The organism is Micromonospora rifamycinica (genome assembly GCF_900090265.1).
Lineage (GTDB): Bacteria > Actinomycetota > Actinomycetes > Mycobacteriales > Micromonosporaceae > Micromonospora > Micromonospora rifamycinica.
Genome location: NZ_LT607752.1, coordinates 6,953,309 through 7,010,979 on the forward strand (window position 1 = coordinate 6,953,309; position 57,671 = coordinate 7,010,979).

Below are 57,671 nucleotides of genomic sequence, written 5' to 3' on the forward strand. Positions count from 1 at the left end.
TGGACCGCAGGCCTCGCCGCCGTCCGCGCCTACCGCCACCGCGAAGGCCACCTCGACGTCCCCCGCTACCACCGCGAAGGCAAGATCGACATCGGTACTTTCATCCACAACTGCCGAGGCCGCTACCGCCGCGGCGAACTCACCCCCCACCAGATCCTCGCCCTCGAAGAATGCGGCATCACCTGGCGCGTCTTCGACGCCCGCTGGCAACGACACCTCACCGCATTCACCACCTACCGCCACCGCGAAGGACACCTACGCATACCCCGACACCACCGCGAAGGCGACATCAACCTCGGCAGCATCGCCCACAACCTGCGTAACCAACGCCAACGCAACCTCGTCCCACCCGACCGCATCGACGCCCTCGACGCCCTCGGCTTCCCCTGGGCACGCACGAAGAACCAACAACCACACCCGTGACCACACCAGCCACCGCCCGAAACACCCGGAGCAGCCGATGACCGTGGACCTGAACCTGTCCCTGTTCAACTACGAAGCCGGCGGACTCCAACCCGACGGCACCTACACCTTCACCCCCCTCGCCCACGCCTTCCTCGACGGACCCCACCCCGACCTCCTCATGCTCTGCGAAGCGAAACTCTGGAACACCCGCGGCAAACGACCACTACACACCGCCATGACACACCTCGCCGACATCACCGGCCGCCCCTACGTCGGCGAACTCCACACCGGAGCACTCCCCACCGCCGTCATCTACGACCCCCGCGTCCTGCGCCTCGACGCCGCCGAAGAACCCGAATTCCCCGACAAACGCAACCTCACCCGCTTCAGCCTCCGCGCCGACCCCACCTACCGCCTCCACGTCTACACCGAACACTGGCCATACGCTGATCCGGAACAACGCCTCGCCCGCGCCCGGCTCCTCGCCACCACCGGCACCAGCCCCACCCCCACCCTCATCGCCGGAGACCTCAACTCCACCAGCTCCGGCCCCCACCTCCCCACACCCGACTGGACCCACATCCCCACCAGCACCCGCGACCACAAAGCCCACCACCACAACGGGCAGTGGCACGCCGACACCCGCGCCATCGACCGACTCATCGGCACCTGGAACACCCCCACCAACCAACGCACCAACAGCGCCGGATACCACCACCTCGCCGAACTCGACCCCCACACACCCACCCCACTACCACCCACCACCAACGGCCCCCACGGCCTCCACATCGACTACATCCTCGCCAACGATGCCCTCCTCGACACCGCCACCGTCGTACCCGGCACCTACACAGTCCACATCCCAGCCGACGACCCCACCACCTGGCCATCCGACCACCGCCGCATCAGCTGCACCCTCCGCATCCACCCCACCCACACCACCAGAGAACAGTGACGACGGCACACCACGACGAACGCCTGCCCACTTCGTAGCCTGCCGACCCACCCGGGGTGGCGGCCGGAAGGAGGCCCCACCGGGTGGGCGCACCGCCGCTCGGCCTGGCGACACACCGATTGACCTGGACGGCTACCTCTGGGGCCATGCTGGCCGCACGATGGGTGGGGTGACGATGAACCTGTTCACCGGCAGCGCCCAACCCAGCCTCTTCGGCGACGACGACCCCTCGGCCGACGTCCGAGAGCCGGTGCTGATGTCGCTCAACCCGATCTACTTCGACCTGCTCTGGACCGGCGAGAAGCGCCACGAGTTCCGACGCCGCTTCGTGACCGGCCAGTCGGTGCGCTGGTACGTCTACCTCACCGCCCCGATGGCCCACGTTGGCGCGGTGATCGACCTGGGGCCCGCCGTGGTGGGCACACCCAGCGAATCGCCGACATCGCCGAGTAGGCCCGCGCGAGCAACGGCGCCTCGGTGTTCGAGTACATGCAGGGAGCTGTTCGCGGAGCGTCGCGGCACTCGATGATCCCGGTGCGGGCGGGAAGTGTTCACCGGGTTGACCTTACTGTCGATCTTAGTGGCGTTTTGGTAGCCGGATGTGGTCGAACGAGTGGTGGAAGGTCACGGTCGCGGCCGCCGTCGCGGGCAGCCAGGTGTCAGCGGCGGAGATGCCGAGCCGGTTGAACAGGAGCAGAAGGTGGTGGGTCAATACCTCACGTAGGCTGCGGGTCAGCGCGCCATGCCGGTCGAGCAATCCAAGATCCTCGCCCGCCTGATCGTGGTTTTTCGGCCATTGCGGGGTGACGGCCAGTGGACTTGCGGTCGTGCCGTCGGCTGCGGTGATCAGGCGCTGCATCGCCGCGATGAGCCTGGGGCTTGGCGCGGGGGCGTTCGGCTGGTGCCGGCGCCAGGCAAGAAGCCGCCAGACATCGCCCTGCTGTCCGACGCCTCAGGTTCATCAACTCCACTCGCGGCGTCAGCACTGACATACTGAAGGTGAACCAGTAAATGATCTAGGAACCCTCGGTGGTCACGGAAAGGCTGGAGGTTCCGAACCGCGAAATGGCAATGATTGGGATATACCGGTTCCACATCGCTTGCGCGGCTCTCTGACGAGAGTCGATTTCTGCTGTTGGGGAGCCGCTGCGCCCGGTCTGCGGACCGGGCGAGGATCGCAACCGCGATCGTTCGCCAGGTCGACGGGTATACGTAGAGCGCTGCGCCCGGTCTGCGGACCGGGCGAGGATCGCAACCGCATTGAGGCACAGTGCGATGTGCGGGTAGTTGCCGGGCTGCGCCCGGTCTGCGGACCGGGCGAGGATCGCAACCACCTGACCCTGCTGCACTCGGACGGGCCGGTCGTGGAGCTGCGCCCGGTCTGCGGACCGGGCGAGGATCGCAACGCGGGGTGTATCTCGGCCGCCAGCCCCCGCCGACCAGGCTGCGCCCGGTCTGCGGACCGGGCGAGGATCGCAACGACGGTGGACAGCACGCCGTCGGCCGTCACTGCCGGGGCTGCGCCCGGTCTGCGGACCGGGCGAGGATCGCAACACCCGGCCGGCGTCGGGGTGGGTGCAGGTCCGCACGCTGCGCCCGGTCTGCGGACCGGGCGAGGATCGCAACACCCAGCTCGCCGACGACCTGTACGGCGAGGGCCGGGCTGCGCCCGGTCTGCGGACCGGGCGAGGATCGCAACACGTTGCGCCGGACGTAGGCGTCGTGCAGGCACAGCGCTGCGCCCGGTCTGCGGACCGGGCGAGGATCGCAACCTCGGGTGGTGGTTACTGGTTGTCGGGGGCGGGTGGGGCTGCGCCCGGTCTGCGGACCGGGCGAGGATCGCAACCGGTCCGTAGATGTTCCCGTCGGCGTCGGGTACCAGGCTGCGCCCGGTCTGCGGACCGGGCGAGGATCGCAACGCCTTGATCAGCCCCCACACGACGGTGCTCCGGCTGGTGCTGCGCCCGGTCTGCGGACCGGGCGAGGATCGCAACCGCGCTGGAAATGCACGGACAGGGGGCCGACCGAGCAGGCTGCGCCCGGTCTGCGGACCGGGCGAGGATCGCAACCGCCGGCGGCGTGGTCCCGCACTCCCGTGGGGTGCAGGCTGCGCCCGGTCTGCGGACCGGGCGAGGATCGCAACTTGCCGTGCTCATGGTCGGCACCCTCTGGCGTCTCGGCTGCGCCCGGTCTGCGGACCGGGCGAGGATCGCAACGATTTACCGGAACGCTTTCGACCGGCACAGAAAATGGCTGCGCCCGGTCTGCGGACCGGGCGAGGATCGCAACCGCCCGGTGTCCGGCAGTGCGGCGAGGAGCGATGGGCTGCGCCCGGTCTGCGGACCGGGCGAGGATCGCAACCCCGGCCTCGTCCGCCTCCCGGATGGCCTGGTGAAGTGCTGCGCCCGGTCTGCGGACCGGGCGAGGATCGCAACGCCATCGCCCAGGGCATCGACGACGGAATCTTCGGGCTGCGCCCGGTCTGCGGACCGGGCGAGGATCGCAACCGGGTGTCTCGGTGGAGCTGACCGCCCGCGTGGTGGGCTGCGCCCGGTCTGCGGACCGGGCGAGGATCGCAACAGGTACGCCCGGATCACCGTGGTCCGGTCGATGTCCAGGCTGCGCCCGGTCTGCGGACCGGGCGAGGATCGCAACGGGTCGGTGCGGATCTCCTCGGCCGTGTCCTCCCTGGCTGCGCCCGGTCTGCGGACCGGGCGAGGATCGCAACTCCATGGGGTGCCTCCAGGTACGACGGAGCCCCGACGGCTGCGCCCGGTCTGCGGACCGGGCGAGGATCGCAACGCGGCGGTCTTCTCGCCGATGCCGGGCACCCCGGGCAGGCTGCGCCCGGTCTGCGGACCGGGCGAGGATCGCAACCAGCGCAGCAAGGTCGCTCTGCCCCCGCTCGGCGTGAAGCTGCGCCCGGTCTGCGGACCGGGCGAGGATCGCAACGACGGCTCGGACATGACCCACGAGTGGCGGATCATCGCTGCGCCCGGTCTGCGGACCGGGCGAGGATCGCAACATCGAGTCGCCGAACGCGTTCATTCCCGGCGAGGGGTGCTGCGCCCGGTCTGCGGACCGGGCGAGGATCGCAACCGGCAACGCTTCGGCGAGGAACGCCCGGAAGTCGGCGCTGCGCCCGGTCTGCGGACCGGGCGAGGATCGCAACGGCGCGGCGGCTCTTGGTGGTGTACTCCGCGATGAGGCTGCGCCCGGTCTGCGGACCGGGCGAGGATCGCAACCGGTCCGGACTGCGGTGACTGTCCCGAAGGCGCGGAGGGCTGCGCCCGGTCTGCGGACCGGGCGAGGATCGCAACCGCATGCAGCCAGCCCAGAAACTGGGTCCACTCGGCGCTGCGCCCGGTCTGCGGACCGGGCGAGGATCGCAACCAGATCCTGGCCGGCTTCGGCACGGATGGTGACGCGCTGCGCCCGGTCTGCAGACCGGGCGAGGATCGCAACGAGTAAATATCGTCCCGGATCAATCCGGTCCCTGCGGCTGCGCCCGGTCTGCGGACCGGGCGAGGATCGCAACACGATCCGCCCGGCCGGCACGCCGGACCGCTAATGCTGGCTGCGCCCGGTCTGCGGACCGGGCGAGGATCGCAACTTCGCCGCGTTGAACGCCGACGCCGCGAGGCTGGCAGGCTGCGCCCGGTCTGCGGACCGGGCGAGGATCGCAACTGGGATCAGGAGACGGGCGGCACCCGCTACGTGGATCTGGCTGCGCCCGGTCTGCGGACCGGGCGAGGATCGCAACACGTCCGTCGGGGTGGTCGGCGCGATTAGCCTGATCGGCTGCGCCCGGTCTGCGGACCGGGCGAGGATCGCAACCATGACCAGCGCGACCGCCCGGGTATCCGGGTGCAGGCTGCGCCCGGTCTGCGGACCGGGCGAGGATCGCAACTCCGGGTACCGAACCCCCGAGTCGATGTCGGCCAGCTCGCTGCGCCCGGTCTGCGGACCGGGCGAGGATCGCAACACCGGGACTGCGTTCCGGCTGGCGTCGTCGACCGGGGCTGCGCCCGGTCTGCGGACCGGGCGAGGATCGCAACCCGGCCCCGGCGACGGCGACCAGGACCAGGGACTTCGCTGCGCCCGGTCTGCGGACCGGGCGAGGATCGCAACGTTCGGCTGATCACCCCGACCCCCCGGCCGCGCACGAAGCTGCGCCCGGTCTGCGGACCGGGCGAGGATCGCAACTCTCCCCGAAGGGGTGTGAGCTGCGGAAATGGTCAAGGGCTGCGCCCGGTTTGCGGACCGGGCAAGGATCGCAACTCGGCGGTGGTTGACATGGCACCCTCCACGGTTGCCGGGCTGCGCCCGGTCTGCGGACCGGCGAGGATCGCAACACCCGACAGGTCACCGTGCCGCAGGTCCGGGGCATGCTGCGCCCGGTCTGCGGACCGGGCGAGGATCGCAACACCGCCACCGGCGGCTACCGTTACAACGAGCTGTCGCTGCGCCCGGTCTGCGGACCAGGCGAGGATCGCAACGCGGACAACGTCCGGGCGGTGGCCCTGGCCATCAAGCTGCGCCTAGTCGACGGACTGGGCGAGGTTCGCGGCCTTCCGTACCTACCAGTGCTGCTGGGTACGAGCTGCTCTACGGGCTCAGGAAGGTTCTCGATATCGAGGGCCAGGTCGACACACTTTTGCTGTGGTGACCGTCTGGGCGCGAAAGGAGTCGGTGGTGGCCGCCGACAGGGTTGATGCTCTGTGGTCGGTAGCCACATGGCTCAGGGGATCTGTGACGGTGATTCTTGGGGGTTGTGTATGTCTGGTGTGAGTTCCCTGCGGGCGCATAGTCCTGCTACCGGTTCTGGTCGGTGGCACTCGCTTGCAGATCATCTTCGTGGCACTGCGGTGTTGGCGCGACGGTTCGCTGCACCGTTTGGTGGGGGTGAGGTGGCGTACTGGCTGGGTGCGCTGCATGACGTGGGGAAGGCGTCCTGTGCGTGGCAGGACAAGCTCGCTGTGGTCGGGTCCACTGGGGAAGCGGTGGGTATTGATCACAAGTCGTTGGGGACCAGGGTTGCGCAGGAGCGTGGTCTTGGGCCGTTTGCTGGGGCGATTTTCGGCCATCATGGTGGGCTTGTCGATACTCCGGGGCTTCCTCAGGCGTTGCGGAAGAGGCTGGCTGACGGGTCCGGGGACGTGGCGTCCGCTGAGCGCGAGTTGCCCGTGTTGCTACCCGATCTGCCGCAGGAGCTGGGTTCTCTGGTGCCGGCGGACTGGCGTGGTGATCTACTGGTGGGGGAGATGGCGCTACGCCTGTGTTACAGCGCGTTGGTGGATGCAGACAGTTTGGACACTTCCGCCCATTTTCAGGGGTTGGCCGGTCCTCGGGTGTCTGCGGATGCCGACTTCAGTCATCTTTACCAGAGATTCGAGGGTCGACGTCGGGCGGAGATCGCCGGACGTGGTGGCTCGCCGATCGCGGCCTTGCGGGAGCAGATCTACGCGGATTGTCTGGCGGCGGCTGAGCGCGAGCCGGGGGTGTTCCGCCTTGGTGCGCCGACCGGTGCCGGTAAGACGCTGGCGAGTGGGGCGTTCGCACTGCGGCATGCGGAGAAGCACGGGCTGCGCCGGGTGATTGTGGCGGTCCCGTTCCTCACCATCACCGAGCAGAACGCCGCCGTGTACCGCCGGCTGTTGGACGAAGAGGGTGGTGAGCCGGTTGTTCTGGAACACCACAGCCAGGCCGACTTCGATGATCCGGACGCTGGCCGGTGGGCACGGCTGGCGGCGGAGAACTGGGATGCGCCGTTCGTGGTCACGACCTTCGTCCGGCTTTTCGAGTCGCTGTACGCGCGTAAGCCGTCGGCGATGCGTCGGGTGCATCGCCTGGCCAACTCGGTGATCGTGTTGGACGAGGTGCAGGCGCTACCGCATGCCATGCTCGTGCCGATCCTCGATGGTCTTCGCCTGCTCGTGCGGCACTTCGGGGCGACCGTGCTGCTGTCCTCGGCGACGCAGCCGAGCTTCTGGGCGTTGGAGGAGTTCAAGGACGTCCCGTGCACCGATCTGATCCACGACACCCCGAGACTGGTCAGTGAGCTGCGCAGGGTGCGATACGAGTGGCAGCTCGACCCGCAGCCGACGCTGGCGGATATCGCCGACCAGGCGGCGGCAGAACGGTCGGCGTTGGTGGTGGTGAACACAACGGCGGACGCGAAGGCGGTGTTCGAGCGGTGGAACGACGCTGCTCAGGAAGGAACGGTCTGGCACCTGTCGACCCGGATGTGCCCGGATCATCGACGGCGGGTGCTGAATGAGGTGCGCGCGCGACTCGACGAGCACGAGCGGGTCCTGTTGGTAGCCACGCAACTCATCGAGGCTGGGGTGGACGTCAGTTTCCCGGTGGTGTTCCGGGCGATGGCACCGGCTGACTCCCTGTTGCAGGCGGCCGGGCGAGCCAACCGTGAGGGCCGGATGGCCGGCGGCGGTCGGGTGGTCGTCTTCGCACCGCAGGACGGCGGCCAACCACCCTCGTACAAGACGTTGGTCGGCTGTACCGGCCGTCAGTTCGGACCGGACAAGGCAGACCCGGACGACGTGGCGGCGCTGGGACGCTACTACCGCAACGTGTACGACATGCTCAACCTCGCCGACGGCCAGCACGTCGGGAAACGCATCCAGTGCGCCCGGCAACGATGGGAGTTCGAGACCGTGGCGGACGGGCCGATGGACGCGAGCACCGGGCGGCGGGATCGGAAGCTGGCGTTCAGGATGATCGACGACGACGCCATCAACGTGGTGACCCCACAGGGCGCAGAAACCCCCGAGCTGCGCCTTGAACTGGAGGAGGCCATCGTCGATCTACGTCACGCACCGGTTCCAGATCTGGCGAAGCTACGTCGTTTACAGGCCTACACGACGAACCTCCACCCCAGCGCTCTACGCCAACCCGGCGTCATGGCGCTACTGCGACCGATTCTCGGCACCGAGGTACGGCGAGGCGCGCTGGTCGAGTGGATCGGCGAGTACGACCCCGCCACGGGGATCAACCTCGACCCGAACATGGAGCAGTTCGTCTTCTGACGGTGGCTAGGTCACCAGGTGAGCGCGCCACGCGCTCACCTGGTGACCCAATCAATCCATGATCTTGTGCAGCCCTCCAACTGTGATCAAGCTGGCGACCATGCCGGCGGGCAGGCTCTCGGTGGTGCCGACCATGATGCCGATTGCCGCGCTCAGCGCCATGATGACCACCCAGCGCAGAGGGAGCGGGGAGGGAGTCCTGTGCTCCTGGCCCTCGTCGGGTGGCCTGTGGGCGCGGCGTTGCCTTACTGTCATCTTGTTCCCTTTGGCCTTCCTGATGGCGGGGAGCTGGGCGGTCCGCTGTTCGCGCAGCGGACCGTCGTGTTTGGACAGACGGTGCCCGCCCAGCCGAGACATTCATACCGCAGAGCAGAGCTGCGGTCTACACCCAAGGAAGTTTGGTAGCCTCTCCTGGTCGCCAGCGAAGCGGGTGACCTGCAGCGCTTAGGTGCTGAGAATCGCAACCTTGGGTGGGGTCTCAGAGGGCTTGGCTTCGTCTGACTTGGGCTTTCCGGTCCTTGTCGGACGAAGTCCCGCTCCTCCGGAGTCGATCGAGTCAGATTCTTGTCAGTCCTTCGTGGAGCGAATCGGCGTGGTGCAGTCGTTTCTGTCGTACTGGTCGGGGATCGTCGCACGTGGTGTGCGAGGAGGCCTCCCGTTTTGTGGTGTGGTCTTTCTTCGTTCGTGTGTTCGATGGGGGCTGTCGTGGGAGGGATTGTGTGGTGACGACGGAAGTGGTCAATGGGGTGACTCTGCGGCGTAGTCCGGAGGGTGATCTTCCGGTGGTGGTGCAGGTCAGTGGTGAGGCGGCGTTGTTTTCGCGGCCGGAGTTGAAGGTGGAGCGGGTCAGTTATCCGGTGATGACACCGTCTGCTGCGGTGGGGGTGCTCGAATCGATCTTCTGGAAGCCGGAGATGCGGTACCGGGTGGTGGCTATCGAGGTGCTCAAGCCGGTGCGGCAGTTCTCGATCCGGCGGAACGAGACCTCGGATGTCGCACCGTTGGCAGAGGCGCTCAAGGGCACCCGGCGGGTCGACACCGCGGCGCATCGGGATCAACGCAATGCGGTGTGTCTGCGGGATGTGGCGTACCGCATCCATGCTCACGTCGAGGTGGCGGCGCACGCGGACAAGCCGGTCGCGGCGTACCGGGATCAGCTGCGTCGGCGGGTCCGGAAAGGGGCCTGCTTCCAGCAGCCCTACCTGGGCACGCGCGAGTTCAGCGCGGAGTTCGGCTGGCCTGATGACACGCCGAGGGCGGATGTGAACGAGGAGATCGGCATCATGCTGCACTCCATCCACCGCGACGGGCAGTCTGCTCAGCCGCGGATGGAGTGGTTCGCCGCTCGGGTGGTGGCCGGGGTGTTGGCCGTGCCGGAGCGGGGGATCGAGTTGACGCTTCCGGTGGAAGGTCCGGTGGGCTAGTGCTGTTGCAGCGGTTGGTGGAGTTCGCCGACACCAGCATGGACGTCATCCCGCCGTTCTACTCCCGCAAGCCGGTGCGCTGGAGCCTGGACATCGACGCCAACGGCGTACCCCAGGGTGGTCTGGTCGATACGGCGAACACGGACGACCCGAATGCCCGATTCGGCAAGTCCCGGCTGGTGCCGGCGGTGACCCGGACCGTCGGGATCTCGCCCGCGCTCGCGGTCGACACGGGGGAGTACGTCTTCGGTTGGCTGTCGGAAGGAGCCAAGCCGGAACGGGTGGCCAAGCAGTACGCCGCGTTCCGCGCCCTGATCGCCGAGTGGGCGGTAGCCGAATCAGACGGGCCTGCTCCGGCCATTGCCGCCTTCTACCGCGACGGGCACGCCGACAAGGTTCTACCGCCGGCTGACTGGAGCAGGGGAGACCTGGTCGGCTTCTGGGTTGACGGGGTCTACGCGGCGAAGGCTGTCGGAGCGCTGCGTTTCTGGGCCGGGGTGGCCGGTGACCGGAAGGGCTCCGGACGCACCGGGTTGTGTCTGGTCTGCGGGCGGGTGCAGCCGCTGCTCCACACGATGCCGCAGCAGATTCCTCGGCGGTGGGTGCCCGGGGCCACCCAGAGCGCGTCGCTGGTCAGCATGAACGAGGCCACCCACGGCTACGAGTTGCAGAAGTTCCTGACCCATACCCCGATCTGCGCCGACTGCGGCCTGAAGATCATGACCGCGCTGACAGCGCTGCTGTCCGACCCGCGGCACAGCACCAGCCTGTCCGGGCAGAACGCCCGGCTCGCCTGGTGGGTGCTGGGCGGGTCGACCTTCGACCCGTGGGCGGCCGTCGAGCAGTTGGACCCCAGCCACATCCAGAAACTGGTCGCCGGACCGGCGGGCGGCGCGGAAGCCTCTCTGGACGAGGTGTCCCGGTACTGCTCGGTGACGGTGGGTGGCAACGTCGCCCGTGTCGTCGTGCGGGACTGGGTCGAGCAGCCGATCTCCCGGGTCAAGGATGACATCCGGGCCTGGTTCGACGACCACCGGATCGTGGACGCCTGGACCGGTGAGGTGGCCGCCATCAGGGTCTCCCAACTGGCCCGGGTGGCGGGTCGGTTCGAGGCCGGACGCAACGGCGGACCCGGGACGTGGACGAAGTTCGGTGCGTCCGGGGAACACCGGCCGCCTGACCTGTTCCACCGGCTGCTCAGCGCTGCGCTACTCAGGCGACCGCTACCGCCGAAGCTGCTCAACCACGTCATCAATCGCATCCGGATCGACGGCCGGCTCGACCCCGCCCGTGCGGCGTTGATCCGGCTCGCCCTGCGCCGTTACCCGACCCTGCCCGAGCATGAACGAGAGAGGCTGACGCCGACCTTGAACGTCGCCCACAAGCAGCCGGCCTACGTGGCCGGCCGCATCTTCGCGGTCATGGACGACCTGCAACGCACCGTGTTCCGGGTCGCCGACCAACAGCTGAACACCACCTTCGCCGAACGCTACTTCGGCCGCGCCATCGACAACCCGCAGGTCGTCATCGTCTCCGGCCGCCGCAACGTACAGGCGTGGCTCAAACGCCTCCGCGGCCCGCTGCGCCGGCCCGGCTGGTCGGACGCCTACGAACGACGGCTCGACGACCTGTTCGTCCAGCTCGACGTGATCCCCGGCGCCGCCGTGCTGACGGACAAGGCCCAGTTCATCCTCGGCTACCACCAGCAGCGGGCCGAGATGCGGACCGAACGACTCGCCGCAGCCGCGAACAAGAAGAAGACCGACCTTCCCCCGGAGCCCGACGACGTGGCACCGACCGCCGACGACGAAGGAGACGACGCATGAGCGCCGCGCACCTCGACCCGACCCGCCGCCACGACGCCGTCCTGCTGTTCGACGTCAGCGACGGCAACCCCAATGGCGACCCGGACGCCGGCAACCAGCCCCGCACCGACGACGAGAGCGGACAGGGCCTGGTCACCGACGTGGCGATCAAACGCAAGATCCGCGACACCGTGTCGCTGCTGCGCGGTGACGACCCGCGCTACGGCATCTTCGTCGAAGCCGGCCACGCCCTGAACACCCGGATCGAGGGCGCCTTCGCCGCCCACCCGCCCAAGATCAGCAACAAGCCTACCCCGGCGGAGAGCGCGGCAGCCCAGCAGTGGCTCTGCCAGCACTACTTCGACATCCGCATGTTCGGCGCGGTGCTCAGCACCGGCAAGAGCGGCGGCGCCGGGCAGGTCCGCGGCCCGCTCCAGCTCACCTTCGCTCGCAGCATCGATGCGATCGTGCCCACCGACCACACCATCACCCGGGTCACCCAGACCCGCCAGGACGACATCGACAAAGGTGAGCGCACCGAGATCGGGTCCAAGTGGACCGTCCCCTACGGCCTCTACCGCGCGCACCTGTTCTACTCCGCACCCCGCGCCGCAAAGACCGGTGTCACCAGCGACGACCTCGCCGCCCTGTGGCAGGCCGTCACCGTCATGTTCGACCACGACCGGGCCGCCAGCCGCGGCGAGATGAAACTCTGCGGGCTCTACGTCTTCAGCCACCCCGACGCCTTCGGAGCCGCCCCCTCAGCCGCTCTCACCCAGCGGATCACCGTCACGCGGACCAACGACGACAAGGCACCGCGCGCCCACACCGACTACACCCGCAGCATCGACGAGGCCGGACTCCCCGGCGGCATCGAGCTGACCAAACTGGTCGACCTCTGGCCGTGACCCACGAGCACCCCACGGACAGCGGCACCGACCTGCGGGAGGTGCCGCTGTCCGCGCTGGAGCACTACGCCTACTGCCACCGGCAGACCGCCCTGATCCACGTCGAAGGCGTCTGGACGGAAAACGTCGAGACGGTACGCGGCGACCTCAGCCACACCACCGTCGACCTACCCGGCATCCACCGACGCCGGGGCCTCACCACCATCAGGTCACTGCCGGTATGGAGCCACACCCACGGCCTACGCGGCATCTGCGACGTCGTCGAGTTCGAGAAAAACACCGCCACACCCGTGGAGTACAAGGTCGGACGCTACAAACCCGGCGGCCCCGCCGAACTACAACTCGGCGGGCAGGCCCTCTGCCTCATCGAAGCCGGCTTCGACGTACCCACCGGATACATCTACTCCGTCGCCGAACGCCGCCGACACCCCTTACCCATCGACCACGACCTGCTCGACCGCGTCATCACCGCCACCACCGCCATCCGCCGACTGCTGCACACCCCAACGCTGCCGACAGCCCGCAACGACGCCCGCTGCCGACGATGCTCCCTACGCGAGGACTGCCTCCCCGAACTAACCGACGGCCAGCGGCAGACCCCACCCGACCTATTGACCCCACGACCATTGGGACAGTGGCGTGACTGAACTCCTCAACACCCTCTACGTCCAAACCCCCGGCACCAGCCTGCGCCTCGACGGCGACACCGTCCGCATCTACCACCCCGAACAACCCGGACGTCACCTGCTACCCCTCGTCCGACTCGACCACCTGGTCCTGTTCAGCGGAGTCACCCCCACCGACGACCTGCTCCTGCGCTGCGCCGACGACGGCCGCTCCGTCAGCTGGCTCACCGGCAGCGGACGATTCCGCGCCGGCCTGATCGGCCCCACCCACGGCAACCCACTGCTACGCCAAGCCCAACACCGCGCCGCCGACTCACCAGAACGCCAACTCCCCATCGCCGTCGCCATCGTCGCCGGCAAAATCCACAACGCGCGCCAAGTCCTGCTCCGCACCGCCCGCGACACCAGCGGCCCCCGACAAACCGCACTACGCGCCACCGCCGAACTCCTCGCCCAACGACTCGAACTCCTCACCACAACGGCCAGCACCAACGAAATCCTCGGCGTCGAAGGCATCGCCGCACGCGACTACTTCGCCGCCATGCCCCACCTCCTCGGCGACCACACAGACTGGAAGGCATCCGGCCGCAACAAACGACCACCCACCGACCCCCTGAACTGCCTGCTCTCCTTCCTGTACGGCATGCTGCGCGTCGCCGTTCACGGCGCACTCGAACAAGTCGGACTCGACCCCTACATCGGCTTCCTCCACGCTGTCCGACCCGGCAAACCCGCCCTCGCCCTCGACCTGATGGAAGAATTCCGCCCCCTCCTGGCCGACCGCCTCGCCCTCACCATGCTCAACAGACGTGAACTGACCCCTACCGACTTCGAAGAACTACCAAACAAGGCATACCGACTCACCGACAGCGGACGAAAGACCGTACTGGCCGCCTGGCAACAGAGCCGACAACGCGACTGGCCCCACGCCCAACTCGGCCGCCAGGTGCCTGCCGCACTGCTCCCTCTCGTACAAGCCCGACTACTCGCCCGCCACCTCCGCGGAGATACAGTCGCCTACCAGCCGTGGACGGTGAATTGAACGTGGACCTCCTCGTCACCTACGACGTCGAGACGGTCACCCCACAAGGACAACGCCGCCTCCGCAAAGTCGCCAAGATCTGCGAGGCATACGGACACCGCGTACAGAAATCGGTCTTCGAAGTGGTCTGCCGCGACACCGACAAGGTCCGCTTCGTCGCCGCCCTCCAAGACGCCATCGACCCCACCCAGGACAGCATCCGCATCTACCACCTACCAGCCCACGCCCTCGACGACGTCGAACACCTCGGCAAACCACGACCCATCGACCCACGCGGAGCACTAGTGATCTAGGAACCCCCAGTGGACACGAAAAACCCGGAGGGTTCCGAGGTCAAATACCCGGATCAGAGGAATAAAATGGACAGCGAGCAAGTCGATGAGGGATCGTCTGATCGCTATATTTGCTGCTCGTGAACCGCTGCGCCCGGCCACCGCGCCGGGCGAGGATCGCAACGAGTAAATATCGTCCCGGATCAATCCGGTCCCTGCGTAGCTGCGCCCGGCCACCGCGCCGGGCGAGGATCGCAACCCGGTCCGGCCCCGTCCGGGCGAGTTGACCGGCCGGATGCTGCGCCCGGCCACCGCGCCGGGCGAGGATCGCAACGGCGACACCCGAACGGCCGATCTTGTCGGCGTGTTGCGGCTGCGCCCGGCCACCGCGCCGGGCGAGGATCGCAACCAGGCTGATGGTGTAGGTGCCGGCGGGGCCGAAGGTGCTGCGCCCGGCCACCGCGCCGGGCGAGGATCGCAACCGCGCGATGCAGTCGGGCCGGGCGTATGCCGCAGAGCGCGCTGCGCCCGGCCACCGCGCCGGGCGAGGATCGCAACGGCCCGGGGTGCACGCGCGCCCCGGGCCACCCGACCGCTGCGCCCGGCCACCGCGCCGGGCGAGGATCGCAACTGCGCGGTGACGAGGACGCGTGGATGCGGCTGCACTCGCTGCGCCCGGCCACCGCGCCGGGCGAGGATCGCAACTTGCGGCGTTCGGCGGTCTGGGCTCTCTGGGCGTTGCTGCGCCCGGCCACCGCGCCGGGCGAGGATCGCAACACTCCATCGGCCGCCACGACCACCAGCGGCTACTCCGCTGCGCCCGGCCACCGCGCCGGGCGAGGATCGCAACTGGCGAGACGGAGAGCGCGATGGCGGCAGAGCGGACGGCTGCGCCCGGCCACCGCGCCGGGCGAGGATCGCAACCTCGGCCAGTACCGGGCGCTCGCCGTAGAGGACGGCGCTGCGCCCGGCCACCGCGCCGGGCGAGGATCGCAACTGCCCGGTCGACACCGGGCACCTCAAGGGCAGCATGCTGCGCCCGGCCACCGCGCCGGGCGAGGATCGCAACGACGACCGGGCCGCGTTGGACCGGGCAATCCGCGACGCTGCGCCCGGCCACCGCGCCGGGCGAGGATCGCAACGGCCAGCAGGGCTGGCGCTACGGCGGTAACGACACCGCTGCGCCCGGCCACCGCGCCGGGCGAGGATCGCAACCGCGGGCTGGTCGCGGGGCCGCGGTCGGCGCGGCTGGGGCTGCGCCCGGCCACCGCGCCGGGCGAGGATCGCAACCGCCAGGAAGGCCGCCGCGTACTGCTCCCGCTTGCCCAGGCTGCGCCCGGCCACCGCGCCGGGCGAGGATCGCAACCAGTACCGGTCGCAGGCCGTCGACGTCGCCGGCCACGCTGCGCCCGGCCACCGCGCCGGGCGAGGATCGCAACGGTGTGTACGCCGATGCGGTGGCCCGGTGGGAAGCCGGCTGCGCCCGGCCACCGCGCCGGGCGAGGATCGCAACCCGATCCGCTGTGTGTGTGCCGGGGGTGAGGGGGAGCGGCTGCGCCCGGCCACCGCGCCGGGCGAGGATCGCAACTCGATGTGGGGGGTTTCCCCGATGGTGGGTACCCGGCTGCGCCCGGCCACCGCGCCGGGCGAGGATCGCAACACCGTCTCCGGTGGCCGGTGGTCGATCGCGGCGCGGAAGGGCTGCGCCCGGCCACCGCGCCGGGCGAGGATCGCAACGACTCGATCGAGCTGGGAATCGGCAGCGTGTCGGCGGGCTGCGCCCGGCCACCGCGCCGGGCGAGGATCGCAACGCCCCCAGCTGGAGCTGGAACGCGACCGGGTTGAGGCTGCGCCCGGCCACCGCGCCGGGCGAGGATCGCAACCGACGATGGCCCGGCGGGACACGAGCACGGTGCTCAGGCTGCGCCCGGCCACCGCGCCGGGCGAGGATCGCAACAGCTACGAGGGCATCACGGTCACCCGGTACGGCACGGGCTGCGCCCGGCCACCGCGCCGGGCGAGGATCGCAACTCCCCGTTCGGCTCCGGTGACGACTCGGCGGACAGCGGCTGCGCCCGGCCACCGCGCCGGGCGAGGATCGCAACCAGGTGATGTCCCAGTCGTAGGCGTCGATCGTCTCGGTGCTGCGCCCGGCCACCGCGCCGGGCGAGGATCGCAACGCGGTGATCGACTTCGCCCGGGATGTGCTGGGGGCGCGCTGCGCCCGGCCACCGCGCCGGGCGAGGATCGCAACCGGGCAACGTGCGACGGGTCGACGTGGCCACCCCGTCGCTGCGCCCGGCCACCGCGCCGGGCGAGGATCGCAACACCGTGCTGCCCTCCGCCGGGTGAGCCGGTGCCACCAGCGGCTGCGCCCGGCCACCGCGCCGGGCGAGGATCGCAACACCGTGGCGGCGATCGAGGCGAGGACGTGGTGGATGCGGCTGCGCCCGGCCACCGCGCCGGGCGAGGATCGCAACATCCGCGCGATGGCGGCCTTCGCGGACGTCTTGTTGGGGCTGCGCCCGGCCACCGCGCCGGGCGAGGATCGCAACTACGGCGCCGCATACCGAGAGCACGCCAAGGACCTCGCTGCGCCCGGCCACCGCGCCGGGCGAGGATCGCAACTCGACCAGATGCCAGCCATGTCGATCCCGGACGGCGCTGCGCCCGGCCACCGCGCCGGGCGAGGATCGCAACAGCGCGACCGTCGGCCGTACTACAGCGCGACGGCCGAGCTGCGCCCGGCCACCGCGCCGGGCGAGGATCGCAACCGCCACACCCGGTGGTCTGCCACCTCGACGGAGGAAGCTGCGCCCGGCCACCGCGCCGGGCGAGGATCGCAACGCGTAGGACTCACAGCAATTGCCATATGTCCCGTCCGCGCTGCGCCCGGCCACCGCGCCGGGCGAGGATCGCAACTACGCCGGGAAGGCCACCATCTCGTGGCCGGCCCTGGCGCTGCGCCCGGCCACCGCGCCGGGCGAGGATCGCAACTTCGCCCTAGCGATCACGAACGTGTAGAAGGCTTCGTGATGCTGCGCCCGGCCACCGCGCCGGGCGAGGATCGCAACACCTTCACGGCGCACATCCCGCCGCCGATGCTGCGGGCTGCGCCCGGCCACCGCGCCGGGCGAGGATCGCAACCTGGACGCCGGCGACGACCAGGCCGGCGGTCCCCCAGGCGCTGCGCCCGGCCACCGCGCCGGGCGAGGATCGCAACATGCCCGGACGCATCTGGCGAGTCCTCGCCTACACCGCTGCGCCCGGCCACCGCGCCGGGCGAGGATCGCAACTCGGCGGCGATGCGGCGCGCGACGGCTCCCGACAGGCTGCGCCCGGCCACCGCGCCGGGCGAGGATCGCAACCCCACTCCCGCCGCAGTGGACCGTGACCGCCGCTAGGCCCGCTGCGCCCGGCCACCGCGCCGGGCGAGGATCGCAACGGGCGCAGGTAGTCGCGCTCGGCCTCGGGTAGCGGGGCTGCGCCCGGCCACCGCGCCGGGCGAGGATCGCAACGGCTATGGGCGTCGGCGCGAAGGAGGCCAACCGGCTGGCGCTGCGCCCGGCCACCGCGCCGGGCGAGGATCGCAACCCGGTCGTGCTGGGCGTCGGCAAGCCGGTCGAGGGTGGCTGCGCCCGGCCACCGCGCCGGGCGAGGATCGCAACGGCTTCGGCTGGGCCTACACCTTGCGCGATGTGCAGGGCTGCGCCCGGCCACCGCGCCGGGCGAGGATCGCAACACCACGGCCCAGCGGCGTGACCACCGGTACGTGATCGCTGCGCCCGGCCACCGCGCCGGGCGAGGATCGCAACGCATGTCGGCCCGCGCCTCCCGCCCGTCCAGGCCCCGGCGCTGCGCCCGGCCACCGCGCCGGGCGAGGATCGCAACGAGGTCGGCTTCGACGTCGTCCCACCGGTGTCGGAGGAGCTGCGCCCGGCCACCGCGCCGGGCGAGGATCGCAACACCAGCCGGTCCGCGGTCAGCGCCATCTCGGCGATCAGGTGCTGCGCCCGGCCACCGCGCCGGGCGAGGATCGCAACTCGACGGCCCGGCAGGCCTGCCGGTAGGACCAGGAGGGCTGCGCCCGGCCACCGCGCCGGGCGAGGATCGCAACGAGATCTCCAGCCGCGCCTCGATCGAGGGCAGCTACTGCTGCGCCCGGCCACCGCGCCGGGCGAGAATCGCAACGAGAAGGTGTGGCGGGTCCAGGTCCCCGCCGAGCCGGCTGCGCCCGGCCACCGCGCCGGGCGTGGATCGCAACCACAGCACCGACCCTGCCTGCCGGTACGGCTGCTGATGCTGGGGCCAACCACCGCGTCAGGCGAGTGCCCCGCCGACATGAACCCCTGCCGGCGGCGGGTGGGTCGCGCGATGGGCCGGCGCTCGTCGTGCTCGTGCTGATGGTGCCGACCCCTGAGCGGGGTCGCTGGACCCTGGCAACGTGCTGTCACACCCCTCCTTTACCCCGAAAACCCGTGTCGGCGCGTGACAGTAGGCGACAAGTAGCGATCATTGCGCGGGTATGTCTGTGCAGTTCAGTGCCAATTGGCAGCAGATAGCGACAAGGTTCGGATCGTTACTTTCGGTAACCGCGGGTTCGAGGTTCGAGTCCGTGGCCGCACCAGCGAGCGGAGCCATGCTCGTAAGGCCACCTCTTGGGTTGGCGGGGCGGTGAGTCGGAAGGCCGTGGCACCTGTTGTCAGCATAGCTACGGACGACAGTCGATCATCACGTCATCGTCTGCGCCAGGCGATGAGTTGCGGTATCGATCACCCCACCGACACGAATCCCCACGCTTCGGCCAAGTGTGCCGCGATGGATAGGGGCGCAACGTTCCTTGTGACGGGTGTTCAGCTGATGGGGAGCGGGACGCGGCTGACCTGGCGACGTCCTGTCGGCCCCCCGTTTACCCCTCGAAAACCCCCGCTAGCGGTTGACAATCAGTGACAAGCGGCGATCATTGCCTGCTTATGTCTGAGCAGCTCAACGCCTATTTTTGACAGCCAAAGACAAGGCCGGGATGGCTACGTTCCGTAACAAGGGGTCGTCGGTTCGAATCCGGCCGTCCCGACGCAGCTCAGAGGGCATATCCGATAGATGGATATGCCCTTTTCTAGTAGCTGAGCGACTACGCCTCAGCGTCGAAGATTCGGTCCGTGGCGACGGCGCCGCCGAGGAGCACCGGCCGTAGTTGGTGCCGGTAGACACTCTCGGTGGCGGTAGTGCCGGAGTGCCCACAGAGGTCTGCGATCTGTTCGATGATCACGCCGCTGTCGGAGAGCAGCGAGACGAAGCTGTCCGGCAGCTCGCGGGGTGTCCAGTCGCCCGGGTCGAGGCCCGCTACAGATCTTGAATGGTCAGGTTCGTCCGATGTGGCCTGTGTGGCGACGTTGGGTTGGGGTAGTTCGATGGGATGAGGTATCCCGATGGAGGTGGGTTGTCTGCGCGGGGGCGGGCGAAGCGTGAGGCGGTACGGCGGCAGGCTGCCGGGTGGTTCGCCGAGGATGTGTCGGTGCCGGAGATCGCGCGGAGGCTGCGGGTGTCGCGGACCGCGGTGTACGGGTGGCGTAAGCGGTGGCGGGCCGGTGGTGAACAGGCTCTGGCGTCGAAAGGGCCTGGCGGGTCGCGGTGTCGGCTGGACGAGGGGCGGCTGCGGCGGCTGGCTGACGCCCTGGACGAGGGGCCGGCGGCGCACGGGTTCGGCGTCGATCAGCGGTGGACCCTGGCCCGGGTGTCGGACCTGATCGCCCGGAAGTTCCACACCCGGTACACGTTGCGCGGGACGGCGAACATCATGTACCGGCTGGGCTGGTCGGTGCAGGTCCCCGCGCATCGTGCGGTCGAGCGTGACGAGGCCGCGATCATCACGTGGCGGCGGGAGACGTGGCCGGCGGGAAAACGGTAGCGGCGCAGCGGCAGGCGTGGCTGGTCTTCGAGGACGAGGCCGGTCAGACGTTGCGCCCACCGAAGGCCCGCACCTGGGGACCACGCGGGCACACACCCGTGGTCCCGGTGTCGGGCAAGGGCTCCGGCCGGGTCTCGATCGCCGGCCTGACCTGCTACCGGCCCGGCCAGCGGTCGCGGTTCATCTACCGCACGATCGTGCACCGCCGCCGCAAGAACGAGCGGCGCAGCTTCAGCGAACGCGACTACATCGCCCTCCTCGACGCCGCCCACCAACAACTCGACGGCCCGATCGTGCTGATCTGGGACAACCTCAACACCCACGTCAGCGCCGCCATGCGGCAGATGATCGACGCCCGGGACTGGCTGACCGTCATCCGACTACCCGCTTACGCCCCGGACCTGAATCCCACCGAGGCCGTGTGGTCCCACCTCAAACGCAGCATCGGCAACCTCGCCGTCACTGGCGTCGATCACCTCCAGGCGATCATCAAGAACCGTCTCAAGAGCATCCAGTACCGCACCGACCTACTCGACGGCTTCCTTGCTCACACCGGCCTGAGAGAGCGTTTCGCATGTCTGTCAGTCGGGTGTGTTGAGGGTGCGGCGTTGTTGGCGGGTGGCGGGTCCGCCTCGGGTGAGACGGCCGAGCATGCCGGCAATCGCGGCCCAGCGGATCATGGCCTCGGAGGTCGCGGGGCGGGTCTCGTAGTCGCGGGCCAGCCGGCGGTGGGCGGTCAGCCAGGCCAGGGTCCTCTCCACCACCCAGCGGCGGCGATGCACGACGAACCATTGCTGGTCGGCGGGTTTCCGGACGATCTCCAGGGTGGTGCGCAGCATGTCGCGGGCCCAGTCGACCAGACGCCCCGCGAACCCGGAGTCGGCGAACACATGCCGGATCGGCGTCGCCACGTAGGTGGCGAGTAGGGCGCCCTTGGCGCCGTCGCGGTCCTGCCACGAGGCGGCCAGGACCCAGACGGTGACCAGTAGGCCCAGGCTGTCGGTGACGATGAACCGCTTGCGGCCGTTGACCTTCTTCCCGCTGTCGTAGCCACGGGTGTCACGGTGCACAGTGTCCGCGGCCCTGACCGACTGGGAGTCGATGATCCCGGCGGTGGGCTGCGGCTGCCGGTCGTGGGCCAGGCGGACCTGCTCCCGCAGTTCGGTGAGGATCCGATCGGTCACACCCCGCCGGTTCCACCGTTGGAAGTGGGAGTACACCGTCTGCCAAGGCGGGAAGTCCACCGGCAGATAGCGCCACGCGCACCCGGTACGCACCACGTACAAGATGCCGTCGACGACCGCCCGACGCGGATGCTTCTCCGGCCTACCCATCCACTGCGGCGACGGCAGCATCGGCTCGACGAGCGTCCACTCGGCATCGGTCAGGTCAGACGGGTACCGCCGCACTCGATCCATACCCGTCTACCGACCGAACCCGGCCCATCGATCGCACCCACTGTGCGACACACCCAACCAGCACACATCCCAAACGCTCTCTGACACTCGAACCCGACACAACCTGACCATTCAAGATCTGTATGGCGACGACGGCACCTTCATGCGTGTAGGCAGAAGGGATGCGGCCCCAGCCTGGCCACATCCGTGCATGCGGGCGGAGGAGTTGATGGGGTAGGGCTGGTGTCTGCAGGGCACAATGGGCGCGGGCGCGTGGGGTCTGAACAGTATGTGGCCGGTACTCATCCCTCGATGCTGGCCATGCTGCGCATCGTCGACGGTGTCGTGCTGCAGCACCGCCTCCAGCCCGTAGGGTACCGGTCCGACGAGGTAGACAGCGGCGGGTGGATCGCCTCTCCACGCCGGGCGGCGGCACCTTATCTACATCCGGCCCAAGATTGCAAACAACTTCGCAGGTCCGATTTTTGACAACTCATCGACCTATAGCCGTTGAGCCAGCTTCTACCTGCACAAATGCGGGTGCTTACGGTTGTTGATAATCAACTAACCAAAAAAGATCATTCTCGCCTGATGTACGGTGAAGTGAATCGCCTATTTGTCGGCCATCGGGAGAATCCTGTGATCAGTTCTGCCAAAAGTCGATCAATGATTGTCACCGCAGCGGCGGGTGTGTTCTTGATGGTAGCTAGCCTGCTGGCATCTCCAGCGCGCGCCGATTCAGTAGACGATCGCGGCGTTGCTGTAGCGGAGTCGATGACGACGTCCGCCGACATCGCCACTAAGGCCTCGACGTTGGGATCTCCGCGCGTGAATTCGGTGGTGCCATTCATCTCGTACTGCGCTACGGGCCGTGTGCAAGTCGCTGCGACCTCGGTTAATATTCGTGCCGCAGCGCGAACTGATGCGCCGATCTTAACTGTGGGAAACAACGGGAGTCAGTATAACTGCATCGGTTATGTGCTGGGAGATCGCTATTCGGCGTGCGGAGTCAGCAACGGAAATGGATGGCTCATGATCCCATTTGGGAGCCCGGTCCAATACTATGGCTTCGCGGTGCAAGCCTGCTTTAAGGATGTCTGATGGGGCTCGTGCCGCAGCTTTAGGCTTGAGAACGCTGGTCGGTCCGAAGTCCGGGCAGGGTGGCCCGCCGCCTGAGTCTTTCAACTCTTGGGAAGTGTGATCATCGGGAGGGCGCCCGTGGTCCGCATTGAGTACAAGACCGGCCGCGGCCGGTCGGACTTCTTCGCGACACGGTAGTTCGCGATTTCCGGTTTCATGGCGTCGGCGGGCTCTCTTTGGGGACCAGAACGGCTTCCTGAAGTTCTGGTCGCATCATGCCGAACCATGTGTAGTCGTGGCTGCATTCAGCTGAAATGATCACCTCTTTCTCGGGCAGTTAATGGAGATTGAGCGATGCAAGGAGGAGCGGGAATGCGCAAACGGAAAATTCGTGTTCGGATAGTATGCCTAATGGGGATTTTGTTGTCGGCGTTGTTCGTTAGCCCGGCCACCTTGGCATCGGCGATCAGCGTCGCGGCGGTTGAACAGACGGCATCGCCAGGTGATGCGCCGCTACCGGAGTACCCCGGCCTGCCGCATCGTGCGACCGTGCGACCTGCTGCCGTTGTTACCACGCCCACGCCCTGCGCAGACAACGGATCTGACATGATCGTGACCCGAAGCCAGATACTTGCCAGAGCCTACAGCTGGCTTGACGTCGGCGGCGTCCCTTACAGCCAGGATAGATGCTATAGCAACTCTCACGGCGATTACCGCACAGACTGCTCCGGGTTCGTCTCTATGGCATGGGGGCTCGGTGGGCCTGGAAGCTCCTTTTGGACCGGCAATCTGGATAATAGATCGTTTCAGATACCACGCAACTCTCTGATGCCGGGGGATGCACTCCTGCGGCACACCGGCAATCCGGACGAAAATCATGTTGCATTGTTCGTTCGATGGGCGAATTCCGACTCGACCCAGCCCGTTGTCATCCAGCAGACCGGCAGTTCGGGAACGATCGAAAGTACATGGTCTGCAAGCTATGCAGGCCTCTACACGCCAATGCGCTACAACAACGTACGGGATGACCGCAGTAGCCCCATCCTTGCTCGGGACCTCGGTTCGTCAACCATCGTCCTCTACCGCTGGAACTCCACCGGTTCGTCGTTCAGTGGCTTGTCCACCGCCACGTACTACTCTTTCGACCTGGGCAAGGTCGGCGAGCGGGTCGCCTCCGGAGACGTCAACGGCGACGGCAAGGACGACACTGTCATGGCCTACGCGAACAGTGACGGCACCTTCACGTTCAAGGTTTTCCTGAACGGAACCGTCACACCAGCTAACTGGTATACCTCCGGCCCGTTCAGCCTTGAGGCGACCGTCGGCAACCGCCTCATCGTCGGGGACTTCAACGGCGACGGCAAGGACGAGCCTATCCTTGCTCGGGACTTTGGTTCGTCAACCATCGTCCTCTACCGCTGGTACTCCACGGGTTCGTCGTTCAGCGGCTTGTCCACCGCCACGTACTACTCTTTCGACCTGGGCAAGGTCGGCGAGCGGGTCGCCTCCGGAGACGTCAATAGCGACGGCAAGGACGACACTGTCATGGCCTACGCGAACAGTGACGGCACCTTCACGTTCAAGGTTTTCCTGAACGGAACCGTCACACCAGCTAACTGGTATACCTCCGGCCCGTTCAGCCTTGAGGCGACCGTCGGCAACCGCCTCATCGTCGGGGACTTCAACGGCGACGGCAAGGACGAGCCTATCCTTGCTCGGGACTTTGGTTCGTCAACCATCGTCCTCTACCGCTGGTACTCCACGGGTTCGTCGTTCAGTGGCTTGTCCACCGCCACGTACTACTCTTTCGACCTGGGCAAGGTCGGCGAGCGGGTCGCCTCCGGAGACGTCAATAGCGACGGCAAGGACGACACTGTCATGGCCTACGCGAACAGTGACGGCACCTTCACGTTCAAGGTTTTCCTGAACGGGACCATCACACCGGCCAACTGGTATACCTCCGGCCCGTTCAGCCTTGAGGCGACCGTCGGCAACCGCCTCATCGTCGGATCCTGGTTCTGACAAATTTGAGAGTATTGATTTAACGGATCTATCTCACAACATTCCGCTCTGTCTCACATTCGATAGTGGCCGAGGGTGGTCGATGTCGTTGAAACCATGCGTGCATGATCAATCATTTTGTGAAGATGGTGTTCTCGGGGCTGCCCCCGCTGGTGATCGATGACGTCATGGACGAGGGCGGGCAGAATCTGGTGCAGGCTCGGACCCCTGAGACGCCTGTGGCCTGTCCGGGCCACGATGCGGTGACAGGCCGGGTGCACGGGTATCACCAGTGGACTCCGGTGGACGTGTCGGTCGATGCCAGGCCAGTGGTGCTGCGGGTACGCGTACGCCGTCTGGTCTGCCCGACGCGGGGCTGCAGCGGCACGTTCCGCGAACAGCTTCCGGGTGTTCTGGTGCGGTACCAGAGCCGCACACCCCGACCGATCTCCCAGATCGCTGCAAAGCTGCGCCAGGTGGCCGGCCGGAGCGGCGCTCACCTGATGTCGGTCCTGGCGATGGTCGTCATGTCCCGAGACACCGCGCTGCGGTCGCTGCTGGGCATTCCGCTACCCAAACAGAGAGTTCCCCGTGTGCTCGTGGTCGACGACGTCGCGCTTACCGTCGCCAGCGTTACGCCAGTACGGGGGCACGGGGAGGTTTCTCGAAGTGCTTAGGGTCCGACTACTCGGGCCGATCGCGGCCTACTGCCCTGACGGGTCGATTCCGTTGGGTGGAAGCAAACCGCGTGCGATTCTGGCGGCTCTGGTGTTGGAACAAGGACGTGTCGTTCCGGTCAGCCGCCTTGTCGACGTGGTCTGGCCGGACGATCCGCCGGCGAGTGCCCGCGCACTGGTCCAGACGTACGTCTCGTCGCTGCGCAAGGCGTTTGCCCGTCACGGGTTCCCGCACGTCATCGACAGACATCCGCCGGGATACCGGATCCGGCTGGACAAGGCGATGGTCGACGCGGACGTCTTCACTGAACTGGTGAACGAGGGGCAGGAGCTGGCCCGGGCGGGCGATTGCGACCAGGCCGCCGACCTGTTCCACAAGGCGATCTCGCTGTGCCACGGCCCCGCCCTGTCCGGCCTGGACAGCGCCCCACTGGCCGCGGCAGCGCGGCGGCTCGACGAACTCCTACTGATTGCGCATTCGGAGCGGTTCGAGGTTGAGCTGAGCCTGGGCCGTTGCGACCATCTCGCCGAGTTGTCCAGCCTGGTCGCCCGGCACGCGGCGAACGAACGCCTGCGCGGTCAGCTGATGCTGACGCTGTACCGGCTGGGACGGCAGGCCGACGCCCTCGCCTGCTACCGGGAGGGTCGGACCGCGCTCGTAGACGAACTCGGGGTCGAGCCGGGCCGGCAGCTGCAGATGCTGCACAACGCGATCCTGGCCGGCGACAGTGGCCTGCTAGAAAAGTCCGCGCACCACGGGGCACGCCGGAGCACGTCGGTAATTCCCGCGCAGATCCCGCCGGCCACCGCCGACTTCACCGGGCGTGGGCGGGAACGGGGCGGCCTTGTCGCCGCGCTGCGCGGCGGCTCGCCCGGGACGCACGTCGTCGCCGGGCCGGGCGGCAGCGGCAAGTCCACCCTGGGCGTCTGGGTGGCGCAGCAGGTGGCCGACTCGTTCCCGGACGGTCAGCTGTACGCGGACCTCGGCGGCATGAGCGACACCCCGGCGACACCCGGCGAGGTGCTGGCGGGTTTTCTGCGGTCGCTCGGCATCGACGACGCCTACCTGCCGGAGTCCACCCGGGAGCGGACCGAGCTGTTCCGCAGTCTGCTCGCCGGGCGCCGTACGCTCCTGCTCTTCGACGACGCCGCCGGCGAGCGGCAGCTGCGACCGCTGCTGCCGGGCGGGCCGGGCTGTGCGGTCCTGGTCACCTCCCGGGGCCGCCTGGCCGGGCTGGCCGGGGCGACCCTGACCGAGCTGGACGTCTTCACCGACGAGGAGGCCCGGGAGCTGCTCGGCCGGATCGTCGGCGACGAACGGATGGCGGACGCGGCGGCGGCAGCCCGGCTGCTGACCGCCTGCGAGAACCTGCCGCTGGCCATCCGGGTCGCTGGCGCCCGGTTGGCGACCCGCCGGAACCTCCCCCTCGCGGTGCTGGCCGAACGCCTCACCGACGATCGCAAGCGCCTCGACGAGCTCTCCGCAGGCGACCTGGCCGTACGGTCCAGCATCGGGTTGAGCTACCGCCGCCTGACGGAGCCCGGCAAGGCGGCCCTGCGGCGGATAGGCTTTTTTGGCATCCCCGAGTTCAACGCCTGGGTGGTCGGCTGGCTGCTGGCGGTCGACCACGCCGCCGCCGAGGCGCTGCTGGAGCTGCTGGTGGACGCCCAACTGGTCAGCTTCACCGGCGTGGATTCCACCGGGGTCCTGTGCTATCGGCTGCATGCCTTGGTCCGCATCTACGCACGCGAACGCGCCGACGCCGAGGAGTCGCCGGACGCGCTGCGGGAGGCGGTCGGCCGGGTGCTCACCGGGTGGCGGGCACTCATCGACCGGATCGCGGTCGACGCGCCACCCGCTGAGGTCGTGTGGCGTAGGCCGCCCCCGGTGGAGTTCGAGATCCCCGACAGCCTGACCCGCCGGGTGCTCGCCGACCCGACCGGCTGGCTGCACCGGCAGGAACTCGTCCTCACGGTCGGGGTCGAACGCGCCGGGGCGATCGGACTGCACCAGGTGGTCGGTGACTTCGTTTCGGCGCTGACCGCCCAGGAGTTGAAGGGTGCGAACCGCTTCGAGTTCCAGTCCCGCGTCGTCGCGGCCGCGCTGCCGGCCGCCGCCCGAGCGGGCGAGCCGTACGACGAGGCGCTCATGCTGTTCGAACTGGCCCGACTGCGGATGTCCGAAGACCGCCACGGCGAGGCCAGGCAGCACTTCGGCGAGGCACTCAGCACCTTCCGGACGCTGCACGACGTGCGCGGGCAGGCGGCCGCGCTCGCCGGGCTCGGCATCGCCTGCCGCGACTCCGGTCACCTGACCGAGGCGCTGCACTTCCTCGACCAGGCCGCGGCCCTGCTACAGGCCCTCGATGACGCCGGCGGCATCGGTTACGTACACCGGGTCCGCGGCTCGGTACGGCTGGAACAGGGCGCCTACCCGGCCGCGCTGGTGGACTTGGAGCTGTCGCTACGGGCGTACGAACGGGCCGGCAGCCGACGCGGGGTCGCCTACACGGTGCGCAGCATCGGCATCTACCACCGGGTCTGCGGGAAGTACGCCGAGTCGTTGCGCGCCTGCGAGCGGGCCGCGGAGATATTCGACGAGGCGGGGGACCAGCTGATGCGCTCCTATGCCGTCCGGTCGCACGCCACGGCCCGGCTGCGGATGGGGTCGCCGGATCGGGTATGCGTCGATCTGGAGCGCGCCCTGTCGGTCGCCAAGGAGTCCGAGGACCGCTGGGGGCAGGCCATGGCGCTGCACGTACTCGGGCAGTTCCACCGCGTCGCGGGCTGGTCGGACGGGGCAGAGATCTGTCTGGACGAGGCGATGTCGTTGTGGGAGGTGATGCGCTCATCGCTGTGGCGGGCGCGCACCGAACACGTTCTGTCCCTGGTATACCGGGATCGCGGTGACGTCGCCGCAGCCGACACCGCCTATGCCCGCGCTTGCCGGGTGTTTCGCGAGCACAACTCGCGCGAACACGTCGAACTCCAGGCGTCCGCCGCCGTCGCAGGTGCTGCAACCGTGCTGTAACCCCGCTTGCAGAAAGGTTCCAGGCCCTTTGGAGCGGCCCCGCCCACCGTTCAGGGTCAGGACCTGTCTCCTCCGTAAGGGAATCCATCATGTTCAACAGCATCGCGCAAAGACCGGTCACCGCGACGAGCCTGCTGATGGCGACGACGGTGGGCCTGACCGCCGCGGTTGGGCTGGTCGCCGGTGCCACCGCCGCGGCGGCACCGGCGGCGGTCGCGGCATCCACGGTGGCCGGCGATCCGCCGCTGCCAGCGTACCCGGGACTTCCAGCCGGCCCATCGACGTTGGCTGCGGTCTCCACCACCCCCATCCCGTGCGAAAGCAACGGCTCCGACAAGAGCCCGACCCGCTCCGAGGTACTGACCCGGGCACGGAGCTGGCTGAGCGTCGGCATTCCTTACAGCCAGGAGCGCTGCTACCGCAACCAGTACGGCGACTACCGCACCGACTGCTCCGGTTTCGTCTCGATGGCCTGGGGGTTGGGCGGCTCGGGCAGCGCCTTCTGGACCGGCAACCTGCTCAACCGGTCGCACACCATCGCGCGCAGCGACCTGAAGCCGGGTGACGCCCTGCTGCGGCACACCGGCGACACGAGCGAGAACCACGTCGCCCTGTTCGTGGCATGGTCCGACTCCGCGCACACCAAGCCGACGGTGATGGAGCAGACCGGCAGCCGGGACACTGTCGAGGACGTCTGGTCGGCCAGCTACTCCAGCCAGTACACGCCGATCCGCTACGACAACATCACGGACATCGCGGGCTCGGCGAATGTGTACGGGGTGCTGCCCGACGGGAGGCTCACCTTCTCCACCATCGACGCCGCCACCGGCAACCGCACCAAGACCCTCATCTCCAGCACCACCGTCGGCTTCACGCCCAAAGCCATGGCCACCCTCAACTTCAACACCGTCCTGATGACTGACACCGCCGGTTACCTCTACCGCATCGACGTCATCACCAACAACACCTCACTCGGCTACAACCCACCCGTCCGCATCGCCACCGGCTGGACCCACGAACTGCTCACCTACGACGGCAACACCCACCTGTTCGGCATCCGCAACGGCGACCTGCGCCGATACACCGTTTCCGCCACCAAACCCACCGACGCCACCATCGGAGCCGGGCAACTCATCGGCAACGGCTTCTTCCTCAACACCCTCGCCGCCACCTCCTCCAACTGGCTCGTCGGCACCACCCCCGCCGGGGCACTCCGGTCCTACAAACTCGACAGCGCCGGCACCTGGGAAGGCCACAGCCTCGCCACCGACCACTGGTTCTTCGACGCCTTCCTCTCCCCGGGCGACGGCGTTTACTACGGCCGAACCACCGGCGACGGCCTCTACCGCTACCTAGACAACGACCCCTACGACGACACCGGCAGCGACATCCAGAGCTTCCCCAACGGCCCCGTCGATACCACCGGCTGGACCCAGACCCTTTTGTCCGCCCAACCCGGAACCGTCACCGGCTGACGACCACCACCCGCGGACCGGGGACGACCATCCGGTCGCCCCGGGTTCCGTGTGGGTCAGCCTCCGCTTGGCGGCGGAGACCGTGGTGTTGCGAGGACCGGTTGAATCCGCCTTGACAAACTGCAGACGGCGGGCGCAACGGTAGGGTGCCGGCCTGGGATGGCGGTCGTCTCCTTCGATCGCCACCCTATCGGGCCGTGTCCCACTGGCGGCCGACGAGAACGCCTGGCACCACGGTCGAGACGCCTGCCGCCACAGCGGCGGTCAGAACCTGGTGGAGTCGCGAGTAGTTACAGCGGCGGCCACGCGTTGACCAGTAGTTGGCGGAAGTGCGCCGGGAACCACTCCCCGAACGGGGGTGCCGCCGGCATCGCGCCGGTGGGCCACGTCGAACCGCGCTGCGGAAGGTAGTCCGGATCGCACAAGGGCTCGTACGGGCGGCCTGTACCCGGGCGGGCGCTGGCGCCGTCGGACTCGCCGGGCGGCTTGACCCAGACGTAGGCGTCGATGCCCCACTCCGGCGCGGCGGTCGGCCGCTGGCCGAGACCGGTGCCCACCTGATTGCACCAGTTCCCGACCACCGTCCGCCGGTCGAGCCGGCTGCCGTCGACGTAACGGTTCACGTCCCACGAGGTCGCCGGGCCGGTGGGTCGGTTCGGGCCGCCCCAGCCGTTGCGGGAGGTGTCCACCACCACCCCCACCTGCGGGGAGAAGCCTGCTGCGATCAGCCGGTCGCGCATGTGCCGTGCATAGGGGATCTCGTCGACGAACGGGTTCCAGTCGACCCACTTCGACTGGTACACCGGCTGGCCGGCGACCACGTCGTCGACCCGGAAGTGCTCCTCACGCAGGACCGAGTAGTTGGCGGTGTTGGCGACGAAGCCGTGCACGTCGGCGAGCGTGCTGCCGCCGTTCGTCGCGGCCTGCGCCAGCAGCGCCGTCAACGGGTCGGCGTTGTCCGCCCAGCCGGTCTCACCGTGGTGGCTGATGTCCAGGTACGAGTAGACGTTGGGTACGGTGCCGAGCCGGGCCAGGGCGTACCCGATTCCATCGAGGTAGGTGCCGCGCGCCTTGACCTCGTCGCAGGCCGGGGTGGCGTTGTAGCGGGGGCTCACGTTGACCACGAGGTTGGGCAGTGAGTTCGGCTCGACGAAGGTGACGATCCGCAGATCGGCGTAGCGGGCGTCGGCGAGGATCTCGACGATCGGGTCGACGAACTCGGTCCGGTAGCGGGCGATGTCGCCGATCGACAGTTCGCCGGGCGGAGCCCATCGGCCGCAGTCGCGGGCCGGCAGGTCGTAGAGGGTCAGCTGGACGAGGTCGGCGCGCTGCGCGACGGCCGCGTCCAGGTGCTCGCGCAGACCCATCATCCCGTCCTTGCCCTCGATCCGGGCGATCCGGTCCAGCCAGACGGCGGTCGGTTGGCCGGCGACGGCGTCGCCACCGGGCTCGGCGGCGGCGCGGGCGGCCCACTCCGGGTCGACGTAGACCCGCGCTCCGACGTACGGGTTGTCCATCCTGGTAGGCGGATCGGCAGGGCTGGCCGGAGCGGCGCCGACGAGCGCCCCCAGGACGAGGATCGAGCCGGCGGCGGCGAGAACCGCGCGGACCCGGGCGGACACGCGTCCGGACGCTGACATGCTCATGCTGGCTGCTCCCTGAAGAACGCGGCCCGGCTCCGGATGCTGGCCTGGGGCGGGCGGTCCGGTTCCGTTGCTCCGGCCGCATCGCTCCATGGTCGGCGGCCACTCAGCAAATATCTATATACTTCGATCTATTGTCGCACCGTCCCGCCGGGTTGAGCAAGGCTCCGCCATCGAGGACACCGGGTTCGCTGGGGGCCAAGGCCGGCGCCGTGCGTGGTCTCGGCCGCGGTCGCCACGAGGTCACCTTCGCCGACGGCTCGACCGTCGAGACGGAGTTCCTGGTCGGCGCGGACGGCACCTGGTCACGGATCCGGCCTCTGGCGTGGGGCCGGCCACCACCACGGTGACCGGCCTTCGCCGTGTCCGCGACCCGCCAACGGCAGGAATTCACCCGCGCGGGAGACGCGGCAACCGGTGTGGCTGCCGATACACTACGGCGCCCCGAGCGGGGCCGCGACGGCGTGCACCGTCCGATGTGGGCGACTATCCGAAGGGGACGCCGCGTGCCGTGGGAGTTGGAGATCCACACGATCGACATCGGTGTGGGCGAGGCCAGCCTGATCATCGCCGAGGATCCGGCGGTACCCGGCTCGCGCCGGTCGATCCTGATCGACGGCGGGCTGTCGGCGGCCGCGGCTCTGACACACCAGTATGTCGTCGCCACCCTGCCGCCCGGGGCCGGTCCGGATGTCCTGCTGGTCACCCACTACGACAAGGACCACTCGCACGGGATCTCCAGCCTCCTGTTCGCCGACAACCTTTCCGTCCTCTGCGACACGGTGGGAGCGATCGTCGGGGCACTGGTCGGCGGTGGTGCGGCGCTCACGCAGGAGGAGGCCGCGGCCAAGGCGGCCTGCGCGACGGTCGGCGTCCTGTACGGGTCGTGGGGGGCGAACGTCAACTCCATCGACGCGACGGTGAACGCCCTCACCGCGGCGAACGTCAACCTGTTGAACCCGGTTCAGGCCGCCGAGCGGGGAGTGGCCAGGGCGGAGGCGGTCGGAGCCGGCTGGGGCGGCCACGTCACGTTGATCACCAGCAAAGCGTGGCGCAAGGACGCCGGTCTGGCGGCCGGCGCGGCCGTGGCGGCCCTGCTCGCCATGGCGAATCCACCGACCGTCGCCCAGGTGCGCGCAGCGGTCGCGGCCGTCGTGTTCCCGGCACTGGCGCGGACGGTCCCGAGCGATGGGCGGTTCGACACGGGCGGAATCTACCGCAACACGCGGATCGTCGACATCGGCGATGCGCGCACCGCGCCCGCCCCGTACGCGAAAGCGGTCGTGGGTGAGCTGGTGAGCAGCACGTCGGTGCACCTGCAGGTACCCGGCGTGAACCGGCAGCGGACCGGCTTCGCTCCGACGCTGGGCGATGAGCTGTTCTGGAACGGCGTCGCACCCCCGGTGGCCCCCGCCAACGCCCCGTACGCGGTCCTGGTCTCGGGTCCGGTACCGCATTCCGGGGCGATCGCCAGCGTGTGGCAGGGGGTCGGGGTGGCGCCGCAGATCATCCACGCTGGTCAGCTCGACAACAGGATGAGCATCGGCCTGGTCGTGCAGTTCAACGATTTCCGCTACTTCACCGCCGGTGACCTGCCCCTCGAGAGCGAGGATCAGCTGGCGATGGCGCTGATGGTGGCGGGCCAGCCGCTGCCGAACGGTGCCGGCGGCCTGCTGCCGGCGCTGGCGGCACCGCCCTGGGTGACGGCCTTCAAGGCCAGCCACCATGGTGCGGACACGTCCACCAGCGACAACTTCCTGAACTTCCTGGGACCGAAGACCGCGATCATCTCCTGTGGCCGCGAGTACGGACACCCGTTCCAGACGATGATCGACCGGCTGGAAGATCCCAACGCCACGATCGAGTTCTACTTCCTGACGAACTGCCGCTATCCCAGGGTGGGCATCCGGGCATCGCCGGCCGCTGACAGAGGCCCGGCCCGGGTGCCGGGGCCCGCGTACGCACAGAACGTCCCACACAACTGGTCACGTATCTCGGGCGACAACAACGACAACAACGGTGCCCTCGGGCGGGACAGGGGCGACATCGTCCTGCGGATCAACCAGGCGGGCAGCACCGCGATGGTGGGGAACCGGACGTACACCACGACGTACTGGGAGCACTATCCGACGGCCATGGCCGCCGCGGGCCCGACCGTGGTGACGACCCAGTGGTGAGTACGCCGCGCCGGCCCGCGGACGGGTGGAGAAGGAGCGCGGCGTGAGCGACCTGGACGCGTTGTACGGGCACCTGGAGTCGATGGGGCGCACGGTCACCCTCGCCGCGGACGACTCCGCACTGCCCGTACAGCTGGCCGAGTTCCTGCGCACGATGCCGGACGGCCTCCTGGAGCTGGTTCCGGGCGACGACGGGCTCAGCCTGTCCGGGCAGGTGCTCACCATCTCCGGCGGCACCTCGGCGTCCTGGCCGATCGAGGGTCTCGGCCCGGCGGGTGCCGGCCCGGTGCACCTGACCCACGCCTCGGTCACCCTGACCGGCCCTGCCGCCCCTGGCAGCACTGCCGGCCTTACGGTGACCGGCGCGGCGTCCGGCGTCCTGGACCTCGACGGGCCGGTCGCGGTGACGCTGACGTCGACCAGGGAGCAGTCCGCCACCGGCACCGTGGCGGCCTGGCGGCTCGGTGTGCCCGCGACGACACGGCTACCGCTGCCCACGTTGCTGGCTCTCGGCGTCGGTGGGAGCGGTCGGGCCGCGGTCCTGCCGGTCCCGCCGCAGACGCTGGTCGGCACCGCCTCGGTCGAGCCCGCGCAGCTGCACCTGACCTTCTACCCGGGCCGGGCACACCGGCCGCGACTGGTGTTCACCGCGAGCCTGCCCGACGCCCGGTGGACGGTCGTACCCGCGGTCCTGGCGTTCGACGACGTCACCGTTCGGGGTGACGTCGGCCCGGCCCAGTACCAGCTCATGCTCAGCAGCCTCGTCACGATCGGGGACCTGCCGGTCGAGGTCACCATCGGGGTGACCCCGGGCCGGCGGTGGACCGCGTCGCTGCGGCCGTCCGGGACGACGGCCTTCCCCGGCCTGGCCGCACTGGCCGGATGGCTCGGTGGTGCGCAACGCGGCGCGGCGGCGGCCGTCGAACTGGCCTCGCTGCGCGGCGACGGACCGGGCCTGGGCGTCGGCGGGCTGGACGCGGCGATCCGCAGGGTCACCATGACGTTCGACGCCGGGACCGGGCAGCTGCCGTCGGTGCAGGTCGTCAGCCTGCTGACCCTCGGCGTGCTGCGGTTGGACGTCGCGGCGAGCCTGCCGGACCTGGAGATGACGGGGCAGCTGTACGAGCAGACGCCGGTCGGGGTGGCCGAGCTGCTCGATTCGCTCGGGCTGCCCTCGGCGGACCTGCCGCGGGCGCTGACCGTCAGCGAGGCCTTCTTCCTGGCCCGGCCCCGGTCCGGGCGGTACGCGGTCGACCTCACGCTGAGCGACGTGTGGCGGATCGGCCCCGTCGCGCTGCGCCGGGTCTCGGTCGGCGTCGCCTACCAGTCGTCGTCGGGCCTGTCCGGGTACATCGAGGCGGTGCTGAGCTTCGGGCCGTCGATCAACGTGCTGCTGCAGGCCGGGTACGAGGGGGCGGCGGAAGGCTGGCGGTTCGCCGGGTCGACCGGTGCCGGGGACATCCTCCCGGTCGGCGACTTCCTCAGCTCCCTCGCCGCCGACTTCGGCATCACCGAGGTGCCCGACGTGCTGCGCCAGCTTGCCCTCGTCGAGGTGGCGGCGAGTGTGACGACCGGCACCGGCGCCTTCACGTTCTCCTGCACCGGCGCCCTCACCGTGGCCGGCGCCCCGGCGCAGCTGCGCGTCGACGTGGCGCTCGACCCGGTGCCGGCGGGCCAGCCGAGCGGCGCGGAACCGTCGGACCCGGCGACCACGGTCGGCACCGCGGGATTCACGGCCCGGTACAGCGCGACCCTGACGATCGGTCGGATGGCCTGCGCGGTGACGCTCAACCTGCGCGACGGCCGGGGCAGCACGAGCATCGACGCGCACTGGACGGCCGACCCGCAGCAGCCCCCGTTGTCCCTCACCGACGTGGCTGCGGGCCTCGACCTGCCGGTGCCGGAGCTTCCTCCCGGGCTCGACCTGACGCTGACCGCCGCGGACCTGACCTACGATCCGACCTCCCGGCAGCTGGTGATCGGCGCGCGGTCGGCGGTCCACGGCGCAGCGGTCTTCGTGGCGCTGCCCGCCGCAGCGGAGGCCGACGGGTCGACACGGTATCTGGCCGCGGTGTCCGTCGGGGAGCCGATCGGGCTGTCCGACCTGCCGTTGATCGGCGCCGCCCTCGGGGACGCCGAAACCTGCGCGGTCGAGCAGCTCCAGGTGATCGTGTCCGACGCCCGGATTCTCCCGCAGACCGTGGTCGAGGCGAACGGGCTCATCGGGGAGGGCTATCCGAGGTTCCCGGAGCAGGGCACGGCGGCGGCCCTCGCCTTCTCCGCCGTGCTGCGCTTCGGCGCGCAGCGCATCCCGATCGCCCTCGGCGCCGGCCGGGCCGCCGGACCCGGCACCCCCACGGATCCGGCGACCGCGCCGGTCGGTTCCACCGTCGGCCCATCGTCCGGGCAGGGTGGCGTGGTCGCCGCCGCGCCGACCGACGCGGACGGCACCGTGTGGTTCACCGTGCAGAAGGCCTTCGGGCCGGTCACCATCGCCCGGGTCGGCGCCCGGTACCGCGACGCCGCCCTCTGGTTCGTCCTGGACGGCTCGCTGGAGGCCGACGGCCTGTCCCTGGCCCTGCAGGGCGCCTCGATCAGGGTGCCGGTGGCCGGCTTCGGGCCGCGGTTCGACGTGCGCGGCCTGGCACTGTCCTACGTGAACGCGCCGCTGGCGATCCTCGGCGGGTTCACCTCGGTCCCGCCGACGGGCGGTGCCACGTTCCGGTACGACGGCGGCGCCGCGGTCTCGATGCCGTCCTGGGGGGCGCTGGCCTACGGCTCGTACACCGAGGTCGACGGCGAACCGTCGATGTTCCTGTTCCTGCGGGCCGCCGGAACGTTCGGGGGTCCGCCCGCGTTCTCGGTCACCGCGCTGGCGGCGGGCTTCGGCTACAACTCCACGATCCGGCTGCCCGCGGTCACCGAGGTGGCCGGGTTCCCGCTGGTCGCCGGGCTTGGCGCGCAGGACGCTGACGGCTCGCCGGCGCAGGCGCTGGCCGCCCTCACCGGCGGGCCGCAGCCCTGGCTCAGCCCTGCGCCGGGGCAGACCTGGCTGGCCGCCGGGGTGCGCTTCCACACGTACCGGCAGTTCGACACCACCGCCCTGCTGGCCGTCGAGTTCGGCAACGCGCTGACGGTCCTGCTGCTCGGCGTGACCACGGCCCGCTTCCCGTCCACCGGGGCGGCCCGCCCGTACGCGCAGCTGCAGCTCGAGCTCCGCAGTGTGCTGCGGCCGGGCGAGGGGATCTTCGCCCTGTCCGCGGGGCTGACCCGCAACTCGTACCTGCTCGACCCGGCCTGCGTCCTCACCGGCGGCTTCGCGTTCTACGCCTGGTTCGGTGAGCACCGCAACGCCGGCGACTTCGCGGTCACCATCGGCGGCTACCACCCCGCATTCGACGCGCCGGAGCACTACCCGGTCGTACCCCGGGTCGGCTTCACCTGGTCGCTGGACGCGGCGGTACGCATCTCCGGCACCGCCTACTTCGCGCTGACCCCGTCGGCGATCATGGCCGGCGGGACGCTGGACGTGCGCTACCACGACGGCAGCCTGACCGCCTGGTTCACCGCCCAGGCCGATCTGCTGGTCGCGTGGGCGCCGTTCCGGTTCCGGACCCGGATCGGGGTCAGCGTCGGGATCGAGTACACGGCGAACCTGCTGTTCACGGCGAAGACCCTGCACCTGGAGGCGGGCGCGGAGCTGGAGCTGTGGGGTCCGCCGACCGGCGGGACGGTCACCGTCCGGCTGTGGGTCGTCACCTTCACGGTGGCCTTCGGCGCGACGGCTGGCACCGCCGATCCGGCGGTGACCCGGCTGGACTGGGCCGGGTTTCAGGAGCTGCTGCCGGCCGCCACGGCGAGCACGACCTTCACCGCGGCGGCCGGACTGGCCGCGCCGCAGACCGGCTCGGCTGGTTCGACCGGTCCGGCTGGTTCGACTGACTCAGCCGGGCCGGAGCCCTGGCCGGTGCGCGCCGACGGCTTCGCCGTGACGCTGCGCAACGCGGTGCCGGTCAGCCGGGTGCTGCTCGGCTCCACGACGCGGACCGCGGCCGTGTCCGGGCCGCCGGTGGATGTCAGGCCCCTGGGCCGCACCGGCCTGACGGTGCAACAGCGGGTGACGCTACGGCGCACGGCCGGCGGCCCGGCCGGCGAGATCGACCTGACCGCGACCGGCTGGCACGCCGCCGGCGTCGCCTCGGACGTTCCCACGGCGCTGTGGGGCGCCGGCGACGGTTCGACACTCGCCCCGGGCGGCGCGCAGTTGGTCCCTGACCGGCTGACCGGCCTGACCCTCACCGCACCGCCTGCGGTCGCGGGGTGGACCGGCGGCCCGGTCGACGCGGCAGGCACCCTCGGCGTCGCGCGGATCACGGCCGACGACGCGCTGCCGCTGACCGCCGCCGCCGAGCCGGTCGGCGCGGTGGCGACGCACGCCGGCGCGGTCGCCGCGATCGCGGCGCAGATCGCCGGCCCGGCCGCGAAGGCGGCGCGCGCCGCGCTGTTCGCCGCGCTCGGCGTCCTCGGCGCCGCGCCATCGGCCGACGGCCCGGTCGACGCCTTCGCGGCGGACGCCGGGACGCTGTTCACCGATGAGCCGATGCTGACCGGGACCGCGCCGTGAACACGCCGGCACGGCGACCCAGTGTGAGAGAGGAACGTCGATGAGCGAGCCGCTGCCGCCGGGCTCCGTGCAGTTCTACGACGGGTACCGCCCGGGGCTGGACGCGGGGACCTACGAGCTGTCCGCCGTGCAGAGTATCGACGGCGTGGACACCGGAGCGTACTTCGGGCCGCGCACCCGGACGTTCACCGTCGATGCCCCGCGCTTCGTGCTCGACGCGGGCGACGTCGGCGAGGTGTACCCACCGGCGAACAGCTCCGGCGACTTCGGCGCCACCCTGCCCTCGATCGTCCTCAACCGGCGCACCCTGCCCTGGGAACGGCACCTCGGCGTCGACCCGGGCGACAGCGCCGAGCCCTGGCTGGCGCTGCTGGTGCTGCGCGCCGACGAGTTGCCGCCCGGCCCGGCGCTGCACACGGGGACCGTCGCGCAGTTCCTGGACGCCTCCGACCCCCACGAACGTCCGCCGGCCATCGCCGCCGACACGCTGTCGGCACGGGTGCTCGCGACGGAGATGACCAGCCTGAGCCTGCACCGGCGGCTGTTCACCGCCATCGCACCGGCCGCCGGTGAGGCGCGGCTGCTGGCACACGTGCGGCGCACGGACACCGCGTCCCGGGCGGCCGGGCAGGCGGACCGGGACGGCTGGCACGCCGTCGTCGTCGCCAACCGCCGACCCACCCCGCCGCCGGGCAACGGCGGCACCGGTTCGGCCCACCTCGCCTGCCTGGTCTCGCTCGAAGGTCTCGCCGCCCACCTACCGGGTGTCGGCGGCGCCCCGGCGGACGGTGGGGACGGTGGGGACGTCCGGCTGCGGCTGGCGGTGCTCGCGTCGTGGTCGTTCACGTCGAATCCGGCCGGCGGCGGTGACATCGGCCGGCTGCTGGCCGGTCTGGCCCCAGCCGCGTCCGCCGGACCCGAGGCGCTCCTGCCGCGGATCCCGGTGCCGCCGTCCGCACCGCCGTCCGCGGCGCTGACCCGGCTCCGGCAGGGCTTCGCGGCGCTGGACTACCGGCTGCCCACCGGCGAGCAGACCTTCGCCTGGTACCGGGGGCCGTTCACGCCGTACCCGGCACAGCCGCTGCCCGGCCCGACCGACGGCACCCCGCACTACGCCACCGCCTCCGAGGTGACCGTCTACGCGCAGTCCGACGGCGTCTTCGACATCTCCTACGCGGTGGCGTTCGAGGCCGGCCGGCTCGCGGCGCTGGCCGACCGTGGCTTCGCCGTGGCGATGGTCAACGCCCGCCGTTCGGCGTTCCAGATCGTGACCAAGCTCCAGTCCCGGACGGGCTCGCCGCTGTTCGCCAACCTCAGGCCGGCGCGGCCGGTGCCGCCTGCTCCCACGCCGCCACCGGGTCCGGAGGTGAACGCCGCCGACCTGCTCGCCGTCCGCACCCGCGACGCGTTCGGGGAACTGCTCGCCGGTGGTATGGGCGACCAGCTGACCTCGGCATTCACCGGCCCGCCCGCACCGTCGAGCCCGCCCGCACCGCCGAGCCCGCCCGCACCGCCGAGCCCGCCCGCACCGCCGAGCCCACCCGCGCCGTCGAGCCCGCCGGCACCGCCGAGCCCGCCGATGGCGGTGTCGCCGGGCACCGCCGCCGCAGCGGTCATCGCGGGCCTGCTGCCACCACCGTCGGCGCTGTACCTCGGCGGCGGTGGCTTCGACGAGGGCTTCGACGCGGCATACCTGTCTTCGGCCGAGGCAGTCGGGCCGGCCGCGCCGGTCGGGCAGGTCGAGCCGGCCGAGCCGCCGGTCCCGCCGCGACCGTCCGACCCGGACCTGCCGACCGGCTTCCTCCCCGGCCGACCCGGCTGGCCCGGCCGGGACGGGCTCGACCCGGTCGAGCAGCTGCGGTACCTGCTCTCCCGCACCGACGTCCAGGACCTGCTCGCCGACCACGCGCGCGGCCCGGCCGCCGACCCGGCCACCGGCTGGCTGGCCGAACTGGCACTGCTGCACCAGATCCCGTTCCGGCACCTGATCCCGGACGAGCGCATGCTGCCGGTCGAGTCGATACGGTTCTTCTACCTCGACAGCGGCTGGATCGCGGCACTGATCGACGGTGCGCTGAGCATCGGCGTCGAAGGCAGCCGCGACCTGGAGCTGCACCAGGCGATGAGCCGGCCGCTGGTCGAGGTCGTCGCGGCGAAGGTGGGTGCGGTACGCGCGGACCACCGCAACCGGCCGGACCTGGCGGTACCCACCGGCGGGGCCGAGGCCGCCGGGACCGGTGCCTCCACGGCGGCCGGCCTGGCCACCCCGTCCACGCCCCCCACCCCGACCACACCGCAGGGGCCGCCCGGCTCGGGGGGCCTGCCGGAGATTCCCGGCAGGCCGGACCGTCCCGACCCCGGCCCCGACGCCATTCCCCTGTCACCGCAGCGCACGGGCCTGCTGCTGCGCTCGGCCGTGGTCGCCGGCTGGCCCGGCCTGGTCGTCGAGGCCAGCGCCGGTGGCCGGAAGGTGCCGCTGCTGCGGCTGGACCGGCTCTCCGACACCGTGCTGCTGGCGCTCTTCGACAGCGTGCCGGACACGGTGACGCTGACCGAACCCTGGCACGGCCTGCACTTCGGCTTCGCCGGTGGCGACGGTGCCGGTGGCGGTGGCGACGAGGGTGGCGGGCTGGTGCTGCGCCGGCCCGACGGCACCCAGCTGAACGCCCGGTTCCCGGCCGCCGGTCAGCCCGGCCTGCACGCCGCCTTCACCCGCCCGGGTGATCCGTCGGTCCTGCGGGTGCGGGACCTCGCTGACGCCCTGCAGGCCCGGCTGGGGGAGCTGCTGCCCGGCACCGCGGTACCGATGGGTTCCGCTCTGTTCGCCACCGAACTCCTCGCGTCGGCGCATCAGCTCACCTTCCACCACACCGCCCCAGCGCCGAGAGAGACGTGAGCCCGGTGGACACCACCCTGCTGGTCCCGATCCAGCTTCAAGCCCTCCAGGTCAACCCGGGCGTGCGCGCTCAGGGTTTCCGGCGGTGGCGGATGGACTACACCCGGCTGCCCGGCTTCGGCTCGCCCGAACCCGACGCGTTCGCCGAGCCCCGGCTGGACTGGGCCGGTGACGCCGACAGCGACGGCGTGCACCTGCAGTGGGTCCTGCCCGCCGCGTTGCGCACCGGGCACCACGACGCGGCGGACGGCACGACGGCGTATCCGCTGGTGCCGAACCGCTGGCTGGTCGTCCGTAGCGCGACGCGAGTGGATCGGGCACCCGGCGACCGGGTCCGGAGCCGAGGGTGGGTCGTCGAGAGCGACCACCTCGGTCCGGACGGAGCCTCGCCGTACCTCGACCCGACGGCCCGGACGCCGACGCCGACCCGGATCGGCCGGGTGCTGCCCCTGGCCGGCTGGCGCGAGCCGGCCGAGCGTCCGGCGCCGTTCCTGACCGCGGTCGCACCCGGCAACATCACGTTCGCCGCCTATCAGCCGCACGCCGTCGGGGTGTTCTCGCTGCACGACCCGGCCGACGACGTCGAGGACGGGTCCACGCTGTCCTATGTGGTCGTCGGCTGGTACGCCGACCCCGCGTCGGACGTACTGGCCCCGGCACGCCAGCCCGCCGGCCTCGCCGCCCGGCTGGCCGAGCTGGGCTGGTCCGCCGGCCCGGATCCGGCCGGGCGCGTCGCCGACACGACCGTCTGCCACGGCGCGATCCGCGCCCTGACCTACTCGCGGACGTTCGCCGCGCCGCGCCCGGTCCCGGCCGCGATGGCCGTCGGCAACACCTCCGTCGACGCCGTGTCCGCCCTCGTCCGCGACCGGGCCGCCCGGCAGCCCGACGCCGGACTCGACCCGGACCTGCTCGAAGCCTTCCAGTACGACCTGCTGCACACCCTCGACGATCCGGACGGCCCCGCGCTGCTCGCCACCCGCATCCACGACGCCTGGTTCACGGCGCGCCCCGGCGGATCGGTGTGGCAGGTGGTCGCGGCGCAGCCCGACGGTGACGGGCCGCCGGCCGAGCCGGGCACCGCCGACCCGGACTGGCTCGCCGAGCTGAACCGGGCGCAGGCCCGCTACGATCTCGCCGCCCGCCGGCTGGCCGCGCTGCAACGCGAGCTGTACGAGCTGTGGTGGAAGCGCGGCCGGTGCAACGCCCTGTCCTACCGTCCCGAGGGCCTGACCGACGACCGGTTCGCCGCAGAGCTCGACCCTGGCCGACCGGAGAGCCTGGCCGGCCGCGTCGCGGCGCTGCGCCGGGAGGTCGAACGGGCACGGGCGGACGTGCCGTGGGGCACCTCGCAGCAGGAGCTGGCGGCCGCGACGGACGCCTACACCGCGCGGCACCCACTGCCTCCGCGCACCGTGCTCAAGCGCGCCGACCTGCCGTCGTTCCGCAGCGCGGCCGACCCGGTGGTGGTGATCGCGGGTGTGCGGGAGGGCACGTTCGACGAGAACCTCGGCACCGGCGCGGACGGGCTGCTGCCGTGCCGCTTCGCCGACCAGCTGGTCACCGCGCTGACCCTGCCGCTGGCCGGGCTGGTCGGACCGGACGGCCGGCTGCCGGACGGCTCGGTGCCCGGCCCGACCCCGCCGCCCGGAGTACGGATCCCGGTGCACGCGGGCGACGTCGCGGACGCGCCGGGGATCGTGCCCCTCACCGAGCAGCACGGCGGGGTTCCGGTGGCGGCGGTGTTCGTCGCCCTCCAGACGGAGGCGTACCTCCTCGACCCGGCCCACGCCGCCGAGGTCGCCGCCATCGCCGCCGAGCGGGTGGGGCTGCCCTGGGCGACGGCCGAGCTGACCACCGCCGCCGAGCAGCTCATGGCGGCCGGCTCCGGGGTGACCGGGACACTGCCGGCGATCCTGCCGCAGCGCTGGTCGCAGCCCTGGGCGCCGCTGTTCCTGGAATGGCAGGCGACCTACTACCCCCTGCCGCTGGACACCCTGTGGACCTTCGACGGGACCTCGTACGACGCGAGCTGGCGCACCACCTGGACGTACCCCGGACCCCGACCCGGGCAGCTTCCCGGGCACCCGTTCAGCATCAGCGGCCGCAGCCTGCTGACACCGCAGCCCTCGGCCACCTTCAAGGCCCGCCTGGACACCTACCTGACCACGCTGCCGGAGCCCACCCGGACGGCGCTGTCGTCCTTCGCCGCCTCCGTCGACGCGTGGGACCTGCTGTCCCAGGCCCTGAGCGGCTTCAACGAGCAGTTGGCCCTGCGGGATCCGGCGAGCCTGCGCACCCCGGACGCCGCCGACGTGGACCCGGGGACCGGCCTGAGCATCGCCGAGCTGATCGGCGGTGGCGCTGTCGCGATGCCGATGGTCGACGGGCCGGTGACCCACGGCCCGCCCGAGCCCGGCGGGTTCCAGGCACTGCGCGCCGGCCAGTTCGCCTTCGCGCAGGTCAGGGTGGTCGACCGGTTCGGGCAGAGCATCGACGTGTACGACATCGGTCGCGCCGGCGCACTCACCCCGACCATCGCGCCGGGGCTGGTGCCGCAGCAGCCGATCGACACCGGGGTGGCGACCTTCATCCAGCTGCCGCCGCGGCTGCTGGAGCCGGCGCGGCTCGACGTCGGCTTCGCACCGGGCGGACCCGGTGAACCGGACCGACCGGGCGGGGACGCCCCGGCCGCCGCCGACGTGGTGTGCGCCTGGATCGTGCCCAGCCCGCTCGACGAGGCCCTGGCCTGCTACGCCCCGGACGGCACCGCCCTGGGCGAGCTGACCGAGACGGCCGGCCTGACCGGGCCGCAGGTCTCGTGGCTGCCGGCGCCGGATTCGGCCTGCGCCACCCTCGACCTGCTCACCGGGAACTTCCCGGTGCTGGCCGGCTTCCTGCGCGGCCTGACCGTCGCCGGCCCGGCGGCCTTCGCCGACCTGCTGCGCACCGTCGATGCCACGCTGTGGACCATCGATCCACCCGGCGGCGGCGACGAGACCTACCTGGCGGCCCTGGCCGGCCGCCCGCTCGCCCTGGTCTGTGCCACGCTGCACGGCAGGTCGGCCCGGCCGCCGCGCACCGACCCGCGGTGGCCGCACACCTTCGACCCGGTCCCGTCGCCGGTGCCCGCCCACACCTTCGGAGTGCGGGTCGGCGACGCGGCGCTGCGCGGCGACGGCCTGATCGGCTACCTTTCCGTCCCGGACGGCGGGCACTTCCAGGCGGCCTACCGGCCGGTGGGCCTGATGACCGACTACGTCCGGCCGATCGTCCCGGACTCGTTCCCGACGGTCAGGTTCGACGACGCGTCGCGTACCGACCTCATCGTGCTGATGGACCCCCGGCTGCCCGTCCACCTGGTCACCGACATCCTGCCGGTGACGACCCTGACCCTGCCGCAGCGCATGGTCGCCGACGCGATGGCGGCAATGGCGCTGACCGTCCGCTTCGGCCCGCTCCTGACCGACCTGCAACCCTCGGCCGCGGGGGACGCGATCGTGCTCGCCCGCCCTCCGCAGGTGGACGGCACCTGGTCCTGGTCCGAACGGGACGGTGCCGGCGTCACCACCTTCGACATCGCCCCGGCCGACGGCGCCGCCCGTTTCCCCGGCACCCCGCCGACCGTACGCAGCGGCTGGCTGCGGCTGCACGGCGGCGTGCGCCCGCCGCGGTAGCGACGGGCACAGCCGGCTCGGCTCCTGCTGGAACCGAGCGGGCAGGACTGGGTCTGCGGACGATCGGTGACTGCTGCCCTGAGGGCGCTGGACCTTGTTGCCCAGCGACCTCACCTGCCCAGATTTCTCACCACCGTCGCTCAGAGCACGGTGTGGGTGATGGTCGCCTGGTACGTGCCCGCTGTGACGCTGAGGGGGATGGTCACGATCAGGGTGGGGTTCCAACTCGTGGTGTTGACCGCAGTGCCCGAGGTCTTGCTGAAGGCGGTCCGGGGGCCGATGAGGTGCTGGGCCTGCGCTGCGGTCAGTTGGCCGGGCACGCGGGTGCCTGCCCCGGTGGTGGCTGTCGCCGGCCCGGACCAGTAGGAGAACTGAGTGGTGTCGACGGTGCGTCCGACACCGCCACCGCCGGTCGTGAAGTTGGTCGCGGAGACTGTCGCCGTCCAGGATGGTTGGGTTCCGCGGGTATCGCTGACCTGGATAGTGCCGAGTTGGCCGGAGATGGTGACGCCGGGCGCGGCGGCGCCGAGTGACGCCGAGGTGGGTACGGTGATCGACAGCGCGCCGGCCAGCGCGGCGGGAATGAGTGATCCCGCCTGGGCGGGAGATGCCAGGCCCGATACCGCCAACAATGCTCCGGGCAGGACGGCGGCCGAGAGGCGCGCCCATCGGATCGGCGTCGCGTGGCTCTCGGTGGTCGGCGGGTTCGGGTGAGATGCAGCCATAGTGCTTTCAGCGGTGTCAGTGTGGGATCTGCGTGGGATGGCGGAGTTGTTTCACGTTGTTCGCGCGCGATTGCGCTTTATGCGTGAACTTCGCACGGTTCCGCTACCGCTTTGAAGGGTAACTCCGGTCGCCTTCGCGGATGGCGCAACTCGTTGAATCCGGTGCCGGCCCCCGATGAGGTGGCCGTTGCGAGCGGACCCACCCATGACGGTCGAGTGGAAGCCACCGCCGGTGAAAGCCACTCGTGTAGAGACGGGGAAGTGCGAAGGCTCTTCCCCAGGAGCTTCACGTTCCTTCCGATCGGCGGTGAGCTGCGGCTCAGGGTGTGGCACCCGGTGTGCCGGCCTCGTCGGCCGGGGGTACCCGCTGCCCTCCCAGGCCTGCGGGGTCAGGTGATCCTGCGGTGCGGTCGCCGTCATGGCTGGACCATATCCAAGCAGAACTAACTTAAGCGCACAGAATGCTCGTAACGCCTAAAGTGCCTCCGTGGCCCTCATCCGGACAGAGGAGAAGATAGATGAGGAAAATTATCGGCGCGGCTGCTGCTGGTGCCGCGATGCTGGCGGCCGCCGTGCTGGCGGCGTCGCCGGCACGGGCGGCAGACTGCCCTGCGTCCACGGCCTGTGACACCACTGTGACATTCGGAGTGACGGCGGGAGCGTTGCAGATCACGGTCCCGGACGCGGTGGCTCTCGCCACCAACGGCCCACCCGGCGGTTTCGCATACGGGCCGCTGGGTGACGTGACCGTCGACGACGCCCGTGCATCGAGTACACCCTCGTGGACGGTGACCGTCGCCAGCACCAGCTTCACCACAGGTGGAGCCGGCACGGGTGAGGTCATCCCCAACTCCGAGGTGTACTACTGCTCCGGGAACGCCAGCGCAACCACCGGCACGGGGGTGTTCACGCCCGGTCAACCGAGCCCGTGCGATCCTCCGCCGCCACCGTCAGGGGTGTCGTTGGCGGTGCCGCAGACGGCCTACACCCACACGGGGGGTACCGGCAACAACTCCGCGACCTGGAATCCGCTGATCACTATCAGCATTCCACTCAGCTCCGTCGGGGGCACCTACACGGGCACCATCTCCCACACGGTCGTGTAGCCGGGTGGAGCGGCTGCAGTCCATCGTATGCGTCGTGATGCTCGCCCTGCTGGCCCCCTTGGAAGCCGCCACCGCGGTTCCTGGCGAGTTGGCCGGCAGGGCGACATCCGCCGCGCCGGACCCTGGCGACATCGGCGTCCGGCTCCTGGAGGTCTCGGCGAACCGCATCGACGACCCACGAGCTCGGGTCTACATCGTGGATCACATCAATCCCGGCACCCGGATCACGCGCCGGTTCGAGGTCAGTAACACGTCGAACACGGCCAGACGGTTCACTCTCTACCCGGGAGCCGCGGAGATCGTGGACAACAACTTCGTTGCGGCGGCGAACCAGAATGCCAATGAGCTGCCTGAATGGATAACCATCGACCGATCGGAGGTTACCGTCGCGGCACACGACACAGCGGTGGTGACCGCGACGATCACCATTCCGCCATCGGCGAGCAGAGGCGAGCGGTACGGCGCGATCTGGGCACAGGTCGCCTCCTCGACGACCGGGGCCGAGGGTAACCTCCAGCAGATCCGCCGGGTGGGCATCCGCGTCTATCTCGACGTCGGACCGGGCGGCGACCCACGGTCGGACTTCACCATCGAAGAGTTGGTCCCCGGGCGTACCAAGGATGGTCTCCCGGTGGTCAGCGCGAAGGTCAAGAACACCGGCGAACGGGCTCTTGACCTCAGCGGGAAGCTCCAGCTTGCCGAGGGGCCGGACGGTATCTCCGCCGGGCCGTTCCCCGTTCAGATCGGCACCACGGTGGTACCCGGTGGGGCCGCGGACGTGGAGGTGCTTCTCGGCAGCAAGCTGCCGGACGGCCCGTGGCAGGCCACCCTCAACATGGAAAGCGGTCGGATCCACCGTACGGCGACCGCGGAACTGACCTTCCCGGACAAGCACGGCACCTGGGGGATGCCGGCGAACCTGGCGGAACATGTCCCCTGGAGGGCAATCGGGATCGTCGCAGCGCTCGTCGTAGCGGTCCTGATGCTCGTCTTCGTCCGCAGTCGGTTGCGGCCGCTGCACCAGAGGGTGACATGACTGGTAGGACGCAAGCGGCTACGAGAGTTCGTCCTTCCGTGGCCACCGGCGGTCGTGCCGTGACGCGACGGCGGGCCGGCCGTGGTCGGCGAGGTCGAGGCGCCAGTCGTTGCTGCGCATCAGGGAACCGCTGCCTCGCGGGTACTCGAATTCGCACGGCCCGAGGAGGGTGAAACCCAGGCGTCGGCAGAGCGCGTTGGAGGGGGTGTTCTCCACCGCCGGGAACGCGTGCAGGCTGCGGGGCGCGTCGGCGTGGTGGGGGAGGCCACGGACGATGGTGATCAGCGCGGCCCCGGCCGCGCTGGCGACGCCACGGCCCTGGTGGGGCGGCAGGACGTTCCAGCCGGTCTCGTAGATCTGCTCGCCGTGCCAGTCACGCCGGTGGTAGGCGATGCTGCCGACCATCTCGTCACCCCGCAGTACGACGTACATGCGGCCCCGGCCGGTCGTCGGCAGGGCGAGGTACCGGCGATGCCGGGCCAGCAGTCGGTCCTCCGGCTCGGGGCCGCCGACGTGCCGACGCATCTGCGCGGTGTTGATCCGGTGCAGGAGGTCGAGCGCGGATTCCGACCAGGGTTCGAGACGAACATCCATGCCGCACAGCCTGGCAGGCGCGGTCACCGCGTACCTGTGCACGGGCACGTCCGGAGGGGACCGCGAATCCCGGTGGCCGTGCCGCCCCGGGTGGTGGATGATCGACATCGGGGTCGCTAGCTCAACTGGCTAGAGCATCCGACTGAGTAGCACGTCCGCTATCCGCTTCCGCGGCCATGGGTGGGCTTCCTTCTCCCTGTTGGATCGGAGGGTTCGGGGTTCGAGTCCCCGGCGACCCACTGTGCCGTGGCCGCGGGCTGCCCGCTGCCGGAGTCGACCGGAACGGAGGGGCACGTGATCGAGAAGCTGGTCATCCAGAAGACTCTGCGCGTGCCGACGAACCCGGCCGCGCCCGGTGACGGTACGCCGGTGGCCCGGCAGTTGGACGCGGCACTGCTCGACGTCGGGTTCTCCGCCTCGCGGGCGCTGCTGGAGCACGTCGGCGCCCTGGCGCCCGCGCCGGCGATGGACCTCGCCACCACGGTCGTGTCGGCGGTGCGTGAGCTGGTCGGGGACCACGTCCGGCACAACGCGTACTTCATCGGCTTCCCGCACGACGTGCCGGACACCATCGAGTTCTGGACGGACCGGTTGCGGGCCGCCGTGCTCACCGGCGGGGGCACGGCGACCGACGCCGAGCTGCGGGACGCCGTCGTCGCGGGCGGGGTGAACCTGCTCGACCTGCCGGCCTACGGCACCTACCAGCACACCTACGCGGAGCTGCTGGCCGCGCACGACACGCTGGTCGCCGCGGCCGGTGACCGGGTGACCCTGTTGCGGCTCGGTGATCCCGTCGAGGTGGAGGCGGAACGGCTCTACCTGGCGCTGGCCGGCAGCCCGACGCCGCACGGCGAGGCCGACCTGGCGATCCTCGGCGAGCTGGCGCTGGCCTGCGCGGACGGCACGCAGCCGGCCGAGATCCCGGTACGGGAGAACCGCGCCGTGCTCAACGGCATCCGACTCGTCCTCGGTCGCCCGCTGGTCGGCGTGGACACGACGACCGACGTGCTGCGCCTCGCCTGCCAGGTTTCCGGCGGGGACGTCTCGCTCGCGGCACCCACCCGGTTCCGTGCCCTCCGGCGCCCGGAGCGGCGGATGCTGCTGGCCGCGCTGGACGAGGTCGTCGGTGCCAACCCGGACAAGCTCGGTGACGTCGCACGCTACGCGGAGCGCTGGAAGCGGCTCGGGGAACGGCTGCACCCGCACGAGTACGGTCAGTGGCCGCACGCCCAGGAGGTGTTCCGGGTCGCCCGTGGCGAGCGGCGGGTGCGCAACCTCGCCGGCCGTGCGGAGGCGGCGATCCGGGCCGGTGCCGTCGGCCCGGCCGCGTCGGTGCTGTCGGCCGCGCCGGGTCTGCTCCTGCGGTCGGCCGACCGGCTGCTGCGGCTGGCGTCGGCGGCGGAGCGGGCCACCGTCGTCGAGGCGGTCACCGGTGCGCTCGGCTCGGCGTCGGGTCGGGTGCTCCTCGCCCTGCGGGAGCACGTCGACAACCGGCTGACGCCGGCCCCGGCCCGGATGTACGCGAGCCGCTCGCGTACCGCGTGGGTCGGTCCCGACGAGCGGCCACCGCTGCCGGCCGGGCTGGTGGCCGAGTTGTCGTCGCTGCTCGACGCCGAGATCGGCGCCCGGCTGCCGGAGCCGTCACGACCGCTGGTGGTGGACCCGGAGGTGCTCGACGTCGCGCTGCCGCTGTCCGGCAAGGCGTCCGAGGGCGGTTTCGCGGTCATGCCGAGGGGTTCGCGGGCGGCGGTCTCCGGTGAGCTGCTGCGCTTCTTCACCTACTGGCGTCAGACCGGTCGCCGTACCGACCACGACCTGTCGCTGCTGCTGCTCGACGAGGACTTCCACGGTGCCGGCCAGGTGTCGTGGACGAACTACCGGCACGACGGCGTGGTCCACTCCGGCGACGTCACCGAGGCGAAGAACGGTGCGACCGAGTTCATCGACGTGCCCCTGACGGTCCGGGGGCACTACCTGGTTCCACAGGTCAACGTCTATGCGGGCGAGTCGTTCGAGGAGGTCGCCGAGTCGATGTTCGGGTACCAGACCCGGGCGCGGGACCAGCGCGGCATGCCGTTCGACGCGCGGACCGTACGGGCGCGTTCGCACCTGCGCGGCCAGGGACGGGTCGCGCTGCCGATGGTGTTCGCCAGGAGCGGGCGGGGCTGGCAGGCGGTGTGGCTGCACCTGTACCTGCGGGGACAGCCGTCGTTCAACCGGGTGGAGGGGAACACGTTCACCACGGCCGACCGGGTCCGGGCACTCGTGCGGCGGCGGTACCTCACCGTCTCCTACCTCGTCGACCGGTGGCGGGAGCGGGCCGAGGTGACGACGTGGAACGGCCGGCTGCCGGACGAGCCGGTCACCTTCGTCGGCATCGAGGCGCCCGAGGGCCTGCCGGACGGGTCGGAGACGTTTACCCTGGACCGGCTCGGTGAGCTGATCCCCGGGTGAGCGGGAGTCGAGGCCATGCGGGTGCTTCCTGCTGTTCCGTTCGATGCGGGATCTCCGCGCGAGCGGAGGACTGGTACTAGCCCCCGTGCTCTCCTCGACTCCCGCCCACCGGCATCGCCCGGCACCAGCGGCCGATCCTTCTCCGCGCACCCGAGGCGCGACAGGTCAGGACACGGCGCAGGGCCGAATGGCGGCTTCCACGCTGAGGGCGGTGCCGAGCAGGCCGTTGAGCGTGGGCGGGCCGAACATGCAGGCACCGACGGGCAACCTGTCGACACGCCCCAGTGGCAGACAGACGTTGGGACGCCCGGCAATGGCCGCCATGGACGAGGTCGCCACGGTGCGCGGATCGCCAACGACGTGGTCGATGATCCAGGCGGGCTCGTTGGCCGGGGTCAGGATTACCGGCACCCGGGCTGCGGCTCGGACCGCGTCGAGACGTGTGCATGCGGTTTCGGTGAGCTGCGGGCGTGTGCGCTGCCCTCGGCGCAACTCGGCCGGGTCGAGACGTAGTGCGTCCTCGAACGTCTCCTGCCCGAAGTACTGAAGTATGTCCGTCCGGCCGGCATTGCCGGCTACCAACTCGGCCAGCGACGAGGGGAGCCCTCCACGTCGGCTGAGATAGCCGGACAGGCTGGGCTCGAACTCGGCCAGCAGTGCACGCATCTCCGCCGGCCACAGTTGTTCCTGATCGTCAAAGTTGACCTCGGTGATGTCCGCACCAGCTCGACGCAGGTCGGCGATCCACGAGGCGAAAACACCCCGCACCCCCGCGGACGACCTGCCCGGCAGCCATGCGCCGATCCGCAGCCCGGCGAGGTCGTGCCCCCTGACCGGCGCGACGCGGTCCGGACACAGTGCCCGCATCGCCAACACCGCGTCGGCCAGCGTCGCCGCGAACGGTCCGATCGTGTCCTGCTTCCGGGAGATTCCGGCCACTCCGGCCAGGGGCAGCAGGCCGTGTTCCGGCTTTATCGCCGCGACCCCGTTCTGGCCAGCCGGACCGACGATCGAGCCGTCGGTCTCAGTGCCGAAAGCCAAGGGTGCCATACCTGCGGCGACGGCCACCGCCGATCCAGAGGACGATCCCCACGGACTGCGGGCCGGGTCGTCGGCGTGCCGGGTCTGGCCGCCGAGTGAGGACCAACCCTCGATCATGTGTTGGGAACGAAAGCCCGACCACTCGCTGAGGTTGGTTTTGCCGAGGATGATCGCACCGGCCCGCCGCAGCGCCGACACCACTGCCGCATCGTGTCCGGGGGACGTGGCGGCGAGCAGACGGGACCCGGATGTGCTGAGCAGGCCCGCGGTGTCGATGCAGTCCTTGAGCAGTACGGGGATGCCGTCGAGCACGCTCCGTGGTCGGCCCCGCCTGAGGCGACGGTCGGCGCGTGCCGCCTGAGTGAGCGCGTCGGGCGCGATGCCCAGTACGGCACGGAGTGCGGGGTCCCTGTCGGCGATGCGCTCCAGGCAGGCACGTACCAGTTCGGTGCTGGTGCGGGTTCCCTGCCGCAGCTGGCTGCACTGTTCCGTGAGGGAGATCGGCTGAGGCACTGTCACCTCGCCTACAGACTGGCGCGACGTAACGTCGGGCGGGAGAGGAACACAGCGGCGGCGGCGACCGCGATCGCCGCGTGGACCAGCAGGGCCGTGGCGATACCGAGGCGCGCGGACAGGACGCCGATCAGCAGATTGCCCAGGGGAATCGCGGCGAACGCCACCAGTGCCAGCACCGCCAGAACCCTGCCCCGGTACTCCGGGTCGCACCAGGATTGCAGCAGTGACGTCCCCAGGCTCGCGGTCACTCCGAGGAGCGCGCCGAGAGCGACGAAGACCGCCACCACCGGGCCGATGGAGGCGGCCGTGGCCAGTGCCGCGAGCAGTGCGGCCTGGGCCACGAGCGCCACCCCGAAGGCCGTCCCGGCGGCTCGACGGGCGGGCACCGCGATCAGGGCCAGAGCGCCGGCCGCCGAGCCGGCGAATCCGGTGAGGAGCAGTCCGGCGCCACCCTCGTTCAAGCCGCGGGCTCGGGCGAACAGGGCCAACCCGACGTTGAGCACCCCGGCGCAGCTCAGCTCGTTGAGAAAGAGCACCACCAGCAGCCACCGCAGTTGGTGGTGTCGCCAGGCGTACCGTAGGCCGGCCCGGACACCGGCGGTGTGCGAGTCACGTGGACGGTCGCCGGGGACGGCCTGTTGCCGGGCGTCGAGTAGGGACGGGTGACGGCGACGGCGATCATCGAGCACACGTACGACACGGCGTTGAGCAGTGCGACCAGCAGGCCCCGCCGAGGGCGAGGGCGTAGGCGCCGACCGGCCCACCTGCCGCCTGCCCACCGCGCAAGGCCAGGGAGTAGAGGGCGTTGCCGCGGACGAGGTCGTCCTTGGCCAGGAGTTGGGGTCGCAACGCGGCCGAGGCGGGGACGAAGAACGCGCCGGTGACCGACATCGCCCCGGCCGCCAGCAGCAGTACCCACCAGGGCCGCCCACCAGCAGCGCGACGGCGGCGGCGAGCATGATCCCGGCCGAGACCCCATCGCTCAGAATGATCACTTTCGGCGGCTGTGTCGGTCGGCGACGGCTCCGCCGTAGAGCAGTACCGCGGGGCATGGTGGCCAGGGCCAGCAGCAACCCGGCCAACCCCGGACTCACCGTGGTGGCCAGCGTCCAGGACAATGCTATGTACCAGGCGGCGTTGCCCAGGGAGGAAAGGCCGGTCCCGGTGACGAAGGCGAGATAGTTGCCGCCGAAGACGCGGCCGGAGTGCGGCGGCGCCGGTCCGTCAGGTAGAGCGGCGATCTCTCTGGCCGATGTCATCAGCTCCCCCTTCGCCGTCACGCCCGAGCTAGGCCTTCGTGCTGTCTCGATTCCCCGGGCCTCGGCACCGAACCATGTGCTCGTCCTGTTTTTCGAAGGACCGGCTCGAACCGATGGTTGTCACCGCCGGAGTCCCACCGTCGTCGGTCACCCGCCCGTCCGGTGTGGACAGTATCGGGTGGGACGTCACCGAGATCCTCCGCGCGGCGTGCTCCTCCTCGCTCGACGGTCGGGCAGGTCGTCATGGTCCGTCTACCGATGCCCGTGCCGGGCCGGCGATCTCCCCGGAGAGGAGCCGCATCAACGGAAGACGGTCGGGACGGAAGTAGAAGTGGTCGCCCGGGAGTTCCCGATGGATCGTGTGACCATGGCTGAACGCCGCCCAGCCGTGCATCGCCTCGCGGGCGGCCGTGTCCGCGGTACCTGTCACCGTGAGGATCGGGCAGTCCAGCGGGGTGGGTGAACGCGGCCGGTATCCGGTGAACGCCTCCAGGTCAGCGGCGTAGGCGTCCGCCAGCGCGTCCCGGAGAAGGCGGTCGGCGCCGGGTACGGCGGCCTTGAGACCGGGGTGGTCCAGCAGCGCCGCCCCGTCCGGGACGGTCGGTACCGGCAGTTGGGCGTCCGGCGGCCGGGCCGCCGACACGACCAGTAGCCGTGGACCCTGTCGGTCCTGTTCGCGCAGCGCCTGGGCGACCTCGTAGGCCACCAGCGCACCGAGGCTGTGGCCGAACAGGACGAACGGCACGGTGAAGGCGCAGTTGTCGACGATGCCGTCGACCAGCGCCTTCAGGGACCGCAACGGGGGTTCCCGGTGTCGGTCCCCGTGCCCGGGAGGTTGTACCGCCCACAGGTCCACATCGGGAAGGTCGTCAGCCCACCGGACGTACTCGCCAGCGGATCCTCCCGCGTGCGGGAAGACGTACAGCGAGAACGGGGCACCCGGCCGTGCCCGCCGTTGACGGGTCCAGCGCTCCGTGTCCCTCGGTGCCGTCCGGGCGATCGGCATGCCTGCCGCTATGTCTGCGAGTTCGGCGATGCGGGGATGGTCGAAGAAGGCCGCGATGGGCAGCTCGGGTCCGCCCCGCCGTCGGATGCTGGCCGCCAGGGCGGTCAGCATGAGCGAGTGGGCGCCCAGGTCGAACAGGTTGTCCTCCACACCGACGGTGGGCAGCCCGAGGGCCTCGGCCACGGCCGTACACAGCAGCCGTTCGACGGCGTTGCGGGGTCCGCGCCGGGACGACGGCACGGGTGCCACCGTGGGAAGCCGGCCCCGGTCGAGTTTGCCGTTGGCGGTCGTGGGCAGCCGGTCGAGTACCGTGATCGCGGTCGGCACCATATGGTCGGGCAGCACCTGTCGCAGCGCGTGACGCAGTGCATCGGTGTCCGGTGCCGGATTCTCGGCAGTCGGCACCACGAACCCCTGGAGGATCTGCCGCTGGGTGTCGAGGGTCACCGCTGCCTGGCCGATTCCGGGCTGCTCGGCGAGCACCGCCTCGATCTCACCGAGTTCGACGCGGAATCCGCGCAGCTTGATCTGGTGGTCGGTGCGGCCGAGGTAACGCAGGGTGCCGTTCCGTGCCCACTGGGCCAGGTCCCCGGTCCGATACATGCGACCGCCCGGAGGCCCGAACGGATCGGCCACGAAGCGTTCGGCGGTCAACTCGGGACGGCCCAGGTATCCCCAAGCCATGCCGGTGCCGGCGAGATACAGCTCACCGGTCACGCCGATCGGAGCCGGTGCCAGGCGGTGATCCAGCACGTACGCCCGCGTCAGTGCCAGTGGCCGTCCGATGTCCGGACCGCCCGACGCTACGGTGGCGTAGACAGTTGTCTCGGTCGGCCCGTAGTAGTTGACTATGTCGGCGGCGTAGCGGGCGAGGTAGCGGGTCAACGGCGCGGGAAGGGCCTCGCCGCAGCTGAGCAGGGTCAGCCCGGTCAGCGCGGTGACGTCGATGTCCGCCAGTGTGCCACAGCGACGGAGTGGCCTGTAGGTGGGTGATCCCGGCTCGGGGGATCTCGGCCAGGAGGGCCGGCTGGTCACGGGTCAGACCGTCGGGTGCCACCACTACCGTGGCGCCGCGCATGAGTGGAGCGAACAGCTCGGTGACGGCGATGTCGAAGCAGACGGTGGTGGTGGCGAGGAAGCGGTCACCCGGTTCTAGCGGAACCCTTTCGGACACTGCACGCAACACGTTGTCCAGGCCTTGCCGGGGCACGACGACGCCCTTCGGTCTGCCGGTGGACCCGGAAGTGTAGATGACATAAGCGGGCTCGGTGGTTCGCACGTCGATGGTCGCTGGGGGTGTGTCGGCGCGAGCGGGAGCCACGACCGGGTCATCGAGCACCATCCGGTCGGCGCGATGGTGGCTTCCGCCCGGCCCAGCGAGGAGGGACCGGTGGGTGACGACCGTGATTGGACCGGCGTCGGAGAGCATGTAGTCGATGCGGTCGCTCGGATAGCTCGGATCCAGGGCAGGTAGGTGGCGCCGACGCGGAGCACGGCCAGTAGGGTGGCGACCAGGTCGTTGCCTCGGTCGAGCAGGATGCCGACCGTGGTGCCCGGCCGGGCCACGGTCGGCGAGGTCATTGGCCAACGCCGCGACGCGGCTGTCCAGTTGGGCGTAGGTGAGCAGGTGGTCACCACACTCGACCGCCACCGCATCGGGGTACGCGGCGGTGGCCGCCGCGATCTCGTCGAGCACCCTCGGCGCCGGCGGGCGCGAGGTGGCGTTGAACTCCTCCACGACGCGACGGCGATGGGTCTCCGGCAGCACGTCGATCTGGTCGCCGACTGGTCGGGGTCGTCGCACATCCGCTCCAGCAGGACAGTGAGAGCGGCGGCGAGGTCGGCAACGGTGCCGGCGTCGAACATCTCGGTGGCGTACTCGATGTCACCGTCGATGCCGACCGTGCCGCTCTCGATCTCTTTGAACGCGAATGACAGGTCGAACTTCGCGGCTCGCACGTCGATCGAGGCGACCTCCGCGCGGAGGTCCGCGAACTGCGGTCGCGCCTCGGCGGCGTTCTGCAGCATGAGCATCACCTGGAACAACGGGTGGCGGTTCGCCGACCGGGCGGGGTTGAGCACCTCGACCAGTTTCTCGAACGGCACCTCCTGATGGTGGAAGCAGTTCAGGTCGACCCGGCGAATCCGGTCGAGGAGGGCACGGATGCTCGGGCCGCCACCAAGGTCGGTGCGCAGCACGACGGTGTTGACGAACAGCCCGACCAGATCCTCCAGCGCCTCATCGCCCCGACCGGCCACCGCCGTCCCCAGCACCACGTCCGTTCCGGCACCATGGCGGGACAGGAGTATGGCGACTGCGGCCTGCAGAATCATGAACATCGTGGTGTGGGTCTGCCGGGCCAGCGCCCGGAGCCGGGTGTGCGTTTGCGCGTCGATGCGGAAGGTGTGCAGTGCCCCCGATAGGTCGGCTCGGCCGGTCGGGGCCGGTCGCGCGGCAGGGTGATCTCCTCGGGCAGGCCGGCGAGTTGGTTCCGCCAGAACCGACCCCGTCGGTGAGTACCTGGCTGTTCAGCAGCTCACGCTGCCAGGGTGTAGTCGGCATACTGGACGGGGAGCTCAGCCCAGCCCGGAGCGCGCTGGTCACGTCGGGCGGTGTACGCGGTCGCGAGGTCGGCCAGCAGCGGCCGCATCGACCAGCCGTCGCCGATGATGTGGTGCCAGGCCATGTGCAGTACGTGCCAGTCGGCACCGACAGTATGCAGAGTGAGCGTCAATGGTGGAGCCGAGTCGATGGCGAACGTCCGTCGCGACGCGGTCTGCATCGCGGTCGCGAGCTGATCCGGAGGCGTTACCGTCCGCACCATCTCCGCGACGGTGTCTGGGTCGAGGATCCGTTGGTACGGC

The 57,671-nt window shown here is 70.3% G+C and carries 30 protein-coding genes, 1 tRNA gene, 6 pseudogenes and 2 CRISPR repeat arrays (2 of these 39 running past the window's edge); of the genes and pseudogenes, 25 read left to right on the forward strand and 12 right to left on the reverse strand.

Annotated features, from left to right (window positions below; all coding sequences use genetic code 11):
* From GA0070623_RS29515 to GA0070623_RS29525, 3 genes are all read left to right on the forward strand, one after another.
* Positions 1 to 423, forward strand: the 3' portion of a protein-coding gene (locus tag GA0070623_RS29515) for a DEAD/DEAH box helicase (RefSeq protein ID WP_089004224.1). Its footprint begins 1,578 nt before the window's first position; 423 of the gene's 2,001 nt are visible here — the last part of the coding sequence; the start codon falls outside the window, past its left edge; its stop codon occupies positions 421 to 423.
* Positions 424 to 460: 37 nt separating this feature from the next.
* Complete coding sequence (locus GA0070623_RS29520; protein WP_089004225.1) at positions 461 to 1,360, forward strand: endonuclease/exonuclease/phosphatase family protein; 900 nt, start codon at positions 461 to 463, stop codon at positions 1,358 to 1,360.
* Positions 1,361 to 1,529: 169 nt separating this feature from the next.
* The gene (locus GA0070623_RS29525) at positions 1,530 to 1,889 is read left to right on the forward strand and encodes a hypothetical protein (RefSeq protein ID WP_231932597.1); all 360 of its coding nucleotides are present in this window, start codon (positions 1,530 to 1,532) and stop codon (positions 1,887 to 1,889) included.
* A gap of 48 nt (positions 1,890 to 1,937) precedes the next feature.
* Here GA0070623_RS29525 and GA0070623_RS31275 read toward each other — a convergent pair whose 3' ends face one another.
* A complete protein-coding gene (locus GA0070623_RS31275) occupies positions 1,938 to 2,219 on the reverse strand; it encodes a hypothetical protein (RefSeq protein WP_231932598.1) in 282 nt (93 codons plus the stop codon).
* Between the two features lie 286 nt (positions 2,220 to 2,505).
* A CRISPR array of direct repeats spans positions 2,506 to 5,642; the repeat unit is 37 nt; unit sequence GCTGCGCCCGGTCTGCGGACCGGGCGAGGATCGCAAC.
* Between the two features lie 496 nt (positions 5,643 to 6,138).
* Here GA0070623_RS31275 and GA0070623_RS29535 point away from each other — a divergent pair.
* From GA0070623_RS29535 to cas2, 7 genes are all read left to right on the forward strand, one after another.
* Positions 6,139 to 8,406 carry a CRISPR-associated helicase/endonuclease Cas3 gene (locus tag GA0070623_RS29535; protein ID WP_084261587.1) on the forward strand — a complete coding sequence of 756 codons (2,268 nt, stop codon included), beginning with the start codon at positions 6,139 to 6,141 and terminating at the stop codon, positions 8,404 to 8,406.
* A gap of 734 nt (positions 8,407 to 9,140) precedes the next feature.
* Positions 9,141 to 9,830, forward strand: coding sequence for a type I-C CRISPR-associated protein Cas5c (gene cas5c, locus GA0070623_RS29545; protein ID WP_067314648.1), 690 nt, complete (start codon positions 9,141 to 9,143; stop codon positions 9,828 to 9,830).
* Positions 9,830 to 11,656, forward strand: coding sequence for a type I-C CRISPR-associated protein Cas8c/Csd1 (gene cas8c / locus GA0070623_RS29550; protein ID WP_067314643.1), 1,827 nt, complete (start codon positions 9,830 to 9,832; stop codon positions 11,654 to 11,656). The genes cas5c and cas8c overlap by 1 nt, the downstream gene beginning before the upstream one ends.
* Positions 11,653 to 12,543 carry a type I-C CRISPR-associated protein Cas7/Csd2 gene (cas7c, locus tag GA0070623_RS29555; RefSeq protein ID WP_067314641.1) on the forward strand — a complete coding sequence of 297 codons (891 nt, stop codon included), beginning with the start codon at positions 11,653 to 11,655 and terminating at the stop codon, positions 12,541 to 12,543. Before cas8c ends, cas7c begins: the two co-directional genes overlap by 4 nt.
* A complete protein-coding gene (gene cas4 / locus GA0070623_RS29560; protein WP_067314639.1) occupies positions 12,540 to 13,190 on the forward strand; it encodes a CRISPR-associated protein Cas4 in 651 nt (216 codons plus the stop codon). Before cas7c ends, cas4 begins: the two co-directional genes overlap by 4 nt.
* Positions 13,183 to 14,211 (forward strand): type I-C CRISPR-associated endonuclease Cas1c, encoded by a 1,029-nt coding sequence (gene cas1c / locus GA0070623_RS29565; RefSeq protein ID WP_067314636.1) that lies wholly within the window; start codon positions 13,183 to 13,185, stop codon positions 14,209 to 14,211. The genes cas4 and cas1c overlap by 8 nt, the downstream gene beginning before the upstream one ends.
* On the forward strand, positions 14,196 to 14,504 hold the full coding sequence (cas2, locus tag GA0070623_RS29570) for a CRISPR-associated endonuclease Cas2 (protein ID WP_067314634.1): 309 nt from the start codon (positions 14,196 to 14,198) through the stop codon (positions 14,502 to 14,504). The genes cas1c and cas2 overlap by 16 nt, the downstream gene beginning before the upstream one ends.
* A gap of 126 nt (positions 14,505 to 14,630) precedes the next feature.
* Positions 14,631 to 18,747: direct repeats of the CRISPR family, unit length 37 nt; unit sequence GCTGCGCCCGGCCACCGCGCCGGGCGAGGATCGCAAC.
* A gap of 867 nt (positions 18,748 to 19,614) precedes the next feature.
* Here the strand turns inward: cas2 and GA0070623_RS31280 are convergent.
* Positions 19,615 to 19,827 (reverse strand): annotated as a pseudogene (locus GA0070623_RS31280) (site-specific integrase); the annotation flags it as partial.
* A gap of 96 nt (positions 19,828 to 19,923) precedes the next feature.
* On the opposite strand from GA0070623_RS31280, the gene GA0070623_RS29580 reads away from it, so the two are divergent.
* Positions 19,924 to 20,391: a winged helix-turn-helix domain-containing protein gene (locus tag GA0070623_RS29580; protein WP_231932599.1), complete on the forward strand. Its 468-nt coding sequence runs from the start codon at positions 19,924 to 19,926 to the stop codon at positions 20,389 to 20,391.
* Positions 20,370 to 20,783, forward strand: a pseudogene (locus tag GA0070623_RS29585) (transposase); the annotation flags it as partial. The gene GA0070623_RS29580 and the pseudogene GA0070623_RS29585, both read left to right, overlap by 22 nt.
* Positions 20,784 to 20,972: 189 nt before the next feature.
* On the opposite strand, the pseudogene GA0070623_RS29590 reads toward GA0070623_RS29585, so the two are convergent.
* Positions 20,973 to 21,837, reverse strand: a pseudogene (locus GA0070623_RS29590) (IS5 family transposase).
* Between the two features lie 461 nt (positions 21,838 to 22,298).
* On the opposite strand from GA0070623_RS29590, the gene GA0070623_RS30235 reads away from it, so the two are divergent.
* The 5 genes and pseudogenes from GA0070623_RS30235 (at position 22,299) to GA0070623_RS31285 (ending at position 30,052) form a co-directional block, all read left to right on the forward strand.
* Complete coding sequence (locus GA0070623_RS30235) at positions 22,299 to 22,889, forward strand: SH3 domain-containing protein (protein WP_157517671.1); 591 nt, start codon at positions 22,299 to 22,301, stop codon at positions 22,887 to 22,889.
* 390 nt (positions 22,890 to 23,279) lie between these two features.
* Positions 23,280 to 24,890, forward strand: coding sequence for an FG-GAP repeat domain-containing protein (locus GA0070623_RS30240; protein ID WP_157747002.1), 1,611 nt, complete (start codon positions 23,280 to 23,282; stop codon positions 24,888 to 24,890).
* Between the two features lie 104 nt (positions 24,891 to 24,994).
* A pseudogene (locus GA0070623_RS29600) lies at positions 24,995 to 25,512 on the forward strand (ISL3 family transposase); the annotation flags it as partial.
* A gap of 128 nt (positions 25,513 to 25,640) precedes the next feature.
* Positions 25,641 to 28,577 carry an AfsR/SARP family transcriptional regulator gene (locus GA0070623_RS29605; RefSeq protein WP_172898478.1) on the forward strand — a complete coding sequence of 979 codons (2,937 nt, stop codon included), beginning with the start codon at positions 25,641 to 25,643 and terminating at the stop codon, positions 28,575 to 28,577.
* A gap of 89 nt (positions 28,578 to 28,666) precedes the next feature.
* Positions 28,667 to 30,052: an NlpC/P60 family protein gene (locus tag GA0070623_RS31285; RefSeq protein ID WP_231932600.1), complete on the forward strand. Its 1,386-nt coding sequence runs from the start codon at positions 28,667 to 28,669 to the stop codon at positions 30,050 to 30,052.
* 290 nt (positions 30,053 to 30,342) lie between these two features.
* Here the strand turns inward: GA0070623_RS31285 and GA0070623_RS29620 are convergent, their stop codons facing one another.
* Positions 30,343 to 31,698: a glycoside hydrolase family 6 protein gene (locus GA0070623_RS29620; RefSeq protein ID WP_197700018.1), complete on the reverse strand. Its 1,356-nt coding sequence runs from the start codon at positions 31,696 to 31,698 to the stop codon at positions 30,343 to 30,345.
* Between the two features lie 503 nt (positions 31,699 to 32,201).
* On the opposite strand from GA0070623_RS29620, the gene GA0070623_RS29625 reads away from it, so the two are divergent.
* The 4 genes from GA0070623_RS29625 to GA0070623_RS29640 are packed head-to-tail and all read left to right on the forward strand — an operon-like array spanning position 32,202 to position 45,069.
* On the forward strand, positions 32,202 to 33,872 hold the full coding sequence (locus GA0070623_RS29625) for a ComEC/Rec2 family competence protein (RefSeq protein WP_067313792.1): 1,671 nt from the start codon (positions 32,202 to 32,204) through the stop codon (positions 33,870 to 33,872).
* A gap of 43 nt (positions 33,873 to 33,915) precedes the next feature.
* Positions 33,916 to 38,496, forward strand: a complete 4,581-nt coding sequence (locus tag GA0070623_RS29630; RefSeq protein ID WP_157747003.1) for a DUF6603 domain-containing protein — start codon at positions 33,916 to 33,918, stop codon at positions 38,494 to 38,496.
* A gap of 40 nt (positions 38,497 to 38,536) precedes the next feature.
* Entirely contained in the window at positions 38,537 to 41,392 is a 2,856-nt protein-coding gene (locus tag GA0070623_RS29635) for a hypothetical protein (protein ID WP_067301696.1), read from the forward strand.
* A gap of 5 nt (positions 41,393 to 41,397) precedes the next feature.
* Positions 41,398 to 45,069: a hypothetical protein gene (locus tag GA0070623_RS29640; RefSeq protein ID WP_157517436.1), complete on the forward strand. Its 3,672-nt coding sequence runs from the start codon at positions 41,398 to 41,400 to the stop codon at positions 45,067 to 45,069.
* Between the two features lie 140 nt (positions 45,070 to 45,209).
* On the opposite strand, the gene GA0070623_RS29645 is transcribed toward GA0070623_RS29640, so the two are convergent.
* Positions 45,210 to 45,698, reverse strand: coding sequence for a hypothetical protein (locus tag GA0070623_RS29645; RefSeq protein ID WP_197700019.1), 489 nt, complete (start codon positions 45,696 to 45,698; stop codon positions 45,210 to 45,212).
* Positions 45,699 to 46,351: 653 nt separating this feature from the next.
* On the opposite strand from GA0070623_RS29645, the gene GA0070623_RS29650 reads away from it, so the two are divergent.
* On the forward strand, positions 46,352 to 46,900 hold the full coding sequence (locus GA0070623_RS29650) for a hypothetical protein (RefSeq protein ID WP_197700020.1): 549 nt from the start codon (positions 46,352 to 46,354) through the stop codon (positions 46,898 to 46,900).
* 34 nt (positions 46,901 to 46,934) lie between these two features.
* A complete protein-coding gene (locus GA0070623_RS29655; RefSeq protein ID WP_157517435.1) occupies positions 46,935 to 47,936 on the forward strand; it encodes a hypothetical protein in 1,002 nt (333 codons plus the stop codon).
* An 18-nt stretch (positions 47,937 to 47,954) separates the two neighbouring features.
* Here the strand turns inward: GA0070623_RS29655 and GA0070623_RS29660 are convergent, their stop codons facing one another.
* Entirely contained in the window at positions 47,955 to 48,530 is a 576-nt protein-coding gene (locus tag GA0070623_RS29660; RefSeq protein ID WP_067301678.1) for a GNAT family N-acetyltransferase, read from the reverse strand.
* Positions 48,531 to 48,640: 110 nt separating this feature from the next.
* Between GA0070623_RS29660 and GA0070623_RS30245 the strand changes: the two genes are divergently transcribed.
* Positions 48,641 to 48,769, forward strand: a tRNA-OTHER gene (locus GA0070623_RS30245).
* Between the two features lie 55 nt (positions 48,770 to 48,824).
* Positions 48,825 to 50,984: a hypothetical protein gene (locus tag GA0070623_RS29665; RefSeq protein ID WP_067301675.1), complete on the forward strand. Its 2,160-nt coding sequence runs from the start codon at positions 48,825 to 48,827 to the stop codon at positions 50,982 to 50,984.
* Between the two features lie 165 nt (positions 50,985 to 51,149).
* On the opposite strand, the gene GA0070623_RS29670 is transcribed toward GA0070623_RS29665, so the two are convergent.
* From GA0070623_RS29670 to GA0070623_RS31505, 6 genes and pseudogenes are all read right to left on the reverse strand, one after another.
* A complete protein-coding gene (locus GA0070623_RS29670; protein WP_157747004.1) occupies positions 51,150 to 52,538 on the reverse strand; it encodes an amidase family protein in 1,389 nt (462 codons plus the stop codon).
* Between the two features lie 11 nt (positions 52,539 to 52,549).
* Positions 52,550 to 53,230, reverse strand: a complete 681-nt coding sequence (locus GA0070623_RS30250; RefSeq protein WP_157747005.1) for an MFS transporter — start codon at positions 53,228 to 53,230, stop codon at positions 52,550 to 52,552.
* 811 nt (positions 53,231 to 54,041) lie between these two features.
* A complete protein-coding gene (locus GA0070623_RS29675) occupies positions 54,042 to 55,490 on the reverse strand; it encodes an alpha/beta fold hydrolase (protein WP_407938017.1) in 1,449 nt (482 codons plus the stop codon).
* Positions 55,491 to 55,532: 42 nt separating this feature from the next.
* Positions 55,533 to 56,235 (reverse strand): annotated as a pseudogene (locus GA0070623_RS31750) (AMP-binding protein); the annotation flags it as partial.
* A 362-nt stretch (positions 56,236 to 56,597) separates the two neighbouring features.
* A pseudogene (locus GA0070623_RS31755) lies at positions 56,598 to 57,305 on the reverse strand (condensation domain-containing protein); the annotation flags it as partial.
* 38 nt (positions 57,306 to 57,343) lie between these two features.
* Positions 57,344 to 57,671: the 3' portion of a condensation domain-containing protein gene (locus GA0070623_RS31505; protein ID WP_089004231.1), read on the reverse strand. The gene runs 23 nt beyond the window's last position; only the last 328 of its 351 coding nucleotides appear in the window; the start codon falls outside the window, past its right edge; the stop codon is at positions 57,344 to 57,346.

Bases quoted from the DNA above. Each gene is read 5' to 3' on its own strand.
- GA0070623_RS31285 (WP_231932600.1), top strand. From the start codon at position 28,667: ATGTTCAACAGCATCGCGCAAAGACCGGTCACCGCGACGAGCCTGCTG.
- GA0070623_RS30240 (WP_157747002.1), top strand. From the start codon at position 23,280: ATGGGGATTTTGTTGTCGGCGTTGTTCGTTAGCCCGGCCACCTTGGCA.
- GA0070623_RS29620 (WP_197700018.1), bottom strand. From the start codon at position 31,698: ATGAGCATGTCAGCGTCCGGACGCGTGTCCGCCCGGGTCCGCGCGGTT.
- GA0070623_RS29535 (WP_084261587.1), top strand. From the start codon at position 6,139: ATGTCTGGTGTGAGTTCCCTGCGGGCGCATAGTCCTGCTACCGGTTCT.
- GA0070623_RS29675 (WP_407938017.1), bottom strand. From the start codon at position 55,490: ATGGCTTGGGGATACCTGGGCCGTCCCGAGTTGACCGCCGAACGCTTC.
- GA0070623_RS29635 (WP_067301696.1), top strand. From the start codon at position 38,537: ATGAGCGAGCCGCTGCCGCCGGGCTCCGTGCAGTTCTACGACGGGTAC.
- GA0070623_RS29650 (WP_197700020.1), top strand. From the start codon at position 46,352: ATGCTGGCGGCCGCCGTGCTGGCGGCGTCGCCGGCACGGGCGGCAGAC.
- GA0070623_RS29520 (WP_089004225.1), top strand. From the start codon at position 461: ATGACCGTGGACCTGAACCTGTCCCTGTTCAACTACGAAGCCGGCGGA.
- GA0070623_RS31275 (WP_231932598.1), bottom strand. From the start codon at position 2,219: ATGCAGCGCCTGATCACCGCAGCCGACGGCACGACCGCAAGTCCACTG.
- GA0070623_RS29660 (WP_067301678.1), bottom strand. From the start codon at position 48,530: ATGGATGTTCGTCTCGAACCCTGGTCGGAATCCGCGCTCGACCTCCTG.
- cas7c (WP_067314641.1), top strand. From the start codon at position 11,653: ATGAGCGCCGCGCACCTCGACCCGACCCGCCGCCACGACGCCGTCCTG.